The organism is Shewanella sp. SP2S2-4 (assembly GCF_031932025.1).
In the GTDB taxonomy this organism is placed as follows: domain Bacteria; phylum Pseudomonadota; class Gammaproteobacteria; order Enterobacterales; family Shewanellaceae; genus Shewanella; species Shewanella baltica.
In genome coordinates this window covers 1-57,671 of the sequence record NZ_JAUOER010000021.1, presented here as the reverse complement: position 1 = coordinate 57,671, position 57,671 = coordinate 1, and the positions used below count along the sequence as shown (strand labels likewise).

General features: G+C 47.2%; 47 protein-coding genes and 16 tRNA genes (1 of these 63 running past the window's edge). 31 read left to right on the top strand and 32 right to left on the bottom strand.

Translation table 11 applies throughout. The features are described 5' to 3' along the window. The 10 genes from Q4Q54_RS15920 to Q4Q54_RS15875 form a co-directional block, all read right to left on the bottom strand. Positions 1 to 645: the 5' portion of a TRAP transporter small permease gene (locus Q4Q54_RS15920; protein ID WP_220776914.1), read on the bottom strand. It extends 12 nt beyond the left edge of the window; 645 of the gene's 657 nt are visible here — the first part of the coding sequence; the start codon lies at positions 643 to 645; its stop codon lies off the left edge, out of view. Positions 646 to 704: 59 nt separating this feature from the next. After that, complete coding sequence (locus Q4Q54_RS15915) at positions 705 to 1,724, bottom strand: TRAP transporter substrate-binding protein (protein WP_311906867.1); 1,020 nt, start codon at positions 1,722 to 1,724, stop codon at positions 705 to 707. Between the two features lie 467 nt (positions 1,725 to 2,191). Continuing rightward, positions 2,192 to 2,422, bottom strand: coding sequence for a hypothetical protein (locus tag Q4Q54_RS15910; protein ID WP_006082294.1), 231 nt, complete (start codon positions 2,420 to 2,422; stop codon positions 2,192 to 2,194). 170 nt (positions 2,423 to 2,592) lie between these two features. Next, positions 2,593 to 2,668: transfer RNA gene (locus Q4Q54_RS15905), tRNA-Val, on the bottom strand. Between the two features lie 28 nt (positions 2,669 to 2,696). After that, a tRNA-Val gene (locus Q4Q54_RS15900) sits at positions 2,697 to 2,772 on the bottom strand. A 28-nt stretch (positions 2,773 to 2,800) separates the two neighbouring features. Further along, positions 2,801 to 2,876 (bottom strand) — tRNA-Val (locus tag Q4Q54_RS15895). A 28-nt stretch (positions 2,877 to 2,904) separates the two neighbouring features. Further along, positions 2,905 to 2,980, bottom strand: a tRNA-Val gene (locus Q4Q54_RS15890). A 48-nt stretch (positions 2,981 to 3,028) separates the two neighbouring features. Next, positions 3,029 to 3,104, bottom strand: a tRNA-Val gene (locus Q4Q54_RS15885). Positions 3,105 to 3,143: 39 nt separating this feature from the next. Then, a tRNA-Val gene (locus Q4Q54_RS15880) sits at positions 3,144 to 3,219 on the bottom strand. Positions 3,220 to 3,291: 72 nt separating this feature from the next. Beyond that, a tRNA-Val gene (locus Q4Q54_RS15875) sits at positions 3,292 to 3,367 on the bottom strand. Positions 3,368 to 3,982: 615 nt separating this feature from the next. On the opposite strand from Q4Q54_RS15875, the gene gltX reads away from it, so the two are divergent. The 10 genes from gltX to Q4Q54_RS15825 all read left to right on the top strand — a co-directional run bounded on the left by gltX (position 3,983) and on the right by Q4Q54_RS15825 (position 7,201). Continuing rightward, positions 3,983 to 5,392, top strand: coding sequence for a glutamate--tRNA ligase (gene gltX, locus Q4Q54_RS15870; RefSeq protein ID WP_311988938.1), 1,410 nt, complete (start codon positions 3,983 to 3,985; stop codon positions 5,390 to 5,392). Between the two features lie 105 nt (positions 5,393 to 5,497). After that, a tRNA-Ala gene (locus tag Q4Q54_RS15865) sits at positions 5,498 to 5,573 on the top strand. Between the two features lie 135 nt (positions 5,574 to 5,708). Next, positions 5,709 to 5,784: transfer RNA gene (locus Q4Q54_RS15860), tRNA-Glu, on the top strand. A gap of 119 nt (positions 5,785 to 5,903) precedes the next feature. After that, a tRNA-Glu gene (locus Q4Q54_RS15855) sits at positions 5,904 to 5,979 on the top strand. 214 nt (positions 5,980 to 6,193) lie between these two features. Continuing rightward, a tRNA-Glu gene (locus tag Q4Q54_RS15850) sits at positions 6,194 to 6,269 on the top strand. 133 nt (positions 6,270 to 6,402) lie between these two features. Continuing rightward, positions 6,403 to 6,478, top strand: a tRNA-Glu gene (locus tag Q4Q54_RS15845). 134 nt (positions 6,479 to 6,612) lie between these two features. Continuing rightward, positions 6,613 to 6,688: transfer RNA gene (locus Q4Q54_RS15840), tRNA-Glu, on the top strand. Positions 6,689 to 6,819: 131 nt separating this feature from the next. Continuing rightward, positions 6,820 to 6,895: transfer RNA gene (locus Q4Q54_RS15835), tRNA-Glu, on the top strand. A 104-nt stretch (positions 6,896 to 6,999) separates the two neighbouring features. Continuing rightward, positions 7,000 to 7,075: transfer RNA gene (locus tag Q4Q54_RS15830), tRNA-Ala, on the top strand. 50 nt (positions 7,076 to 7,125) lie between these two features. Further along, positions 7,126 to 7,201, top strand: a tRNA-Glu gene (locus tag Q4Q54_RS15825). 420 nt (positions 7,202 to 7,621) lie between these two features. On the opposite strand, the gene Q4Q54_RS15820 is transcribed toward Q4Q54_RS15825, so the two are convergent. Further along, entirely contained in the window at positions 7,622 to 8,656 is a 1,035-nt protein-coding gene (locus Q4Q54_RS15820; RefSeq protein ID WP_311988937.1) for an IS110 family transposase, read from the bottom strand. A 567-nt stretch (positions 8,657 to 9,223) separates the two neighbouring features. Then, positions 9,224 to 11,053 (bottom strand): ABC transporter ATP-binding protein, encoded by a 1,830-nt coding sequence (locus Q4Q54_RS15815; RefSeq protein ID WP_311988936.1) that lies wholly within the window; start codon positions 11,051 to 11,053, stop codon positions 9,224 to 9,226. A 435-nt stretch (positions 11,054 to 11,488) separates the two neighbouring features. Here Q4Q54_RS15815 and Q4Q54_RS15810 point away from each other — a divergent pair, with 435 nt between their 5' ends. The 7 genes from Q4Q54_RS15810 (at position 11,489) to Q4Q54_RS15780 (ending at position 18,754) form a co-directional block, all read left to right on the top strand. Further along, positions 11,489 to 13,180: an Ada metal-binding domain-containing protein gene (locus Q4Q54_RS15810; RefSeq protein ID WP_311988935.1), complete on the top strand. Its 1,692-nt coding sequence runs from the start codon at positions 11,489 to 11,491 to the stop codon at positions 13,178 to 13,180. A gap of 104 nt (positions 13,181 to 13,284) precedes the next feature. After that, entirely contained in the window at positions 13,285 to 13,842 is a 558-nt protein-coding gene (locus Q4Q54_RS15805) for a methylated-DNA--[protein]-cysteine S-methyltransferase (RefSeq protein ID WP_311988934.1), read from the top strand. Between the two features lie 47 nt (positions 13,843 to 13,889). Further along, positions 13,890 to 15,173, top strand: a complete 1,284-nt coding sequence (locus Q4Q54_RS15800) for a DEAD/DEAH box helicase (protein ID WP_311988932.1) — start codon at positions 13,890 to 13,892, stop codon at positions 15,171 to 15,173. 72 nt (positions 15,174 to 15,245) lie between these two features. Further along, complete coding sequence (locus Q4Q54_RS15795) at positions 15,246 to 15,716, top strand: dual specificity protein phosphatase family protein (protein ID WP_006082288.1); 471 nt, start codon at positions 15,246 to 15,248, stop codon at positions 15,714 to 15,716. A 140-nt stretch (positions 15,717 to 15,856) separates the two neighbouring features. After that, on the top strand, positions 15,857 to 16,753 hold the full coding sequence (locus Q4Q54_RS15790) for a chemotaxis protein CheV (protein ID WP_311988931.1): 897 nt from the start codon (positions 15,857 to 15,859) through the stop codon (positions 16,751 to 16,753). Between the two features lie 174 nt (positions 16,754 to 16,927). Further along, positions 16,928 to 18,154, top strand: coding sequence for a serine/threonine transporter SstT (gene sstT / locus Q4Q54_RS15785; protein ID WP_006082286.1), 1,227 nt, complete (start codon positions 16,928 to 16,930; stop codon positions 18,152 to 18,154). A gap of 75 nt (positions 18,155 to 18,229) precedes the next feature. Continuing rightward, positions 18,230 to 18,754 carry a CIA30 family protein gene (locus Q4Q54_RS15780; RefSeq protein ID WP_311988930.1) on the top strand — a complete coding sequence of 175 codons (525 nt, stop codon included), beginning with the start codon at positions 18,230 to 18,232 and terminating at the stop codon, positions 18,752 to 18,754. 192 nt (positions 18,755 to 18,946) lie between these two features. Here Q4Q54_RS15780 and Q4Q54_RS15775 read toward each other — a convergent pair whose 3' ends face one another. Continuing rightward, a complete protein-coding gene (locus Q4Q54_RS15775; RefSeq protein WP_011847211.1) occupies positions 18,947 to 20,326 on the bottom strand; it encodes a Gfo/Idh/MocA family oxidoreductase in 1,380 nt (459 codons plus the stop codon). A gap of 351 nt (positions 20,327 to 20,677) precedes the next feature. Here Q4Q54_RS15775 and Q4Q54_RS15770 point away from each other — a divergent pair, with 351 nt between their 5' ends. Next, positions 20,678 to 21,118: a hypothetical protein gene (locus tag Q4Q54_RS15770; RefSeq protein ID WP_107404229.1), complete on the top strand. Its 441-nt coding sequence runs from the start codon at positions 20,678 to 20,680 to the stop codon at positions 21,116 to 21,118. An 84-nt stretch (positions 21,119 to 21,202) separates the two neighbouring features. Here the strand turns inward: Q4Q54_RS15770 and Q4Q54_RS15765 are convergent, their stop codons facing one another. Both Q4Q54_RS15765 and Q4Q54_RS15760 read right to left on the bottom strand, forming a co-directional pair. Then, entirely contained in the window at positions 21,203 to 21,874 is a 672-nt protein-coding gene (locus tag Q4Q54_RS15765) for a pseudouridine synthase (protein WP_311988929.1), read from the bottom strand. Between the two features lie 69 nt (positions 21,875 to 21,943). Next, entirely contained in the window at positions 21,944 to 22,573 is a 630-nt protein-coding gene (locus Q4Q54_RS15760; RefSeq protein WP_311988928.1) for an acyl carrier protein phosphodiesterase, read from the bottom strand. A 106-nt stretch (positions 22,574 to 22,679) separates the two neighbouring features. Between Q4Q54_RS15760 and Q4Q54_RS15755 the strand changes: the two genes are divergently transcribed. The 10 genes from Q4Q54_RS15755 to Q4Q54_RS15710 all read left to right on the top strand — a co-directional run bounded on the left by Q4Q54_RS15755 (position 22,680) and on the right by Q4Q54_RS15710 (position 31,140). Next, positions 22,680 to 22,889, top strand: coding sequence for a hypothetical protein (locus Q4Q54_RS15755; RefSeq protein WP_011847207.1), 210 nt, complete (start codon positions 22,680 to 22,682; stop codon positions 22,887 to 22,889). Between the two features lie 63 nt (positions 22,890 to 22,952). After that, on the top strand, positions 22,953 to 23,990 hold the full coding sequence (queA, locus tag Q4Q54_RS15750) for a tRNA preQ1(34) S-adenosylmethionine ribosyltransferase-isomerase QueA (protein WP_259566906.1): 1,038 nt from the start codon (positions 22,953 to 22,955) through the stop codon (positions 23,988 to 23,990). Between the two features lie 162 nt (positions 23,991 to 24,152). Further along, positions 24,153 to 25,277 (top strand): tRNA guanosine(34) transglycosylase Tgt, encoded by a 1,125-nt coding sequence (gene tgt / locus Q4Q54_RS15745; RefSeq protein ID WP_106650965.1) that lies wholly within the window; start codon positions 24,153 to 24,155, stop codon positions 25,275 to 25,277. Positions 25,278 to 25,303: 26 nt separating this feature from the next. Further along, on the top strand, positions 25,304 to 25,636 hold the full coding sequence (gene yajC / locus Q4Q54_RS15740) for a preprotein translocase subunit YajC (RefSeq protein ID WP_007649452.1): 333 nt from the start codon (positions 25,304 to 25,306) through the stop codon (positions 25,634 to 25,636). 17 nt (positions 25,637 to 25,653) lie between these two features. Further along, positions 25,654 to 27,504, top strand: a complete 1,851-nt coding sequence (secD, locus tag Q4Q54_RS15735) for a protein translocase subunit SecD (protein ID WP_011847205.1) — start codon at positions 25,654 to 25,656, stop codon at positions 27,502 to 27,504. A 12-nt stretch (positions 27,505 to 27,516) separates the two neighbouring features. Then, the gene (gene secF / locus Q4Q54_RS15730; RefSeq protein WP_006082274.1) at positions 27,517 to 28,464 is read left to right on the top strand and encodes a protein translocase subunit SecF; all 948 of its coding nucleotides are present in this window, start codon (positions 27,517 to 27,519) and stop codon (positions 28,462 to 28,464) included. Between the two features lie 234 nt (positions 28,465 to 28,698). Then, positions 28,699 to 29,016: a putative signal transducing protein gene (locus Q4Q54_RS15725; RefSeq protein ID WP_006082273.1), complete on the top strand. Its 318-nt coding sequence runs from the start codon at positions 28,699 to 28,701 to the stop codon at positions 29,014 to 29,016. A gap of 128 nt (positions 29,017 to 29,144) precedes the next feature. Next, a complete protein-coding gene (locus Q4Q54_RS15720; protein WP_311988927.1) occupies positions 29,145 to 29,504 on the top strand; it encodes a rhodanese-like domain-containing protein in 360 nt (119 codons plus the stop codon). Between the two features lie 19 nt (positions 29,505 to 29,523). Further along, positions 29,524 to 30,435, top strand: coding sequence for a bifunctional precorrin-2 dehydrogenase/sirohydrochlorin ferrochelatase (locus tag Q4Q54_RS15715; protein ID WP_311988926.1), 912 nt, complete (start codon positions 29,524 to 29,526; stop codon positions 30,433 to 30,435). A gap of 159 nt (positions 30,436 to 30,594) precedes the next feature. Next, on the top strand, positions 30,595 to 31,140 hold the full coding sequence (locus Q4Q54_RS15710) for a YaeQ family protein (RefSeq protein ID WP_311906908.1): 546 nt from the start codon (positions 30,595 to 30,597) through the stop codon (positions 31,138 to 31,140). An 83-nt stretch (positions 31,141 to 31,223) separates the two neighbouring features. Here the strand turns inward: Q4Q54_RS15710 and Q4Q54_RS15705 are convergent, their stop codons facing one another. The 17 genes from Q4Q54_RS15705 to Q4Q54_RS15625 form a co-directional block, all read right to left on the bottom strand. After that, on the bottom strand, positions 31,224 to 33,683 hold the full coding sequence (locus tag Q4Q54_RS15705) for a S8 family serine peptidase (protein ID WP_311988925.1): 2,460 nt from the start codon (positions 33,681 to 33,683) through the stop codon (positions 31,224 to 31,226). Between the two features lie 721 nt (positions 33,684 to 34,404). After that, complete coding sequence (locus Q4Q54_RS15700; protein ID WP_311988924.1) at positions 34,405 to 34,821, bottom strand: rhodanese-like domain-containing protein; 417 nt, start codon at positions 34,819 to 34,821, stop codon at positions 34,405 to 34,407. 108 nt (positions 34,822 to 34,929) lie between these two features. Next, the gene (locus tag Q4Q54_RS15695; RefSeq protein WP_311988923.1) at positions 34,930 to 35,142 is read right to left on the bottom strand and encodes a DUF2892 domain-containing protein; all 213 of its coding nucleotides are present in this window, start codon (positions 35,140 to 35,142) and stop codon (positions 34,930 to 34,932) included. Between the two features lie 43 nt (positions 35,143 to 35,185). Continuing rightward, positions 35,186 to 38,440 (bottom strand): efflux RND transporter permease subunit, encoded by a 3,255-nt coding sequence (locus tag Q4Q54_RS15690; protein ID WP_311988922.1) that lies wholly within the window; start codon positions 38,438 to 38,440, stop codon positions 35,186 to 35,188. A 35-nt stretch (positions 38,441 to 38,475) separates the two neighbouring features. Beyond that, complete coding sequence (locus Q4Q54_RS15685; RefSeq protein ID WP_311988921.1) at positions 38,476 to 39,489, bottom strand: efflux RND transporter periplasmic adaptor subunit; 1,014 nt, start codon at positions 39,487 to 39,489, stop codon at positions 38,476 to 38,478. Between the two features lie 172 nt (positions 39,490 to 39,661). Beyond that, on the bottom strand, positions 39,662 to 40,378 hold the full coding sequence (locus Q4Q54_RS15680) for an SIMPL domain-containing protein (protein WP_311988920.1): 717 nt from the start codon (positions 40,376 to 40,378) through the stop codon (positions 39,662 to 39,664). A gap of 173 nt (positions 40,379 to 40,551) precedes the next feature. Continuing rightward, entirely contained in the window at positions 40,552 to 40,938 is a 387-nt protein-coding gene (locus Q4Q54_RS15675; protein WP_283628297.1) for a VOC family protein, read from the bottom strand. 102 nt (positions 40,939 to 41,040) lie between these two features. Then, positions 41,041 to 42,336 (bottom strand): OmpP1/FadL family transporter, encoded by a 1,296-nt coding sequence (locus tag Q4Q54_RS15670; RefSeq protein WP_261272863.1) that lies wholly within the window; start codon positions 42,334 to 42,336, stop codon positions 41,041 to 41,043. A gap of 353 nt (positions 42,337 to 42,689) precedes the next feature. Continuing rightward, on the bottom strand, positions 42,690 to 44,141 hold the full coding sequence (putP, locus tag Q4Q54_RS15665) for a sodium/proline symporter PutP (protein ID WP_011847196.1): 1,452 nt from the start codon (positions 44,139 to 44,141) through the stop codon (positions 42,690 to 42,692). A 157-nt stretch (positions 44,142 to 44,298) separates the two neighbouring features. Continuing rightward, positions 44,299 to 45,003 (bottom strand): DUF3379 domain-containing protein, encoded by a 705-nt coding sequence (locus Q4Q54_RS15660; protein WP_006082257.1) that lies wholly within the window; start codon positions 45,001 to 45,003, stop codon positions 44,299 to 44,301. Further along, entirely contained in the window at positions 44,996 to 45,559 is a 564-nt protein-coding gene (locus Q4Q54_RS15655; protein ID WP_006085483.1) for a sigma-70 family RNA polymerase sigma factor, read from the bottom strand. Before Q4Q54_RS15655 ends, Q4Q54_RS15660 begins: the two co-directional genes overlap by 8 nt. Positions 45,560 to 45,631: 72 nt before the next feature. Further along, positions 45,632 to 47,326: a BatD family protein gene (locus tag Q4Q54_RS15650; protein WP_311988919.1), complete on the bottom strand. Its 1,695-nt coding sequence runs from the start codon at positions 47,324 to 47,326 to the stop codon at positions 45,632 to 45,634. Beyond that, entirely contained in the window at positions 47,320 to 49,422 is a 2,103-nt protein-coding gene (locus Q4Q54_RS15645) for a VWA domain-containing protein (protein ID WP_311988918.1), read from the bottom strand. Before Q4Q54_RS15645 ends, Q4Q54_RS15650 begins: the two co-directional genes overlap by 7 nt. After that, a complete protein-coding gene (locus Q4Q54_RS15640) occupies positions 49,422 to 50,441 on the bottom strand; it encodes a VWA domain-containing protein (protein ID WP_311988917.1) in 1,020 nt (339 codons plus the stop codon). The genes Q4Q54_RS15645 and Q4Q54_RS15640 overlap by 1 nt, the downstream gene beginning before the upstream one ends. After that, positions 50,435 to 51,091, bottom strand: coding sequence for a DUF4381 domain-containing protein (locus Q4Q54_RS15635; RefSeq protein ID WP_311988916.1), 657 nt, complete (start codon positions 51,089 to 51,091; stop codon positions 50,435 to 50,437). The genes Q4Q54_RS15640 and Q4Q54_RS15635 overlap by 7 nt, the downstream gene beginning before the upstream one ends. A 2-nt stretch (positions 51,092 to 51,093) precedes the next feature. Beyond that, complete coding sequence (locus Q4Q54_RS15630) at positions 51,094 to 52,047, bottom strand: DUF58 domain-containing protein (RefSeq protein ID WP_311988915.1); 954 nt, start codon at positions 52,045 to 52,047, stop codon at positions 51,094 to 51,096. A gap of 24 nt (positions 52,048 to 52,071) precedes the next feature. Next, entirely contained in the window at positions 52,072 to 53,028 is a 957-nt protein-coding gene (locus Q4Q54_RS15625) for an AAA family ATPase (protein ID WP_006082248.1), read from the bottom strand. Positions 53,029 to 53,290: 262 nt separating this feature from the next. Between Q4Q54_RS15625 and fadI the strand changes: the two genes are divergently transcribed. The 3 genes from fadI to Q4Q54_RS15610 all read left to right on the top strand — a co-directional run bounded on the left by fadI (position 53,291) and on the right by Q4Q54_RS15610 (position 57,356). Continuing rightward, a complete protein-coding gene (gene fadI, locus Q4Q54_RS15620; protein ID WP_006082247.1) occupies positions 53,291 to 54,601 on the top strand; it encodes an acetyl-CoA C-acyltransferase FadI in 1,311 nt (436 codons plus the stop codon). Between the two features lie 5 nt (positions 54,602 to 54,606). Continuing rightward, positions 54,607 to 56,724 carry a fatty acid oxidation complex subunit alpha FadJ gene (gene fadJ, locus Q4Q54_RS15615; protein ID WP_311988914.1) on the top strand — a complete coding sequence of 706 codons (2,118 nt, stop codon included), beginning with the start codon at positions 54,607 to 54,609 and terminating at the stop codon, positions 56,722 to 56,724. Positions 56,725 to 57,155: 431 nt separating this feature from the next. Then, positions 57,156 to 57,356, top strand: coding sequence for a hypothetical protein (locus Q4Q54_RS15610; RefSeq protein ID WP_311898172.1), 201 nt, complete (start codon positions 57,156 to 57,158; stop codon positions 57,354 to 57,356). The last annotated feature ends 315 nt before the right edge of the window (positions 57,357 to 57,671 follow it).

The window sequence follows — 57,671 nt, the reverse complement described above, 5'->3', positions numbered from 1 at the left end:
CTTTTCGTCAGAGACGGGTTCTTCATTGGCGTTTTTAACGCTTTCATCGATTAAATGCATACTTTCTTTCGCTTCATCAGCAAATTGGAAGCCAGTGACTTGGTCACGTAGGATGGCAATAAAGAGTTCGGCGAATCGCCAAGTCAACATCGAAAAACCAATGATCAAAATACTCTGAGACAGCCAAATAGGGACTGCGCCATCTTCAACATCAATCCGTAAGGTGTTCCAAGCAAAGTCTGGGTCGAGGCTTTTTAACAAAAATTGGGGGAAATTAATATCTTCCATAGGCACACCAATTTGATACATCTGGCTTAAGTAATCCCAACTGCCTTTTAAAAAGAGTCCGCAATAGACAATACAGACAAAGGCGGTAACGAGGGACGTTATCTTTTTGGCCCGAGGCGCTAAGTTTTTAACGAAGGCATCGACACCAATGTGCGCGCCAACTTTTACCCCATAAGACATACCAAACAACACAAACCAACCGCAAAAGGTCAGTGTGAGTTCTTGGATCCACAGAAAACCCGTATTGAAGAAGAATCGTGCGACGACTTCTGAAAACACTAACAACGTCATCAGAGTGATCAATAAATTGAGCACACCTTCTTCAAAATAACCAAATATTCGCGATATCACAGCCATAATCCCCTCGCTGAAATGGCCGCTTAACCTCGGTTGAGGTTAAGCGGCTATCATCATTATTATTTATTTGCAGCTACAGCAGCTTCAATCACATCTTTACCGATTTGCTCTTCAAATTTAGCCCAAACTGGTTTCATCACATCGACCCATTTTTGACGTTCAGCAGGCGTTAAAGTCACTAACTGTGAACGTTTAGAATCTAGGATTAACTGTTTGTCTTGGTTATCTTTCTCAGCGGCAATTTTGTTACCTAATGCGATAGATTCATCTAATGCTTCTTTGATGATCTTACGTTTGTCAGCAGGTAAGCCTTTCCAGAAAGTGTCAGAGGTCACGACCATGTAGTCGAGTACACCGTGATTACTTTCAGTGATTTGGCTTTGCACTTCATAGAACTTTTGTGAGTAAGTATTTGACCATGTGTTTTCTTGACCATCGATAGCGCGGGTTTGCAGCAGGGTAAATACTTCAGAGAAAGGTTTTTTCACTGGAATAGCGCCGACAGCATCAAATTGAGCCGCCAAAACATCAGACGCCATTACGCGGAACTTCAAGCCCTTTGCATCAGCAGGATTTTTAAGTGGCGTGTTAGCCGAGAACTGTTTCAGACCATTGTGTAAATAGCCTAGACCGACAATCCCTTTACGGGTCATAGAGTTCAGCAGTGTTTGACCTGCTTCACCTTGTTGGAAACGGTTTACCGCATCCATATCATTGAAGAGGAAAGGTAAATCGAATACTTGTAGGCGTTTAGTGTAACGTTCAAATTTTGAGAGTGACGGCGCAACAAATTGCACGTCGTTTAACAGTAGTGCCGCTAACTCGTTGTTATCCCCAAATAACTGTGAGTTAGGAAATACACTGACCTTGTATTCACCCGGTAAACGTTGTTCAACGAGTTCTTTAAACTTAAGTGCCATTTGGCCTTTGGGCGTATTTTCTGCCACAACGTGCGAAAACTTAATTTCAATAGGTTCTGCAAATACGTTAAAGCTGGTTGCGAACACGGAGGCAACGGCGAGCATTTTGACTAAGGTTTTGAGTGGACGGGTCAATCCAGTTTGTTGATTCAATGTCATCTTGAGTTCCTTTTTCTGTTGTTAGGATTTGTCCTCAGTCTTGGTTAGTTTGTTACCAAGTTTGAGTAGGAATACAGCCTTGATTTCCCTGAGGTCTGTCTTACTAAAGGCAAATACCACGCCAACTTACACTGACTTCTGTAAGTGTTTGGTTACTAAAGTGTAGTTCATTTGATGTTTGTCACACTTTTAGTTTTGTGGGTGAGATCTCGCTCACAGTGATTTTGTATTTGGGTGGGAACCCACCCATGGCGCGGATCTGCCTCAAATAGACGGCCCTCTTAGGTGCAGGTTTATTAAACAAACTTAGTTATTTTGAGATCAAAAAATGCCGCAAAAGTATGCGTTACGCTGAAACATGCGTGATGGATTATTTTGGGATAAGCAGTGTAGGCTGATTGTATGGTCAATTGTGGTCAAGTCGATGGCGTTTGTCGTCAATCAAGACAAGGGATCAGTTGGCGGAGTTAATCATCATCTAAAAGGATACGTTTTAGGATCGCATCGCTAGGCAACAACTCTAAGTGGCCTTGTTCGTCAAAGTACCAACCGGTAATAAAGCCCTTTTGGCGCATGCTGACGAGATTGTGCATGACTTCCCGTGCTTCCTTTAGTGCCGTTTGCTCATCGCAAGCGTGGGTATGCTTTAAATAAGCGGCAATATTGGCAAGAGAAGCGGATTGACTGACGCTGGCCATAATGTTGATCTCCAAACAATGCTAAAAGCAGAATGAAATCAGGCTGAGTGTCGATAGAGCTTGGTATTTTACGGATTATAAAAGGCGAAAGAGTAAAATTTAGCACTCGCTGATTGAGATCAAGCATAGTTGAGTCAGCGTGTTGGTAAAGTTTATTGGGGGGATAAATATGGTGGTCGCTACTGGGCTCGAACCAGTGACCCCCTCCTTGTAAGGGAGGTGCTCTCCCAGCTGAGCTAAGCGACCTGGGATGTAACTTGTGTATTGCAGAATATGGTGGTCGCTACTGGGCTCGAACCAGTGACCCCCTCCTTGTAAGGGAGGTGCTCTCCCAGCTGAGCTAAGCGACCTGGGATATAACTTGTGTATTGCAAAATATGGTGGTCGCTACTGGGCTCGAACCAGTGACCCCCTCCTTGTAAGGGAGGTGCTCTCCCAGCTGAGCTAAGCGACCTGGGATATAACTTGTGTATTGCAGAATATGGTGGTCGCTACTGGGCTCGAACCAGTGACCCCCTCCTTGTAAGGGAGGTGCTCTCCCAGCTGAGCTAAGCGACCTGGGAATTCTGATATTACACAATTTTTAAGTCATTATTCATTGAAGAATGGTGGTCGCTACTGGGCTCGAACCAGTGACCCCCTCCTTGTAAGGGAGGTGCTCTCCCAGCTGAGCTAAGCGACCTGGGAATGACTTTCACACAATGAGATACATTAAGTTATATGGTGGTCGCTACTGGGCTCGAACCAGTGACCCCCTCCTTGTAAGGGAGGTGCTCTCCCAGCTGAGCTAAGCGACCTGGGATATAACTATTTTGTACAGCCATTTTCTTTACAAATTATGTATAAAAACAATACATCTATAAAAACAATGGTGGTCGATACTGGGCTCGAACCAGTGACCCCCTCCTTGTAAGGGAGGTGCTCTCCCAGCTGAGCTAATCGACCTCGCTGTGTGGAGCCGTATTATAGGGAGGTTCGATCTAGTGTCAACGCTTTTTAGTGAAAAAAGCATTGGTCGCGCTATTTTTGTTCGCATTGGCTTAATGCTAATCACGCCGCCGATCAAAGTGTTAGTTTATTCGCCTGTCAATGGCGTGCAATTTGGGTGTTTGGGATGCCGCGATAGCTAGACTCATGTCATTCGTGAGCATTTCGGACGATAAAATGACAGGGTGTGAGTGACTCACAATGATTAGATGTTAGAGATTGAGTGGATAGCGGTGTATAGGCGTTGCGCCAAAGACACACTATTTATAGCTGAAGGCATGATAGGGGCAAAAGTAGGGCAGGGATCTAAGCGTAGCGAAAATCAATCCATGAGTCATAAGTCAGATAAATGGGGCACAGGTTTGCGGGTGATAGCTGTGGCATCACTTTATATGTGCACCTTTATATAGGCTTCACTATATAAGGAGGGGATTTAGCGTAACGATTTTACTAGATAAGTGATACAGCAGAGCTTGTCCCATTTGCAGCGCCTGCTTTGACTGTTAGAATAAGCCCACTTTTTTATCGTGATTGTCTTTATCTAGACGACTTTATATAGGTTAGTGTCCCATTATGACAACTAAGACGCGTTTTGCCCCTAGTCCTACTGGTTTCTTACATGTTGGTGGTGCCCGTACTGCACTTTATTCTTGGTTACAAGCCCGTGCCAATAACGGTGAGTTTGTATTACGCATTGAAGACACTGATATTGAGCGTTCGACTCAAGCCGCCTGCGATGCGATTTTAGAAGGTATGAACTGGTTAGGTTTGACATGGGACGAGGGCCCGTATTACCAAACTAAGCGTTTTGATCGTTATAACGAAATCATTGCCCAAATGTTAGCAAAGGGCACTGCATATAAATGCTATTGCTCACGTGAGCGTATTGATGCGTTAAGAGAAGCACAAGCCGCCAACGGTGAAGCACAAAAGTACGATGGTTGCTGCCGTGACTTGCCTGCTCGTGATACTGATGAGCCATTTGTCGTGCGCTTCAAAAATCCTATCGGCGGTTCAGTGGTATTTGATGACCATGTTCGTGGCCGTATTGAATTTTCTAACGATGCATTAGATGACTTGATCATCGCCCGTACCGATGGTGTGCCAACCTATAACTTCTGTGTAGTCGTTGACGATTGGGATATGGGAATTACTTGTGTGGTTCGTGGTGAAGATCATATCAACAATACGCCGCGTCAAATTAATATCCTTAAAGCATTAGGGGCGCCAATCCCAGAATATGCTCACGTCTCTATGATTCTCGGTGATGATGGCGCGAAATTATCTAAGCGTCATGGCGCAGTGAGCGTAATGCAGTACCGTGACGATGGCTATTTGCCAGAAGCACTGTTGAACTACCTAGTACGTTTAGGTTGGTCACATGGCGATCAAGAAATCTTCTCATTAGAAGAAATGAAGCAATACTTTAAGCTCGGTGATATCAATAAAGCCGCTTCTGCCTTTAATACCGATAAACTGGTGTGGTTGAACCAACACTATATAAAGAGTCTTGCCCCAGAATATGTGGCGACACACTTACAATGGCACATGGACGATCAAAAAATTGATATGTCAAACGGCCCAGCATTATCGGAAGTGGTTACGGCATTAGCCGAACGCGCTAAGACACTAAAAGAGCTAGCCGCTTCTAGCCGCTACTTCTATGAAGACTTTGCTGAGTTTGATGAAGCCCAAGCGAAAAAGCATTTACGTGGTGTTGCGTTAGAGCCATTGCAACTGGTTCAACAAAAATTAGCCGCATTAACTGAGTGGACTGTAGAAGCTATCCATCAGGCGATTGAAGACACTGCAACTGAATTAGATGTGGGTATGGGTAAAGTTGGTATGCCTTTACGTGTCGCAGTAACAGGGGCAGGGCAGTCACCAGGCCTTGATATCACATTATTTTTAATCGGAAGAAGCCGTTCTGAGCAAAGAATATCCAAAGCGATTGAATTTGTAGCAGATAGAATAAATTCCTAAAAAACGAGTTGACACTTTTAGGTGCGCTGCATAGAATGCGCCACGCAGTTGAGACACAGACGAGCAAATGCTTCTAGTGCACTTAAATGTAGCTTGATAAGTTTTGGGGTTATAGCTCAGCTGGGAGAGCGCTTGCATGGCATGCAAGAGGTCCACGGTTCGATCCCGTGTAGCTCCACCAAACTTACTGCAGGTGTTAAGCAGGAACGTAAGTTCGAATTAATATGTCTGAGGTTACCTTCGTTCTTTAGAATAGAGTGCCTAGGACACCGTAGTTGTTAAACGGGAACAATAAGTTCAAATTAATATGTCCGGGGTCCCCTTCGTCTAGAGGCCTAGGACACCGCCCTTTCACGGCGGTAACAGGGGTTCGAATCCCCTAGGGGATACCAAATATTGGTTCCTGTCGGATAACTAACGAGTTGTTTGGTAAGAACAAAGCATTTACTTCCTAGCCTACTGAAGTGAATGTGTTACAAAGCTCGGTTACGAGTTAAAACATAAGTCCGGGGTCCCCTTCGTCTAGAGGCCTAGGACACCGCCCTTTCACGGCGGTAACAGGGGTTCGAATCCCCTAGGGGATACCATCTATTTTTTATAGAGAGTGGTTCCTGTCGAATAACTAACGAGTTGTTTGGTAAGAACAAAGCATTTACTTCCTAGCCTACTGAAGTGAATGTGTTACAAAGCTCGGTTACGAGTTAAAACATAAGTCCCGGTCCCCTTTGTTTTTTAGAAGAGAGTGCCTAGGACACCGTAGATGTTAAACGGGAACAATAAGTTCAAATTAATATGTCCGGGGTCCCCTTCGTCTAGAGGCCTAGGACACCGCCCTTTCACGGCGGTAACAGGGGTTCGAATCCCCTAGGGGATACCATCTATTTTTTATAGAGAATGGTTCCTAGCAAATAACTAACGTGTTGTTTGGTAAGAACAAAGCATTTGCTTCCTAGCCTACGAAAGTGAATGTGTTACAAAGCTCGGTTACGAGTTAAAACATAAGTCCTTGTGTCCCCTTCGTCTAGAGGCCTAGGACACCGCCCTTTCACGGCGGTAACAGGGGTTCGAATCCCCTAGGGGATACCATCTATTTTTTTATAGAGAGTGGTTCCTAGCAAATAACTAACGTGTTGTTTGGTAAGAACAAAGCATTTACTTCCTTGCCTACTGAAGTGATTGTGTTACAAAGCTCGGTTACGAGTTAAAACATAAGTCCTTGTGTCCCCTTCGTCTAGAGGCCTAGGACACCGCCCTTTCACGGCGGTAACAGGGGTTCGAATCCCCTAGGGGATACCATCTATTTTTTATAGAGAGTGGTTCCTAGCAAATAACTAACGTGTTGTTTGGTAAGAACAAAGCATTTACTTCCTAGCCTACTGAAGTGAATGTGTTACAAAGCTCGGTTACGAGTTAAATCATAAGTCCGGGTCCCCTTCGTCTAGAGGCCTAGGACACCGCCCTTTCACGGCGGTAACAGGGGTTCGAATCCCCTAGGGGATACCAAATAATTGGTTCCTACCGAACAACTAGCGAGTTGTTCGATATGAACAAAATCTAAATTTCTGTTAGTGCGCGACTGATAAAGTCAGTTGTATCGGCAAAGATTTGGGGCTATAGCTCAGCTGGGAGAGCGCTTGCATGGCATGCAAGAGGTCCACGGTTCGATCCCGTGTAGCTCCACCAATTTACTGCAGATGTTAAGCAGGAACGTGAGTTCAAATTAATATGTCCGGGTCCCCTTCGTCTAGAGGCCTAGGACACCGCCCTTTCACGGCGGTAACAGGGGTTCGAATCCCCTAGGGGATACCATTTTTAATCAAGGTTTATCGAAACTTTGGTTAAAGACAATAAACCACCTCAAGGTGGTTTTTTTGTATCTAAATTTTAGTATTTAATCGAGACCTATATGGTCACCTCGGGTTTAGCAAGGTCAATGTCCTACTTTGTTTAAACTACATTTACGTTAACCGATAATTCACCTTTCACAACGGGGTATCGGTCGTTAATGGTTGGCGGTCTTGCGACATATATCCGGCGTCTGTTGCGCCCTAATGAGATCCAAATTGACGTCTTACTCTCCTTGGCACCCATATGGCCTCGAAGGCCACTGTCTCGGTCAGGTTTTGGGTAAGACAAACCGTTTAACTCATTAATACCATTACCGCTGTTGTGCTTTGATGGACATTTATCTATTTACATTTTGAGTCTATTTACGCAAAAAACACTGTATTACGCCGCCATTTTACATGCCTTATCCATATCAAATGCTTGCCCGCAGCTCATCACCACAAACACCATCCGGGCCATCTTATTCGCCAACGCAACCGTCACTTTGCAGACGGGTTGACGTTGTTTAAGTCTTTGTAACCACTGACTAAGTGAGTCGTCTTTCTTATCACACCAGTTAACCACGGATCTTGCACCATGGATAAGTAACCGCCGGAGCGTTTGATTACCGCGCTTGGTTATCTTGCCGAGCCGATTAGTCGTGCCACTGCTGTATTGTGAAGGGGTTAGCCCTAGCCATGCCGCCAATTGCCGACCATTTTTAAAATCATTCACTTCATTAATACTGGCTAATAGGGTTGATGCCACGATAGGACCAACACCGGGGATAGTTAGCAGTAGAGAGTACAGCGGCATCGCCTGGGCAAGGGCTAATATGTCCTGTGCAACCTGGTCGATTTGTTCATTTAAGTACAACTGAAACTCATAGAGTCGTTGCACAAACCCTCTGGCAACCGTAGATAACTCGTTGTCAGCATCTTCAAGAATGAGCGGAATGGCTAACATCAACTGGCGGCTAGTTTTCGCGACAATCAAACCGTATTCCGCAAGGAAACCACGCAGTTGATTGCAGTTTGCCGTACGATTCTCCACCAAGCGCTCACGAATGCGCAGCAAAGATTGAATGTCCTGCTGCTCGACCGTTTTTGGACGAAGTAGACTCACTTTAGGGCGGCTAGCGGTTTCTCCGATGGCAACCGCATCATTGGCGTCATTTTTATTACCGACCAGCATGGCTTTCACCATTCTGGCGGGGATAAGCTTGACAGTATGACCGAGCTTTTCGATAGTGCGCCCCCAGTAATTAGCACTGTAACAGGCTTCCATCACCACTAATGTTGGTTCGCATTGTCTAAGGGCATTGAGCAATGCAGAGCGGTTGATTTTACGATTAAAAGCAATGGTATTGTCATGATTGAAGGCAGCCACTTGGAAGACAGTTTTTGCCAAATCAATGCTGATGAGTTTATAGTTCATATCGGTCACCTCGAGTCAGATTTTGTGCACCTAAATCATGGCACATTGCGATGCCGAGACCGAGGTGACCATCTCAGCACCCAGTTCATTTGCGAGTCATACGCCTCGAGTTATTTGCCGATTCCGAATTTACCCACCAATCAAACATCCACATTAAGATAAATGATGCTTCGAGAGGCATACTTAGTGCGGTGAAGTCATTCTGTTCAATTGTGTGATAAGCATTATTGAAGTGTTTTCCTGCTTAACCTTGCGCTAACCCCATGGCTAAAACTCACCTTTCAGATTGTTCAATGTATTTGTACTTTGAATACTGCCACTCTTAATGGTGATACTTGGAACCGTTAATCGCGATTTATCTCATATTTCCAACAGCTCAACGAGTGCAATTTGAAGTGAGCTGTTCTCACTTGCCGAGTCAAGTATGCTCATTGTTTCAGTGAATATAAGGGCTTATATGAGGGCAAAGTTTTGAGGGAAGAGGGCAGAATTAGGCGGAAACTTATTTGAGATAAAAAAAGGCGACACTCCTTGCTGAGTGTCGCCTTTCGTCATTTAACTTTTAATTTAGTCTACACCTAAGAATCCACCGGTTTGGTGTGCCCATAGCTGAGCATAAATACCGCCAGCGGCAATAAGTTCTTGATGAGTGCCTTGTTCGACGACTCGGCCTTGATCTAACACGATTAGCCTGTCCATTGCTGCAATGGTCGAAAGTCGATGAGCGATTGCAATTACTGTTTTACCTTGCATTAACTCATATAAACTTTCTTGAATGGCGGCTTCGACTTCGGAATCAAGCGCTGAAGTGGCTTCATCAAGCAGCAAAATCGGCGCATTTTTTAATAAAACCCGCGCGATAGCGATACGCTGTCTTTGGCCCCCAGAAAGTTTTACACCACGTTCACCCACTTGGGCATCTAAGCCATGATTACCGTGAGGGTCACTTAGATCCTTAATAAAGTCATAGGCTTGAGCTTGTTTAATGGCGCTGTCGAGCTGTTCTTCGCTGGCCGTTGGATTGCCGTAAAGAATATTCTCGCGGATAGTACGGTGCAACAGTGATGTATCTTGGGTCACCATGCCGATTTGCGAGCGCAGTGAATCCTGCATAACCGTTTTAATGTCTTGATCGTCAATATTAATCTGACCTTTCTCGACATCGTAGAATCGCATTAATAGATTCACTAAGGTCGACTTACCCGCGCCAGAACGCCCAACTAAGCCAACTTTTTCACCTGCCTTAATATTCAGATTCAGATCTTCAATCACCCCAGTCTGCTCGCCGTAATGGAAACACACTTGGTTGAAATCAATCTTGCCATGGTTGACGACCAGCGCCTTGGCGTCTGGCTCATCTTGGATGATCGTTGTTTTCGATAAGGTGTTCATCCCATCGGTGACAGTGCCGATGTTTTCAAATAACGAACTGATTTCCCACATGATCCATTGTGACATGCCGTTTAAGCGCAGTGCTAAACTGACAGCAATGGCAATGGCACCGATAGTAATCGCGCTGTCAGTCCATAGAGCAATCGCTACCGCAGCAATGCTGAATGCGAGCACATAATTAATGATCTGCACGCTGACGCTGATGCCCGTGACTAAGCGCATCTGGCGATAAACCGTGTCTAAAAATATCCGCATACTCGATTTGGCGTATTCGGCTTCTTTTTGCGTGTGGGCGAATAGCTTCACTGTGGTGATGTTGGTATAGCTGTCGACAATACGGCCTGTCATGGTTGATCGCGCATCGGCTTGCTCGGTAGAGACACTTTTCAGCTTAGGCACAAAGTACCATTGCAGCCCAACATACAGTGCAAGCCAGATGAGCATAGGTATGACTAAGCGCAGATCTGCGCTGGCGATCATCACTAACATAGAAGTGAAATACACTAAAATGTAAACCAAAACATCGAGCAACTTCATCACAGTTTCGCGCACGGCTAAGGACGTTTGCATCACTTTCGTGGCGATTCGGCCGGCAAAGTCATCTTGATAAAATGACACACTTTGCTTTAGCAAATAGCGGTGCGCGAGCCAACGGATCGACATAGGATAATTGCCGAGCAAGGTTTGATGCATGATAAGCGCATGCAGTAATACCAAGATTGGCATCACAATCAGCACCATGCCCCCCATCAGCATTAAGGTCGTGCCTTCGTCTTGAAATAAGGTTTCAGGATTTTTTTTCACAAGCCAATCCACTAATTGGCCCATAAATCCGAACAGGGACACTTCAAGCATCGCCAGCAAAGCGGTCAGCACTGACATTAAGATCAGCGGCAGTTCGTAGCCTTTAGTGTAGTGGCGGCAAAAAGCATAAACCCCTGTGGGTGGCTTAGTCGGTTCATCATCGGGGAGGGCTTCCACCCAAGATTCAAATCGTTTAAACATGAATTAGCTCTATGGTGAGATAAAAAATAGTCGCGTATAGCATATACCCAAACAACCTGAAGATGCAGGATTCAGCGGGAATTTAACGCACTTTAGGCAAGACGGTTATTTGCAGACCTAGTGGATTAAGTTAAAAATAACCAACACGGCATAAAGTGCGTTAAAACCCGCCGGGACGGAGCGCCTAGGGCACTCCACTTCCGTGTTGCATCAATTCAAAAGGTGGCCGACATTCTGTCATTGATGCGCCTTGAATTGAAGCACCCTAGACGCTCTGAAACTCGTATCTTCAGGTAGCTTGGGTATATAAGATTTCATTCCCTAAAAGCATTGAAATGATTGAGTTCCGTTTTCCGCTAGTGCTACATGCTAGTTTTACGTAAAGTAATGAACAAGAAATTAATTGTGAGCGAATATTGTCGGGCGTGATGAAAAATGAGTACAGATAGAGCGTCTGAGAGTGCGATTAAGCGTGATGAAATAGACTCAGTGCATTCACTGGAATCCAGTGCGGGGCTACTTTCTGCGTCTATTTGCCGTGAGGCGAGGATGAGCCGCGATCCGCGTTTTGATGGTAAGTTTTTTGTGGGCGTATTAACGACGGGCATTTATTGCCGTACCGTGTGTCCCGCCGTCGCGCCAAAAGAGCAAAATGTGCGTTATTTTGATTCGGCCGTGAAAGCCGCACAGGCGGGATTGCGCCCGTGTTTGCGTTGTCGGCCCGACAGTGCGCCAGGTTCAAATCCGTGGAAAGGCACTGGCACAACGTTGGCGAGGGCCATTAGTTTAATTGAAGCGGGTGCCTTAGTGGGGAAATCATCGGGAGAGCCAGCGTCGACTGTGACACAATTGGCTGACAGATTAGGGATCAGTAGTCGTTATCTCAATAAGCTCTTTACCGAAGGTTTTGGCACTTCGCCTAAACAATATGCCTTATACAGGCAGTTACTGTTTGCAAAACAACTGCTACATCAAACCCAATTACCTATCACCCAAGTCGCGCTGGCGGCGGGTTTCAATAGTATTCGCCGTTTCAATGAGGCATTTAAGCAAACCTTACAATTGACGCCAACTCAATTAAGAAAGACCGCATTAACCAAAGCGGCAAAGGAGTCCATGATTGAGCCACTAACAGGATTAAGTGAGATTGATACTATGGGTCAATTTGTGCCGCACTATGGATTAACCTTGTATCAGTATTATCGGCCGCCATTGGATTGGGCATCACAGCTAGCATTTTATCGTTTACGTGCGGTAACAGGGATGGAGTGGTTCACGCCGCACATTAGTCATCCACATGCGAGCGATGTCGTTGGTGATGAGGCGTCCGTGGTAGATGAGGCCAAAGCTGGCGATAATGGGCTCGAATATGGTCGCTGTTTTGCCCTAGGTAAGATGCGCGGCACAGTGCACATCATCCATGAGCCTAAGCTGAATCGCTTCAAACTTGCGATTGCTTTGACCGAAGATTCCGCCGTTGATGAGCTGCAATTGCTGGTCACTGAGGTGCGGCGCATTTTAGATCTCGATGCGGATATGCAGCAGATTGAGCAAGGTTTAAGTACACTGCCGAGTTTAGGTTTAACGCCGTTTTCGGGACTGCGCATTCCTGGCGCTGGATCTTTATTTGAAGCGGTTTGCCGCGCCATCTTAGGTCAGCAAGTGACAGTAGTGCAGGCGACTAAGCTACTGAATCTATTGGTTGAAGCCTATGGCGAGCGTTTTAGTCTCAATGGCCGCGAGTATCGATTATTCCCAACACCCGAGGCAATTCGTGATGCGAGTTTAACTGAGCTAAAAATGCCTGGCGCCCGTAAATTAGCCCTCAATGCGCTCGCGGCGTTTATCTGCGAACATCCTGAGGCAAGTGTCGATGATTGGCTTAGCGTTAAAGGCATAGGTCCTTGGACTATAGCGTATGCCAAGCTTCGTGGCTTGGGTGATCCAAACGTGTTTTTACATTCGGATTTGATTGTTAAAAAGCATTTATTGGCCTTATATATCAAGGACAATAAGTTAGATGAAATGGCAGCCGCGGCAGTGAGCTATCCCAAATTGTGCGAGCAGTTGAGTCAACAAATTGCCCCGTGGGGCAGTTACTTAACCTTTCAGCTCTGGCATCAATAACCATCAAGCCGCCTCACATTTAACGGCCAGTTTAAAAAGATGAGTTAGCAGTTCAGTTGAGTACCAAATTAAGATCAAACAAAGAGCAAACGAAGAGACAGATTATGAAACATGCGATTCGTCAATTGAGCCAAGCGCCAAGCATTGCAGAATATCAACCCTGCGCTGTAGATATGTTTATCAGTCCTGCCGGAATATTGCAGTTAAATGCCAATGCCTATGGGCTGAGCCATTTAACGGTTGTCGGCTCGGATCGCACTGAGATTGCGCTTGCCAAGGCGAGTGAGGATGCCCTTAATCAAGCTAAGGCGCATATTCGCGAAACTCAGGCGCAGCTCGCGGATTACTTTGCGGGTGAGCGGGTTGAATTTGATTTAAAGCTCGCGCCCAAGGGCACTGAATTTCAGCGCGACGTATGGCAAGCCTTGCTCAATTTAGATTACGGCCAGAGCTGTAGTTATGGGCAGATTGCCGAGCAAATCGGTCGGCCTAAGGCAGTGCGTGCCGTGGGCGCGGCCAATGGCGCCAATCCCATCGCGATTATTGTGCCTTGCCATAGAGTAATAGGCAAAAATGGCAAGTTAACGGGTTACGCCTACGGGCTTGCGATGAAACAGCAGTTGTTAACGCTGGAAACTGACAAGCACTGCCTCGATATTTAAGCTAGAATAGCCGCCTATTAAGATATTGGTGAGCAGTTAAACTTTCTATGACTCAGGCTTCTTCCTCTGCGGCAAGCTTTGCCCAACTCGGCATTATTGCACCTTTGCTAAATCGACTAACCGAATTAGCCTATGTTTCGCCCACACCAGTACAGGCGGCGACGATTCCCGCTGTGCTCGCTGGGCGGGATGTGTTAGCCGGCGCCAATACGGGATCGGGTAAAACGGCAGCCTTTGCCGTGCCGCTGTTGCAGCAACTTGTTGAAGCAAAAACAGACGATAAGACAGGCGCTTATGTTCGTTGTTTGGTCTTAGTCCCAACCCGTGAATTAGCCCAGCAAGTCGCAGACAGCTTTCTGTCCTATGCCTCGCATTTGAATGGCAAGCTAAAAATTGTCGCCGCGTTTGGCGGTGTGTCAGTCAATGCGCAAATGCAGAGCCTACGCGCTGGTGCCGACGTATTAGTGGCAACGCCGGGTCGTTTGTTAGATCTGTTGTCCAGCAATGCCATCAAACTTAACCGCGTTAGCGCCTTAGTGCTTGATGAAGCCGACCGCATGTTAAGCCTTGGTTTTACAGAAGAATTAGCCCAAGTGCTCGACGCTTTGCCCGCCAAGAAACAAACCTTATTATTCTCAGCAACATTCCCTGAAGAAGTCCGTGAATTAACGGCAAAATTACTGAATGATCCGCTTGAATACCAATTCCAAAGTGAACAAGAAAGCACGATTCATCAACGGGTTATTACCGTTAATCGTCCGATGAAAACCGCATTATTGGCGCATCTGATTAAAGAACATCAGTGGTCACAGGCGTTGATTTTTGTGAGTGCCAAAAATACCTGTAATCATTTAGCGCAAAAGTTGTCTAAACGTGGGATCAGTGCCGAAGTCTTCCATGGCGATAAAGCCCAAGGCGCACGTACGCGAGTGCTCGATGGGTTTAAAAATGGTGAGATCAGTGTGTTAATCGCTACTGACATTGCCGCCCGTGGTATCGATATCGATAAACTGCCTGTGGTGATCAACTTTGATTTACCAAGAAGCCCTGCAGATTATATGCATCGTATTGGCCGTAGTGGCCGCGCCGGTGAAGCAGGCTTAGCTGTGACCTTGATTTCCCATGAGGATTATCACCACTTTGGCGTAATAGAGAAAAAGAACAAGCTTAAGTTAGTGCGTGAGCAAATTGTCGGTTTTGAAGCCGATGATGAAATGCCAGTCGAACTGTTAGAACAAGCTAAACCTGTCGCCAAGCCCGAAGGTATGGGTAAAAAAAAGCGTAAACAGTTGCCGGCTGCCAATGCTGAATTTTGGGGCAAAAAATCTTAAGTCGTTGGAAACAAGCTATTCTTAGCTTATCTCTGGCGTTCCTTGTCATCTCACTTGTCGTAGGTAAGGTTTATGCAACACTTATTCTGGTTAGTTGAAGGTAAAGTCGCAGGGCGCAGTGGTCCCAATAAAGATCCTTGGGATTTGCAAGCGCTTAAAGAGGCCGGTATTGGTGCCATCCTGTCGGTCAATGGGGGCGAAGGCTGCGAGCCGAGCACCTTTAAAAAGCTCGATTTACGTTACGAATGTATTCCCTTTTCGCGCAATGTGCCGCCCCAAGATGGGGATGTGGCGATTTGTGTCGCTCAATTGCCCAAGGCATTAGCTTTTATCCAACAGTGTGAAGCCGATGGCTTACCTGTGGTGATCCATTGCCGTTCTGGTAAGGATCGCACCAGTCTTATCATGGCCTATTACTTAATGGTCAATGGTGCTGCGCCATTACACGCTGTCAGCCAAGTACGCAGTATTCGCGATATCGCCTTTACTGCCGATGGCTGGGATCAATTCGCCTTTGACGTTTTGTACGCATTACAAGACTAAGCCTTTTGTAGGTGTCTCAGGGCCGAACCTATTCATTAATAGGCATAATAGTTTCATTCGTTTGACCTTAGTCATCAAAATTTTACTGTGTTAAGGTTAAGCTATCCGCAGGTTGGTTTTAGTGAGTTATCTATCTAATTATGAAAAGTAAGGCAAGTCAGTCACAGGGATTACTACTGTTTCGGTTATCACAGACGCAAGTGTTTGCCTTAGGCACGTTGAAAGTGCGTGAGCTGGTGCCGTACACACGCCTCAGCAAAATCCCCCAATCTCATCCGACGATTCTGGGGGCTTCAACTATCCGTGGTCATACGATTCCTATCATAGATATGGCGGCGGCGATTGGTTATCGGCCGATTGCTCCTGAAGAGCGGGAAAAGTGCTACATCATCATCACGGATTGTCAGCGGATGATCATTGGTTTCTTGGTGCGCGGTATCGATAAGATTATTGAATGTAACTGGCGTGATATTGAAGCTCCTTCGTCTAGTTTAGGGAGAAATGCCTATTTAACGGGCGTGACACGTTTTGAGGACCAACTGGTACAGTTACTTGACGTTGAACTGTTATTGTCGAAAATCTTCCCCGATGATCCACAGACGAATCGGGCTATTTTGACTGACGTACAACGTGAAAAACTTAAACCTATGAATATCCTTTTAGTGGATGATTCTAAGGTGGCGCGTAAGCAGTTATCCGACGCCCTTGATATGATTAACATTCCTTATCGAGTCACCGCCGACGGTAAAGAAGCGCTAGTCATGATGGAGCAAGCGGCATTGGAACATCACCCGATAGATATTTTGGTGAGTGATATCGAGATGCCGGGACTGGATGGTTACGAATTGGCTTTTGAAGTGCGTGATAATCCACTGACTGCCAAGGCCTACATCATTTTACACACTTCTTTATCCAGCGAAATTAGCGTGAGTCAGGCCCATCAAGTTGGGGCGAATGAAGCACTAACTAAGTTCGATGCCCACGAGTTAATCGACGCTATGTTACGGGGCGCCGATCTCGCCTTAGATAAGCGCTAATCTGGCGCTTGTTAGTTTTTTGTATGCTTTTTGCGGGGCTAGGGTAATTTAGTTAGCTTATTTCCCCGCAAAACTAGACAAGTCCAGTCACATCCTATAAAAACCTTATTGGCCTCATTTCCGAAGGTGCGCGTTGGGGATCTCAACCGAAATATAATAACGATAGGTTAAACCATGAAACAAGAATCATCATTGTTAGCTAAGTTGGCTAATGGCAGTCTCGTAATACAAATCTTTTTGGGGATCATCGCTGGTGTGGTCTTAGCCAGTTTTTCACCGAGTAGCGCGAAAGATATCGCCTTCTTAGGCAGTTTATTCGTTGGCGCATTAAAAGCGATTGCTCCCATCTTAGTCTTTATCTTAGTGGCGTCATCGATTGCTAATCAAAAAAAGAATACTCAAACCAATATGCGTCCCATTGTGGTGCTGTATTTATTCGGCACTTTCGCAGCCGCATTAACCGCAGTACTCCTGAGTTCGATCTTCCCGACTAACTTAGTTTTAGTTGCTGGCGTAGAAGGCACTAGTCCACCACAGGGCATTGGTGAAGTCATCCATACCTTGTTATTCAAACTGGTTGATAACCCAGTCAATGCCTTAATGACGGGCAACTATATTGGTATTCTCGCTTGGGGTGTGGGTTTAGGTTTAGCCCTACATCACGCTACCGATTCGACTAAACAAGTGTTTGCCGACATGAGCCACGGTATTTCACAAATGGTGCGTTTTATTATCCGTTTAGCGCCTATCGGTATTTTTGGTCTCGTTGCGGCGACATTTGCCGAAACCGGTTTTGCGGCGATTGCAGGTTATGCCCAGTTATTGGCCGTGCTATTAGGTGCGATGGCTATTATTGCTTTAGTTGTTAATCCATTGATTGTGTACGTGAAGATTAAACGTAATCCGTATCCGCTGGTATTTCAATGCTTGCGTGAAAGTGGTGTGACGGCGTTTTTTACTCGCTCGAGCGCGGCAAACATTCCGGTGAATATGGCGCTGTGTGAAAAGTTAAAGCTGCATGAAGACACGTATTCCGTTTCTATTCCCTTAGGTGCCACCATCAATATGGGCGGCGCGGCGATCACTATTACCGTATTGACCTTAGCGGCGGCGCATACCTTAGGCATTCAAGTCGATTTACTGACCGCCTTGTTATTGAGTGTCGTTGCTGCTGTTTCAGCTTGCGGCGCATCGGGTGTGGCGGGTGGTTCATTATTGTTGATCCCACTGGCTTGTAGCTTGTTTGGTATTTCTAACGATGTTGCCATGCAAGTGGTCGCTGTTGGCTTTATTATTGGTGTAGTTCAAGATGCAGCCGAAACTGCACTGAACAGCTCAACTGACGTTATCTTTACCGCTGCCGCTTGTGAAGCCGCTGAGAATAAAGCTAAACTGAGTTAACGAGTGCTGTTATTCGTATCGAAAAGTATTATGGAAGCAGTCACTTAGGTGGCTGCTTTTTTTATGGGAGTCGTTATGATCTTTTTTGATTTTAGCGTACTAGATGCTGCAAAGCCCTGGTATGGAATAAATGACACTGTGATGGGCGGTTTGTCCCGCAGTAAAATGACGGTTTCACCTTTAGGTTATGGTGAGTTTAGTGGCCATGTGTCGCTGGCAAATGGCGGCGGGTTTGCCTCAGTGCGCTGTGAGTTTAGCCCCATAGATGTCATTGAATTTACTGGGATTTACCTCGAACTCGATGGCGACCGAACTAAAGACTATAAAGTGAATTTAAAGGATGTCGACACACCGCAAAGTACGGTGTATCAAGCGCCTATGCCCACGCCAACTCACCAAACCTTTGGCGTGAGTAGTGCCAGAGTGTTGAATTGGCAGCGGATAGAAATTCCCTTCAGTGATTTCAAGCCCCAATGTCGGGGTAAACCCATTTCCCGTCCGAATATGGTATTGAGTCAGTTGTGCAGCTTAGGGTTAGTGATTGGTGCCCAGCAAAGTGGCGACTTTTCATTGAAAATCAGAGAAATCGGCTACTACTAGCGCTTATAGTGAGTTTCTTATGGTGAATTTATTGTCGCGAGTTTCTTACCGCTAAGTGCTTATGGCAGATGGCTTGTTGCTAATGGCGCGGGTCATCTCAGGACTTAATTTAACAGTAAGAAAAAGGATAAGGCCGAGGCACTTATCCTTATGGTTGCGGTGCCAAATAGTGAACTTGGCGAAAGCCGCTGCTTAAGCGCCGACAATCCCTAATGGTTTGGCGGTTTGCCACGCGCCGCGGGTAAAATCAGGGAAGGTGACTGAGTTACTGCGGTCATTGAGTGAATGTTCACTTAAGATATTCACCACCGACCAAGATGCACCATCGTACACATCCTGATCTAAAGCCTCGCCATTGCGTAGGCAATAAATCATGCGCCATAGCATCACAAAGTCCATGCCGCCGTGGCCGCCGTTAATTTCAGCCTCTTTTCCTATGCGCTGCCACAGTGGGTGATCGTATTTGTCGTACCACTTTTGCATATCCATATCCCACTCGTGGTAACTTTGACCAAAGCCCCCATTTTCGACGGCGATCCGGTTCGGAAAGCCGGCAAACACGCCATTCGTCCCTTGGATCAAATTATGGCGACTGTAAGGTCTTGGGGTCGTCGTGTCATGCTGGACCATGATGGTTCGGCCCTTAACGGTTTTAATCAGGCTGGTATTGATATCCCCATTAATGTACTTGAGCTGATTACGCTCATGATCGGCGGGGAATTCACGCTTAGCATAAAGCGCACGGCCAAGGGCGGGGGAACTCATCGAGGTTAGATAATCGAATCGGTCACCGCGGTTAATGTTCATATACTGGGAGACTGGCCCTAAACCGTGGGTAGGGTACAAGTTGCCGTTACGTTTGGTATGCCAATAAGTCCGCCATGAGCCTGTCTTATGATCGATCTCCTTCATCTGCCAGCGTAGCTCATGGATATAAGCGGCTTCGCCGTGGAGTAACTCTCCAAACACGCCTTGGCGCACCATGTTGAGCACCATCAGTTCTTCGCGGCCGTAGTTGACGTTCTCCATCATCATGCAGTTTTTCTGAGTGCGCTCAGCGGTATCGACTACTTGCCAGCACTCCTCAACCGTGAGCGCCATTGGCACCTCAACAAAGGCATGTTTGCCGCTCTCCATGGTTTCGATTGCCATAGGAGCGTGCCATTCCCACGGGGTCGAAATAATCACAATATCGATATCATCGCGGCTCAGCAAATCGCGATAGCTCAGATCATTACCAGTATAGACAGCCGGTTTGGGCCGATTCTGTTTAACGATATGATCTACGGCTCTGTCGAGTACCGCTTGATGGGTATCACAAATGGCTTTGAGTTCAACGCCCTCTAAATGACAGAATTGCTCGACATGGCTAAACCCCCGCTCGCCAACACCGATAAAGCCGACTCGAACCACGTCCATCTTAGGCGCTATGAGTCCGATAACGGATTTACCGGCTTGCGGTTTAGGGGCGACGCTACTGGCGTAGGCATTGAGAGCAATATTGGCAGTAACGAGTCCTGCTGTGGCGGCACCTGCGGCCTTAAGAAAATTACGACGATGAATGTTATGCATAGCGCTTCCTGCTTTATTTTTGTTTTGTAGGGATATTGAAATATCACTTGGTCTGATTTGTACGGTAATTCACCTATGGGTTATATCAGAAACCCCATTCAAATTAGCAATAAAAGATGTAACAAGCTCATTCAGCTCGCTAGATAAGTCTTTTAGCTGCCTTTACTTTAGCGATAAGTAAATAGTGATAAAGATCGCGTTTTTATTTGTAGATTGAGCTACACTGCCGATTAATTAGTCAAAGGTATTTATCTTTTATATTTTAAACATTTAGCAAATTTAAATTAACCATAAAGTTACATTTGACGGGCGGTTTGAAGTAATTTGCTGCAGTGGGGAGTAAAGCGTTAAATGGGTTCTATGCTTAATGTACTACCACAACTGACATTCACTTCAGGTGATTGGGTATTGCATAAGGATATCAGGATGTCTGGGATTGAAAAACGCCGTCGCCTTCATTGGCGGGAGACAGATATGCAAAATCGTGAAATTATAGGTCGTTGGTTAGATGGGCGTCCTTTATTGGGTGATAAAATTACCCTCTATAAAGAAGACGAAAAATATTTTTTAGAAACTTGGTTTAGCGATGGCTGCCATAGTTTAGATGAAGTTTATATGTCGCAAACCGCTGAAGGCCATAAGCTGGAAGATGTGGGCGGTAATTTCTTTGGTGAATTCTTTATCGTGACACAGTCACAGCAATTACAATTTTGTAATGAGCAAGGCTGTTATTTCCAAGCGGATAAATTAGCCGCCGATGCCGATTTTGCTCAAGGCATGCGCGTCGCTTAAACGACTACAGTCGAATCCGTAAATAACTAAGGTCGCATTTTAGCTCTGTGCTAAGTCGCGACCTTTTGCTTTTATTGGATTGAGTTATTCGCTAAAGGGATGTTTACTGCTAAAAAAGAGCGGTTTAGCCGAATACGGATGAGTCAGACATAAGCTTTGTGCATGTAAGCATAAACGCGGTGCTGCTTTGATAACCTCGGTATCACCGTAAAACTCATCGCCTAAAATCGCATGGCCTAGGGCAAGCATATGCACACGCAATTGATGGGTGCGGCCTGTTTCTGGCGAAAGCTCGACTAAGGTGCTGTTTCCTCGGCGTTCTAGTACACGGTAGTAGGTGAGGGCGCTTTTACCGCCAGTCTCTCCTGCCTGTAGCGTCTTTTGATAGGGTGGATGCTCAGTGTCTGGCGCAATCGCGAGATCAATCATGCCCTGTTCCTGCGGCACATGTCCCATCACTTCGGCAATATAGACTTTCTTACTCAGCCTATCTTGAAACTGCGTTTTTAAATGTGACTCGGCTTTTTTATTACGGGCGAACACCATAATGCCCGAGGTCGCGCAGTCGAGCCGATGCACTAAAATCGTTTCTGGATAAAGGGTTTGTAAGCGGGTTAATGCGCAATCGAAGGTGTGAGCCGCTCGACCCGGATTAGACAATAAGCCCGAAGGTTTATTGATGATAATCAGATCTCTATCTTTATAGCGGATGTCTAGCCAAGGAACTGCTGGGGGCTGGTAATCAAATATCTGCATTTTGTCCTCATTTTTGCGCGGCCATACTAGCAAAATTTACGCAGGCACACAGCATAATCTCATGCTCGCTTATTGCGAGAGGGGGGAGGGCAAATATTCAGCAGGCGTCTTACGGCTCCAAATACGGGTATAAGCCATCAGCTGCGGATAAAAAGTGCGGAACGCGGTTTCGATTTCGATCTGCATTTTATTGACGACTTTATGGGCATCTTTAAACAGTGCGGCTTGCGGATGCTGTTTTGCCACTTGTGCCAAGGCGTGTTGTAAGCCTTTTTCCGTGGTGTAGCTGCCCAGCCAATCGGCGCTGCGCATGGCGGGCAAGAGTTTAGCAAGTGCCTCTGGATGGTATGGGTCTACCCCTTGGGTGGCGAAAGTATCTAACGCGTCATAGGCCTTGCGGCTGAATTCATCCAAGGGTTGGTGATGATATTCTTCCCAATAGTAAGCTAAATAGTGATCGAAACTTACAGCCATGAGTTCTGCTGCTATGCTTCTTAAGGGCGCAGGGAAAGCTTCCATTAATTCAATCGTGAGTTCGTGGCTGGCGCAGAGGGTATTAATCTCTTGGTTTAGCCATAACGCTTGGCGTAACTCAATTGGAGCTTGTGCAATTGGCGCTTGAATATAGTTACCCGCCACATTGGCGGCAAGATGCGTTTTACTGATGTCGGCGAGATGTAAGTGTGTAAGAAAGTTCATATTTTGTACTTGGTTAACCACGTCGGTTCACGGTATCATGTGCAAGCGCGCTTAGGAAAGCACGGAAGCTAAAAATGCAGTATTTTTTCACTTTTTAGGATCATGGATGATGTGGAACTGGTTCACCAAAATGCTTGGTAGAGACGAGCAGCCGAAGCGCAAAAAAGTGCTGGTAGAAATCCCCTTTGAACAACACCGTTTTAGCATGGATGATTTCAGCCGTTCACGGCTTAAATTCGATGCCGATGACAATCTGCCCCAAGATGGCGTCAATCCTGTGGATCCTGAGCAAGAAGTGGACGCTGGCAATAAGTAATCTTGATATTCTTGGCCTCTAACCATAGACTAGCCGCCGTTCTAAGCTACCTAGAGGCCAATCATGCGCGTTGCAGACTTTTCTTTCGATCTCCCCGATGAGCTGATCGCTCGTTATCCTATGGCGCAGCGTAATGCATCACGTCTGTTAACCTTAGACGGCAATTCTGGCGCGTTAGGCGACAAACAGTTTACAGATCTGTTGGGGATGATTAATCCCGGCGATTTAATGGTGTTCAACAATACCCGAGTGATCCCCGCGCGTATGTTTGGCCAAAAGGCCAGTGGCGGTAAGTTAGAAATCTTAGTTGAGCGTATGCTCGATGATAAGCGCATTCTCGCTCACGTTCGCAGTTCTAAATCCCCGAAAGTCGATTCGTTCATTCTGCTCGACGGTGGCTATCAAATGAAGATGGTCGCCCGTCACGATACTTTGTTTGAACTTGAACTGTTATCCGAGTTGACCATTCTAGAGGTGCTCGAAGCCGTAGGGCACATGCCGTTACCGCCTTATATCGATAGACCCGATGAAGATGCTGACAAAGAGCGCTATCAAACTGTGTATAACCAAAACCCAGGCGCCGTTGCCGCGCCAACGGCGGGGTTACATTTTGACGATGCCATGCTCGATGCATTAAAAGCCAAGGGTGTGAATATCGCCTTTGTGACTTTGCATGTGGGCGCGGGAACGTTTCAACCGGTGCGTGTTGATACCATTCTTGAGCACAAGATGCATTCTGAGTGGGCCAATGTGCCGCAGGATGTGGTCGATTTAATCGCGCAAACCAAAGCGGCGGGTAAACGCGTCGTGGCTGTTGGTACAACATCTGTACGTTCCTTAGAAAGTGCGGCGCGCGCCAGCCAAGGTGAACTCAAAGCCTTTAGCGGTGATACCGACATCTTTATTTATCCCGGCTATCAATTCCAAGTGGTCGATGCCATGGTGACGAACTTCCACCTCCCTGAATCGACCCTCATCATGTTAGTCAGTGCATTTGCGGGTTTTGATCATGTTATGGCGGCGTATCAACATGCTATCGCGCAAAAATATCGCTTCTTTAGCTATGGCGATGCCATGTTTGTGACGAAAAAAGCCCACTAGACCAAGATTTTGTTTTAAAATAGCCGCCCAAAGTGAGTATGGGCGGCAACTTTTTTTCGTCAAAAGGTTGAACCTTTTAACGCTGTCCCCATCTCTATTGTTAATCAAAATGGCATTAGCCATTAAAAATGTAGTCAGACTGTTTATCTGGCGAGGTGAATTATGAAATTTGAATTAGATACTACCGACGGCCGTGCGCGCCGTGGTCGGTTGATTTTTGACCGTGGCACAGTAGAAACCCCCGCATTTATGCCTGTTGGAACCTACGGCACAGTTAAAGGTATGACGCCAGAAGAAGTACGTGCTACAGGCGCGGACATTTTGCTCGGTAACACTTTCCATTTATGGTTGCGCCCAGGCGAAGAAATCATGCGAAAGCACGGTGACTTGCATGATTTTATGAACTGGCAGCGTCCGATTTTAACGGATTCGGGTGGTTTCCAAGTATTCAGTCTTGGCGATATCCGTAAGATCACCGAAGAAGGTGTGCATTTCCGTTCGCCAATCAATGGCGAGAAAATCTTCTTAGATCCTGAAAAATCAATGCAAATCCAAGATGCATTGGGCAGCGATGTGGTGATGATTTTTGACGAATGTACGCCGTATCCCGCGACTGAAGATGAAGCGCGTAAGTCAATGCAGATGTCGCTGCGTTGGGCCAAACGTTCGCGTGATGAATTTGACCGTTTAGAGAACCCTAACTCTCTATTCGGCATTATTCAGGGCGGTGTGTATGAAGATTTACGCGACGAAAGCTTAAAAGGCTTAGTCGATATCGGTTTCGACGGTTATGCCGTCGGTGGTTTGGCCGTAGGAGAGCCTAAAGCAGATATGCATCGTATTCTTGAGCATATTTGCCCGCAAATTCCTGCTGACAAACCTCGCTATCTGATGGGGGTCGGTAAACCAGAAGATTTAGTTGAAGGGGTACGTCGTGGTGTTGACATGTTTGACTGTGTAATGCCAACCCGTAATGCCCGCAACGGTCATCTGTTTACGAGTGAAGGTGTGATCAAAATACGCAATGCGCGTCATAGAGATGACACGTCACCACTCGATACTAAGTGTGATTGTTATACCTGTAAAAATTATTCACGGGCGTACCTTTACCACTTAGATCGTTGTAATGAGATTCTGGGTGCGCGTTTAAACACCATTCACAACTTGAGATACTATCAAATGTTAATGGAAGGTTTGCGCGGTGCGATTGAGACGGGTACATTAGACGCCTTTGTGGCGGACTTCTATACCAGTCAAGGTCGCGAAGTACCAGAGTTAGTCGATTGATTTTTTGCTAATAAGAAGAGAAAACTATGTTTATTTCAAATGCATATGCAAGCGCTGCCGGCGCACCACAAGGTGGCGGCACGATGGAACTGATTTTCATGCTGGCGATTTTCGGCCTGATTTTCTATTTCATGATTTTCCGTCCGCAATCAAAACGCGTTAAAGAGCACAAAAATCTGATGTCTTCACTTGGCAAAGGCGACGAAGTGCTGACCAGTGGCGGGATTTTAGGCAAGATTGCAAAAATCAGCGACGAAAGCGATTACGTGTTACTGAGCTTAAACGACACGACTCAAATCACGATCAAAAAAGACTATATTGCAGCTGTATTGCCTAAGGGCTCTATCCAGTCGTTGTAAGCCAAGAGGGCTCAGGCGTGTTAAATAAATACCCAATGTGGAAAAACATTATGGTGATGCTCGTCATCGCCATAGGTTGTTTCTATGCCGTACCGAACCTTTTTGGTGAAGATCACGCGGTGCAAGTGGTGGCGACTCGAGGTGCTGAAGTCACGGCATCAACCCAAGCCAGTGTGAACGAGCTGTTAGCCAGTAAGGGCATTGCGGTAAAGCGCTCTGAGCTTGAAAAAGGTCAGTTGTTGGTCCGTGTGCAAAATGCGGATCAACAGCTACTGGCGAAAGAATTAATTGCTGACAGCTTAGGTGACAAGTTCACTGTGGCGCTCAACTTAGCCCCAGCGACGCCTAAATGGCTCGAGTCAATGGGCGGCAGCCCAATGAAACTCGGTCTCGACCTTCGCGGCGGTGTGCATTTCTTAATGGAAGTGGACATGGGCGAAGCGATTCGCAAGATGGAAGAGGCTAAAGTTGCCGATTTCCGTTCACAATTACGCGAAGAGAAAATTCGTTATGCTGGTATTCGTAGCAATACCACAGGTATCGAAATCAAGTTCCGTGATGCTGAAAGTCTCGCGAGTGCCGAGCGTTTCCTTAAGTCTCGCAGTAAAGATATGGTGTTCACTGATGCTAGCCGTGGCGAAGATTTTGCCCTGCAAGCTGTGATGAGTGACGTGTACCTTAAGCAGATTAAAGAAGAAGCACTGCAACAAAACATTACTACCATTCGTAACCGTGTAAACGAGTTAGGTGTGGCTGAGCCTGTAGTACAACGTCAAGGCGCCGAGCGCATTATCGTTGAGCTGCCAGGTGTGCAAGATACCGCTCGCGCCAAGGAAATCTTAGGTGCAACCGCATCGATTGAATTCCACATGGTCGATGACAAAGCTGATCCTAATGCTGCGCAATCTGGCCGTTTACCAGCGGGTTCTGAAGTGTACCAGCGCCGCGAAGGTGGCACTGTGATATTGAAGAAAGAAGTTATGTTGACCGGTGATCATATCACGGGCGCACAACCTAGCTTTGACCAGTACAGTCGTCCACAGGTTAGCATCAACCTTGATGCGAAAGGCGGCACCATTTTCTCTGACGTGACCAAAGACAACATAGGCAAGCCTATGGCGACATTGTTCATCGAATATAAAGACAGTGGTGAACGCAATGCCGACGGCAGCGTTAAGATGCAGAAAATCCAAGAAGTAATTTCTGTCGCGACCATTCAAGCGCGTTTAGGCCGTAACTTTGTGATCACTGGCTTAAGCCATGGTGAAGCACAAAACCTCGCGCTATTACTGCGTGCTGGTGCCTTGATTGCCCCAGTGTCGATTGTTGAAGAACGTACCATTGGTCCAAGCTTAGGTGCTGAAAACATTCAAAACGGTGTGCAAGCTATGGTCTGGGGTATGGCAGTTGTCTTACTCTTTATGCTGGTTTACTACCGTGGCTTTGGTCTTATCGCCAACATAGCGCTAACCGCAAACTTAGTCATGGTGGTGGGCGTAATGTCTATGATCCCTGGCGCAGTGTTAACCCTACCGGGTATTGCCGGTATGGTGTTGACTGTGGGTATGGCGGTTGACGGTAACGTGCTGATCTATGAGCGTATCCGTGAAGAATTACGTGCGGGCCGTAGCGTTCAGCAGGCCATCCATGAAGGTTATGGTAACGCATTCTCCACCATCGCCGATGCGAACATCACCACTTTCCTAACGGCGCTGATTCTGTTTGCCGTAGGTACGGGCGCTGTTAAAGGCTTCGCGGTGACCTTGATGATAGGTATTGCGACTTCCATGTTTACCGCAATCGTGGGTACTCGCTCAATCGTTAACGCGATTTGGGGCGGTAAGCGCGTGAAGACTCTGTCTATCTAAGGGGAAGTGACAATGCTTGAAATTTTATCTTTAAAACATACGGTAAACTTCCTCCGTCATGCACTGCCTATCAGTATTATGTCGGCTGTATTGGTGCTGGGCTCGCTGGTTTCGCTCGCGACTAATGGCATCAACTGGGGTCTTGATTTCACTGGCGGTACCGTCGTTGAAATGGAGTTCACAAATCCGGTCGATTTAAACGCCCTGCGGGTGCAACTGACGACGCCTGATTCTGAAGGCGCCATTGTGCAAAACTTCGGTTCTAGCCGTGACGTATTAGTACGTTTACAGGTGAAAGAAGGCGTTAAGAGTGACGTGCAAGTTAAGTCTGTCATGGAAGCTGCGCAGAAAGTTGATCCACAGGTTCAGCAGAAGCGTGTTGAGTTCGTTGGCCCACAAGTGGGTAAAGAACTGGCTGAGCAAGGCGCTTTAGCAGTATTAGTCGCGCTTATCTGTATCATGATCTATGTGTCATTCCGTTTCGAATGGCGCCTAGCGTTTGGTTCAGTGGCAGCATTGGCGCACGACGTGATCGTGACTTTAGGTGTGTTTTCGGTATTCCAATTGGAATTCGACTTGACCGTTCTGGCGGGTCTATTGACGGTTGTGGGTTACTCACTCAACGATACTATCGTGGTATTTGACCGTATCCGTGAAAACTTCCTTAAGATGCGTAAAAGCGACCCTGAAGAAGTGGTGAATACTTCAATTACTCAAACCATGAGCCGTACAATCATTACTACAGGTACAACCTTAGTGGTGGTCGTAGCCTTGTTCCTTAAGGGCGGCACTATGATCCATGGCTTTGCGACTGCATTGCTGATGGGTATTTTTGTGGGTACGTATTCTTCTATCTATGTGGCGAGTTTCTTGGCCATCAAACTGGGTATTAATCGTGAACACATGATGCCAGTTGAGATTGAGAAAGAAGGCGCAGACCAACCTCCTATGATGCCTTAAAGGTTACATTCGAGTTAAAAAGCCACCGACGAGGTGGCTTTTTTTTAGCTCGAATTTGAGATAGATCTGACATTCTGCTAGCAAACTCACAAAGTTATAGTCAGTTATGCTGTAAAAATGGAATGTTAATTAAATTAACAACTGGTGTAAAAATCAGCGCTCGACAGGCTCGGCTATTTAGCAGTAGGATGTCGGCAACCCATATTCCAGAGAGTTGTAGCCGTAGGATGTCGCATGGAAGAACGTAAAGTGTTAGTTGCTGGTGGTAATTTATTGCAAGCCCACACATGGAAAGGTTTATTAGAGGCCTGTGGTATTCATGTTGAGCTCAGAGGTGAAGCGCTATTGGGCGGGATTGGTGAGCTTCCGACAGGGATGCAAAACGTCGAGTTGTGGGTGGGCGAGTCCCAACATGCGTCGGCGCAAGTGCAACTGAATGCGTTGGATGTCGAAAGCCCACAATGGCAATGTGTGCAGTGCCATGAAACCAATGAAGGCAGTTTTGAATTGTGCTGGCAATGCAGCTCAGAGCGCAGCGAAAGCCACAATTAGCCTTGGATAGGCAATCACCTTCGCTTTGTGCTGTGGCTGAAAGATTGCGTCTACTGGATGAGAAGATTACACTTTGCTGATAAGCTGACATTCATCATGTCATTCAATATCTTATCTAGGAGTTTGTGATGCTGCACCCCAATGCTTTTTCCGCCCTTGTTGACGCAATACTGCCTAATATCACCGAAGTGACCATTGAAGCTTATCAGGCAGACGATAGCTGGCACCTTGTGGATGTGCGTGAGGACCGCGAGTGGCTGCAGGATCATTTACCCCAAGCGAAACACTTAAGTCGGGGTATTTTAGAGCGCGATATTGAAGCGCGTTTCCCCGATAAACATACCCCTATATTACTTTACTGCGCAGGTGGTGCGCGCTCTGCCTTGGCTGCCCATAATCTACAACTCATGGGGTACACTCACGTTGCTTCTTTGATTGGTGGTTATAAGGGCTGGGTACATCGTCAACTGCCAGTGGTGCAGGATTAAGCGTTCAGGATCTCATTTGATGCAATATTTTCCCTTGTTTGTCGATACGGTTAATTTGAATGTCTTGCTGGTGGGGGCGGGTGATGTGGCGAGCCGTAAGTTGGCGTTACTAACACGTACCGAAGCTAATATCCATGTGGTTGCCCCAGAGGTCAATCCTGAAGTGCAGCGTTATGCTGATACGGGCCGTATTCTGTTATCCCAGCGCGAAGTGGTTCACGCCGATATTCAAAATTACGATCTCGTGTATCTCGCCACGGCAAACGACAGCCTTAATGCCGAATTGGCGACTCTAGCCACCGCGCGCGGTATTTGGGTTAATGCCGTTGATAATCCGGCATTTTGCCGTTTTATCACCCCTTCGATTGTCGATAGGGGCCGTTTAGTGGTCGCGATCAGCACGGCGGGCGCAGCACCAGTATTTGCACGCACGATTCGCTCGCGCTTAGAATCCAGCCTACCGCAATCACTCAAGCCTTTGTTCGACTTTGTCGCCGATAGACGCGCCGAAGTGCAAGACAAGCTCGATTCAACCTCGAAACGCCGCTTATTTTGGGAGCGTTTTTTCGATACCAATGGCGACCGTTTCGATAGTCGTACCACCGAGCATTACCATAATGCGTTTAATAACTTAGTCAGCCGCGGCGAAATCCTTTTGCTGGATGATGCAACCTCTGTGGACTTACTGCCACTCGCCGCGATGCCGTTGTTGCAGCGCCTCGATTGGATCTATAGCCAAGGCGATTTGAGTGATGAATTGGCAGAATTAGTCCGTCGAGACGCCAATCGGGGCGAGTTACCCGCACTCAGTGAATTGAGCCTGCAATACGAACAGGGCACACGCATGTTGCTGGTGACCGATACACAAAAAATCAGTCAGTTGAAAGCGCATTTCCCGATGGCTAAGCATTTACGACCCGGCGCGATTTAACCTCTTATCGATTCAGCCTTCTGTCCGATTGCACTTTCTGTTCGATTTGATGGACGTATCCTATTGTTCGTTTGAGCTAATGCCGAGTCTCAGGTAGACTCGGCAGCCTTATTTTAGGATTTCGCTGTTTCAGGATTTCACTCTGCATTTAGGATGACTATGGCCCTCAAAGCGACTGTGTTTAAGGTCAATTTACAGATAGCCGATATGGATCGGAATTATTACCAAGACCATCAATTGACGCTTGCCCAGCATCCTTCCGAAACCGATGGCCGCATGATGGTGCGTTTACTGGCGTTTATTGTGAATGCCAGCGAAACCTTAAGTTTCAGTAAAGGTTTGTGCGTCGATGATGAGCCCGAGTTGTGGGACAAAACCTTATCAGGCGAAATTGATCTGTGGGTTGAGTTTGGTCAGGCCGATGAGAAATGGCTGCGAAAGGCCAGTGGTCGTGCCAAAGTTGTGCAGTTATTTACCTATGGTGGCCGTAGTGTACCCATTTGGTGGAAACAGAATCAGCAGGCGTTAGAGCGTTACCAGAATTTAACCGTGTGGAATATTGCCGAAGAGTCGGTCACGGCGATGGAAGCCTTTGTTGGGCGCAATATGGCATTGCAGGTTTCTATCAGCGAAGGCCAAATTTGGCTATCGGATAATGATACCAGCGTGTTGATCGAACCTGAAATCCTCAAAGATATTGCATAACATGTCTTGTAAAAAAGAGCCTGCGATTGCAGGCTCTTTTCATTTATTACTTTCATTTTTCAGTAATGAGTATTGATTGGGATTTATTGGAAGCTCAGCTCCCAGCTATCGATATAACCCACATCACCACGGCCACTGTCTACGGCTTTTAACTTCCATACGCCGTTCGAATTAGCACCCGTCATATCAGCGGTATAGCTCTTGTTGATATTGGCAGCACCTGAACCTGTGTTGCTATGCAATGTAACTGTTTTACCAGAAGGGCTGATCAGCTGCACTTTCAAGTCACCAATATAAGGGTGGACTATGTTCACTACCGCAGTCACAGTGCCTGAATCACCTGTGCGAGTGACTGTGATTGGGCTAGTGATCCCAGCTGCTTTGTTATCAGGGATGTTGTAGTTATCAGTGTTGCTATAGCTTGCAGGCGTAGTCGGTGGAGTACCGCCGCTAGATGCTGTGTAGCTTGCTGTTAATGACACACCAGTGAAGGCCGAGTAGCCTTTCAGCATGGCGTAGTAAGTGCCTGATTGGACATTGGTGATTGGGCAAGACTCGCTATTGCCACTTTTATATGGACGGCAATCATAGTTAGCTGTAGTCGGCGCTGCACCATATTGCACATACAAGTCCGCATCACCTGTACCACCGTTCATCACAAAGCCTAAGTTAGTTGCGCCTTGTGGTACGTCAAAGGAGAAGTGCAGTTCTTCACTCGCTGCGCCGCCTAAGCCCGTCTTAGCCACACCGTTAACTAACACGCCATCGGTTGGAGTTGGATCAACAGGACCCGTTGGGCCAGTACAAGAGGCATCTAAGAAGGTTTTCGCGGCAACAGCGTTGACTAAACCATAGCCATAGTAGTTGTCACGGCCCGCAGTACCAAGATCTTCAGCGGTCATTTTCAATGCGTTACGAACCTGCGCCGCACTACACTCAGGGTGATAGCTCCAGACTAAGGTTGCAACACCTGACACATGTGGCGTTGCCATCGAAGTACCGTTGTAGTACTCGTAATCTTTATTACCTTGGTTGCTGACTGTTGCTGTCGCACCCAGTTGATTACGTAGTGCTAAACCTGTTGCGCGATCCACTGATACGGAAACCATATTGATTTCACTGTTTGCATCGACAAGGAAGGGGTTTTGTAAGCCAGGTAATGCCGCGTTACTGTAAACAATCGCCGCACTGGCACCGGCATTTTTACAGGCTTTAGCCGCATTGATTTCAGGGTAACTTGTGCCTTGATTGCCAACACGTTCCACTAAACAAATCTTATTGCTCATGTTGCCGCAGTTGAAGCTAGTTCCGCTGACGCTACATTCGGCAAGCGTAGCTGTCGCTGTACCATTGTATGGTGCTGGCACATAGTTGCCGCCCGATGAAATGAGGCGATTATGAGGCACTACACCTGAATCAAAGTAAGACTGACCACCGATAGTAATATCGGCTAAACGGCCTTCGCCACGGGTAACCGTCGACAGAATCGCTTCACCTGGGCCAGATATTTCAACTTGGTTGGTGTATTGGGAAAATGCAGAATGGTCTTTATGATTATCCACTGAGGCGACTGACATCACGCCATCGTAGGATGCTGGATAGCTGTGAGCACTATTGCCATCGTTACCTGCAGCGGCAATCAAGAGAACACCATTATTATAATGGGCAGCCAGAGCATTACGCTCAGTGGTGCTCGAACCCGCACCACCTAAACTCATAGTGACAACGTTAGCGCCGTTGGCAACACAAGTATCTACCGCGGCGACTAAGGATGAAGAGTAACCCCAGCCAGATTCGTTAAACACTTTTACGACATGAATATTGGCATTTTGATTTGGCATTACGCCGATCACGCCGTCGTTGTTGGCAATTGCCGCAATCGTGCCCGCAACGTGAGTACCGTGGGCGTTGTGGTTACCTGGCTCGAACCAGTTGCCTGTGCCTGAGTTATTGGTGCCCGTGACATTATTGCCACTTAAATCGCTGTGACTACGATCGTAGCCAGAATCGATAATACAAATAGTACGATTGCCTGCTTGGCTATCGCTTAACTGAGTCGCCCCCACAAAGGTTTGACCCCAAGGCGTGCTTTCACTCAGTAAGTGACGCGGCATATCCTCTTCAACATATTCCACATCGGCGCGTTTTTTTAACGCATTGATGCCGTTTGCATCGAGTTTGACCGAGTAACTGTTACTGCGGCCGATACGTTTCATTTCCTTCGCTTGTACTTTGTTCAATGCAGTGTGTTGAGCACTGATTTCCGCCATTTGGGGCTGATAATTCATTGTGGTTGGCAGCGTATCAGTTGCCGCGTCACTCGATTGCTGATCACTCATTGATTGCACATTACTGGCCGACATTATGGTAGCAGCATCGGCGTTTTTAAATTTCACTATGTAACGCTTTGGCAGTGGAGAGGTTTGTGCTTGTAATGCTGCGGCAAAACCTGGGGCTTGTGGTGCTGCTTGTACACCGGCTGAGATCGCAATAGCTAAGCTTGAAAGGCTTAACGCTATTTTAGTGGTTCTGTTGATTGTCATGTTCTTCTTCCATGGTCAATTTAGTGTTAATCATTATTATTTTATGTTTCATAAGAATAACTACGACTCAGATGCTACTCGGTTAGTGAATTTATCTGCGGCCAAAGTATTTGTAAATCAATTGTTAACGGTATGGTTGCTTATAAAGCCTCATATTTTATAAGCAGTTAATTTGAATATAAATTCAATATGTAACGAGTTGTAACTAAGTTTTATTCAATTTCTTGTTTTTTTATGTGGTAAAAATGAATAAGTGAATACGAATCTACGGTCAATATGAGTACTTTATACTGATTTTCCTGTTTCTATGTGATTGAAATTTTTATATATATCTTTTAGTGATTATAAATAACTAAATAGCCATGTAAAGTTTGGTCATTATAATGAGTTTTTTCAAGTGATTGATTATGCGAAATTGTTGCAAATTTCTGTCAAGGGAGTGGCAGTTGCCAATTCATTGACGATGGCTAAGCCATTCACGCAAATTTGTTGATGTGTTTTTTGGAGGGGGCGTAAGCGGCAAAACGGGAGGTGAAAGCATACGCAATGTATGTGGTTAGAATCTTCTGCCTAATTTCGATATTTCGCTTAGACAATAAAAAAGCGCCAAAGGGCGCTTTTAGGGAGAAACCTTGAATGACTAGAGTGCAGTGACAGTGCTTAAGTGATTTACACTTGCTTTCCCGCACTAAAGCACTAGAGCCTAGTCGATGGCGGTGAATTACTTAGCGGGCGTTTTTTGTGCCTCAACTAAGGTGGAATAACCGCCACCATTATAGGTTTGAGTATATCCTGCAGCGACTAAGGCTTCGGTTGCGATGCTGCTACGGCGACCACTGCGGCAATACAAGACAACAGGGGCATCTTTGGCGATGCCGCGCTTAGCAAACTCCTCTGCCACTTGCTCAAAGGGAATATTGACCGCATTGGCTAGATGACCTTCGGCAAACTCCTCAGGCGTTCTGACATCGAGCACCATAGCGCCTGCGGCAATTTTATCCCATGCGATTGCAGGATCTTGGTCGGCGGCGCTGGCCATCATTGGCATTAGTAGCAGTGGCACGAGAACCAGTGATTGCAGGCTTAATAGGGCTAAGCGCATTAGGCTTTGGCCACGGGTTACGAGGTTGTGGGTCACTTTATCTCCTTGACGCCTTTTGGGCAGGCTTGTTTAAGCTAAACGAGTACTCGCTCAGCTAAATCTTAACTCTTAAGTCTTAACTATTAAGTAGTGACTTTGTGTGGCTTAACTTTGCTTAGCAATCTCAGCCTCGGATTTTACACCCAATTTGCGTAAAATCATGGCGGCAGGGCAAAAACCGGTAAAAGCACTTTGAAACAGGTTAGCGCCAACAAATGCGGTTAACCACAAAAAGTTGTGGTGCACATAGGCTGTTAACACCAGTGACAGTAACACCATAAATCCGGCAAAAGCCATAATGCTGCGTTCTAATGACATACCTTACTCCTTGAGGCCATTTTGGTGATGGCCTTTGTTGTGGTTAGTTTTGTGTTTGTGTCTGTGTCTGTATCTGAACAGTATTCATGCGGTTTTTCATTGCTGTGTAGTACAGCACAGGGATGACAACTAAGGTCAGTATGGTCGAGATAAAAATACCAAAGATCAGACTGATCGCTAAGCCATTGAAAATTGGATCATCAAGGATAAACAGCGCCCCTATCATGGCCGCTAGTGCGGTGAGCATAATGGGTTTAGCTCGCACTGCACCCGAGTGGATCACTGCCCGCTCAAAGGGCACGCCGGATGCGGTTTCTTGATTGATAAAATCGACCAATAATATCGAGTTACGCACAATAATCCCCGCCAGCGCTATCATGCCTATCATGGACGTTGCGGTGAATTGTGCTCCGAGCAGGGCATGGCCTGGCATTACACCAATCACCGTTAATGGGATTGGCGCCATGATGATGAGCGGCACGAGATACGATCTAAACTGCGCCACTACCAAGAGATAAATGGCGATCATGCCGACCGCATAGGCGATGCCCATGTCTCTAAAGGTTTCGTAGGTGATTTTCCACTCGCCATCCCAGAGCACGGCGACCGAGTCTAGCCCTGTGGGTTGGTGAATATAATGCTGATCAAACCCTAAGCCATCGGCGCCATCAATTTTGCCCGCCATGTCGAACATGCCGTAGAGCGGGCTGTCCAGTGGCCCCGACATATCGGCGACGACCATGATCATAGGGATCATATTCTTATGGATAATTGGTGCATCGATTTTGCCGCGTTTGATGGTCACCAGCTCAGACACAGGCACAGATTGCCCCGTTTGGCTCAGTAACTTCATATTCAGCACTTGCTCTAAATCGACTTTCGCGCCTTCGTTTAATTGCAGGCGGATCGGTATCGGTTGTTTTTGCTGGGCTTGATGTAAATAACTCACGTCTTTGCCGCCAACGGAGGTGGCAATCAAGTCGACAATATTGCTGTAGGGCACGGCCATCAGGCTGGCTTTACTGCGGTCGATCATCACCTGCCATTTTTGCTGGGCAGCGGGCAAGAAAATATCGATATCGACCACATCTTTGGTTTCATGGAACAGCGCCTGCATCTCGTAAGCGGCTTGCTCGCGGATTGCGGGGCTTGGGCCATACACTTCAGCAACCAGCGGCGACCACACTGGCGGCCCTGGTGGCACTTCAACCACTTTGATATTGGCTTGATATTGCTCGCCAATTTGCTGCAGTTCGTCACGCACCGATACCGCTATGCTGTGGCTGTCGCGCTTGCGGTGTTTCTTATCCACTAGGTTCACTTGAATGTCGCCAAGCTCTTGGCTGTGACGCAGGAAGTAGTGACGGACTAAGCCGTTAAAGTTCATTGGCGCGTTAGTACCCGCATATAACTGCAGATGCTCGACCTCAGGGACGGTTGTTAGGTAGCGACTCAAATCCTGCAATACTCTTTGTGTTTGCTCTACGGGAGTGCCTTCTGGCATGTCCACCATCACTTGAAACTCGGACTTATTATCGAAGGGCAGCATTTTAAGCACCACGAGCTGACCGACAGGGAGCGCGACGGCGATACCGATCAACACAAATACGCCGACAGCCAGTCCCATTCTTGCCTTACGGGCATTTTTACCTAGTAGGAAAGGACCAATTAAGTGAGTAAAGAGGCGCACCATCTTAGTTTCGGCTTCATCCTCGTGCGAGGCTTGGGTAGTATCGTGTTGGTCATTATGTTTCAGCAGTTTACGACTGAGCCAAGGGGTGACGACAAAGGCAACCACTAGAGAAATCAACATGCCCATACTGGCATTGATGGGGATCGGGCTCATGTAAGGCCCCATTAAGCCCGATACAAAAGCCATCGGCAGCAGTGCCGCGATAACGGTGAACGTCGCCAGAATCGTCGGGCCGCCGACTTCATCGACCGCCACAGTGATAAGCTCGCTGAAGGACTTTTTGCCGAGCGCCATATGCCGGTGGATGTTTTCGACCACGACTATGGCATCGTCGACCAAAATGCCGATAGAGAAAATCAAGGCGAACAAGGACACGCGGTTTAAGGTAAATCCCCACGCCCAAGAGGCGAAAAGGGTGATCGCCAGCGTAATAATAATGGCCACACCTACGACCAAGGATTCGCGTGCGCCCATGGTTAAAAAGACCAGTACGACTACGGCGCTGGTGGCAAAAATCAGTTTTAAAATAAGGGTGTTAGATTTATCTGCCGCGGTTTCGCCATAGTTACGTGACACTGTGACTTCGACATTTGCCGGGATCAACACATTGTCGACTTTAGCTATCCGCTCAATCACACTGTCGGCGATATCGACGGCATTTTGGCCTGCTTGTTTACCAATCGCGATGGTGACGGCGGGATAAATGTCGGTTTTATCTGCATGCCAAACGCTCTGTTTCGGGATATCACTTTTTAAGCTGATTTCAGCAATATCCGCCAAATAAATCGGAATATGCTTGCCTTGTTTATCTTGATAGACACTGATGACTAATTGCTTGAGATCGTCGATGGATTGTAAAAACTGCCCAGCCTGAACTTTAATCTCTTGATTACCTTGTACTAAGGATGCAGGCATAGAGACCATATTATTGTCATTCAGGCTTTGTCTTAACTTGTCGTAGGTCAGATTAAAGCTGTTCATCTTGGCGGGATCGATACGTATGTTGGCCACCATGTCGTGCTGGCCAACGGTATAGATTTCGCGGGTACCGGGAATGCGCTTAATTTCGGTTTCTAACCCAAGGGCGACATGGGTCAGTTGCTCGGCAGAGACTTGTCTGTCCTTTGACCACAAGGTCAAACTGACAATCGGCACATCATCGATACCGCGCGGTTTGATCAGCGGATCGCCCACGCCAGCGCCCCTTGGCAATTTATCCATATTAGAATAAATCTGGTTGTACAGGCTGACGATGGCATCATTGCGCGCAACGCCGACCTTAAAGATGACGATGATCAGCGTGCCATCGGGTTGGGAGAACGAATACAGGGTATCTATGCCTTTGATTTCGGAGATCACTTGTTCCGCAGGCAAGGTGACTAAGTTTTCAACTTCCGTGGGTGTCGCACCGGGAAAAGGAATAAACACGTCGGCAAAGGTGACATCAATTTGTGGCTCTTCTTCCTTTGGTGTCACCAAAATGGCAAATAAGCCAAGTAAGAGTCCGAGAAGCGCTAATAGCGGCGTGATGGCGCTATTTTGGAAGGTGGCGGCAATTCGTCCGGAAATCCCAAGTGTGGTTTGTGGTACTGGAGCATGTTTCATAAAACAACCTCGACAAAGCTTAAGTCGCTGGGAATTTATTGCTTTTTGCTGAGCAACACTTGGTAGGCATCAAGGGCAACCTTGTCACCCGACTTCAGGCCCGCCAGCACTTCGACCTCGCCATCTATGGGACTAGCGACACGGACTTGGGTGAGTACAAATTCTTCGCCCTTTTTAAGGTAAACGCTGCTCAGTTCGTTCATTGTGAGTAGCGCTGAGGTGGGCAGTTGGATTTTTTCTCGTTCGCCATTTTTAAAGGAAGCTTTTGCCCAAGTACCGGGTTGAAGGTTAGCTTCATTTTCAGGCAGATTAATGCGTACTTGATAGCTGTGGCTGACGGGATCGGCAAAACTAAAAATAGTGAGATCCTTTGAGATTAACTCGCGGCCATCACTTAAACGGACGAGGAATTCGGGGGCGTTTTTCAACTGATTGATGTAACGCTGTGGCACTTGGGTAATGGCGCGCATTTGACTCGCGGAAAACCCTGAAAGTAGCGCTTGTCCTGGGCTCACCGTTTCACCCAGTTCGACAAAACGCTCTGTGACTACACCACTAAAAGGCGCTGATACCACAGTGTATTTTAAGGATTCGCTGGCTTTGATGACGCGGGCTTGCGCTGCGGTTACGGCTTGTTCTGTGGCCTTAGCATTGGCGGTGGCTTCGTCCATCGCGCCCTTAGAAATCGCGCCTTGGGGAAATAACTCTTTATAACGTTTGTATTGCGCCTGTGCTTCGACATTCAAGGCTTTGGCTTTAGCTAAATCGGCCTCAAAGCTTGCGAGTTCAGCGCCTTGCTCTTTACTGGTGATCTCCAGTAGCGCGGCTCCCTCTGGGACAACATCGTTAACATCGTAGTTGAGTTTGACAATACGGCCAGAGGTTTGCGCCGATACCGTCGCCGCTTTTACTGCTTCTATGGTGGCATCTAAGGTGACCCAATTGGCGTAGGGTTTAGTTAAGACTTCGATAGTTTCGACTGAGGCAGCCTGGACTTGAGTACTGGCAAGTGCCAACAGTAAGAAAAAAGCGCGAGAAATTGACGTCATAATTTATATCATCCCAGATGCAATTCATGAGTAAATTCTAATGGAGTTATTTTCAATAGGCAATCAATATTTATTAGAAAAATTTAATATAGTATTTTTCCCTAATTTAGGAATAAGGCCCATAAGTGCCTTATTCCCCATCGTTTCAGTGAATTCCGACTAAGCCTAAGATTTAGTCATTTAAATAGTAGGTGAGTGTGGACACAATGCGAATTTGTTTAATGTAAGGCGTGCTGCTGTCGCGATCCGAAATAGTAAACTGGCCTTGACTCGCACTTTTAATTTTTCCGAGGCGAGAATCTGAGTCCTTAGCAAACTTTTCAGCCACTTCGCGGGCATTTTGAGTCGCTTCTTGCACCATCACAGGTTTGACTGAGTTGAGATCGGTAAACAGAAACTCAGTGCGATTATCATAATCTTGGCTGGCGATCGCTATGCCTTCCTTCACTAAGCTAATCATCTGCTTACGGGTGTTCAGCATTAAATCAATTTGCGGGGTATAAACAGATAGATTCACTTTTGCCGAGTAACGGTATCTAACGTTAGGATCGACATAACCTTGGGCTTGGCGATCTTCAATTGAAGGTAATGAAATCGTAATTTCGCTATCGCTAAAGCCTTGTTCCTTTAAAAATGCCACTACACGGTCGGTTTTTTGCTGAACCGTCTCGTAGAGCTTAGGCAGATTATTATCGACCTCAGTGAAATTGATTGGCCAAATCGCCACATTGGCTTTGACTTCTTTTTCCGCTAAGCCCTTGACTGTCACTGTGCGTTCCATGGCTTTCATCTGCAATAAGGCCGTGCTCGCTGTCTGGCCAACATACACAAGCCCAGCACAAAGGAAACCGCCCAGCAGCAGGGCTGGAAGGATGTTATTTTTTTCCATAAAAAGAATCTCTTGATTAGATGAACTCAGCCTACGATACCCAATAAACTTAAGTCATGCACTGGGTTTATTCGGGATAGATGCCGCTTAAGATTTGCAGGCGGCAGGTTGGCAATATCAGCTTGATGTCGCTTTTTCAGCTCGATGGCTCATTTTTCAGATTTTCAGACAGGCTATTTTTCTGGAGGAATAACACTCGGCTGCCATAATTCGACTTTATTACCGTCGGGATCGATAAACCAGCCAAAGCGGCCAAACTCTGAATCTTCAATGCCACCCACGAGCTGACCGCCACCTTGTTCGACCTGCGTGAGCGCTTGGGCTAGATCATCAACGATAAAGTTAACCATAAAGCTCTTATCTGAGGGGGCAAAATAGTCCGTGCTATGGGCGAAGGGCGTCCAAACATGGTAGCCGAGTGTCGCTTTATCTGTGTGATAAAACGCGGCGCCGCCCCAGTCTTCAATGGGGACTTGAAGATGGGTTTTATACCAAGTTGCCAAGGTAACAGGATCCGCACTTTTAAAGAAAATTCCACCGAGTCCAATGACTTTAGCCATAGCCGTAGCTGCGTTTACAGGAGTATGAATTAACTTTAGGCAATAAATGCTTAAGATACAAAAAAGCCGCAAAAAATGCGGCTTTTGGGTTAAGCGTTTAGCTTAGAACTGGTAGCTGTATTGAACTGAGTAGTACATACCACTTGATTCAGTAATTGCATTAACAGGACCTGTGATAGCACTGTTTTCGATCAGGTGAACTTTTTCACCTTTAATATAAGCGATACCAAAGTCAACGGTGTTTTGTGGGTTGATGTGGTAACTCATACCCGCTGTGTACCAGTTACGGTCAGAGTCTGGGAATGAAATTGAGCTGATTTCGTCCACAACGCCTTGGTCATGCATATAACCAGCACGCACAGTGAATTGCTCGTTGATTGTGTAAGTACCACCTAAGCTGAATAACCATGAATCTTTCCATTGGTATTCTTTCAGTGCAACATCACCTACGGCTTGTGTCACTCCAACAGCTGCAATCGTGGCTGTACCATCTTTAGCCGTGATTTGATCAAAGTTGCCCCACTGTGTGTGCTGCGCAGTATAGTGCAAAGCAAACTTAGGGGTGATTTGATGGAAACCGGCAACTTGGAAGATATCCGCTAGTGGAACATCTAAGCTATCAAAATTGGTCGCAACCGGAACAGTACCTACACCAGGAATGGTTGTCATCGAGACGGTATTGATATCACCTTCAACATTCACTGTCGGGCTGAAACGGTAGCTGATGCCGAAACGGTTATCTTTATCTAGCTCAATGGTGGCACCTACTATACCACCGAAGGCCCAGCCGTCAGCGTCGACGTCAACCAATGGCGTAGTGCCCATATTACGGGTTAAGCGGCCTTCGCCATAGACTGCGTCCAGACCCGCACCGATACTGAACATGTCATTAATACGGTATGAAAGGCTGGCGTTAAAGTTAACCGTTGTGACTTCAGTTTCGCCAAGCAGATCATAGGGTGCTGGTGAGTTCGCAGGTAAACTCTTTGAAAGTGAGCTGGCATCGGTACCGGTACCAAAGTTAGAAAACGCAGCAAAGCCCACGGCGAACTTATCGTCGATTGGGTGGATGTAGAAAATATTAGGGATAATTTTAGAGCTACCCGCGTCATCGATGCTGCCTAAGTCAACGGCACCACCGGCAAAGTTAACGTCTTTAACATCAACAGTAATATCGGCATAAGTTAAGCCAAAAGACACTGCATCTTTATCGAATAATGCCATTGCAGCAGGGTTACGTGATAACACAGAAGCGTTATCGGCAATAATCGCATCACCCGCAAATGCACGGCCCATACCTGTGGCTGATTGGCTGTTGAGTTGGAAACCTGAAGCTAAGGTTTGAGTACTTGCTAATGCGACAGAAACGGCAATGAGTGTCTTGTTGAATGTTTTCATTATAATTCTCTCTATTTTTTATAAGTATTGGATTTTTATTCGGTCCTAGTCAGCCGAAAGTCTTTAAATCCATTTATTAGTCTTCGGCATCTTATGGACTGAACCTAACCTCAACAAGTCCGACCAGATGTGAAAATTGTTAATTTTCAGTTAATTAAAAACCTTTAAAACAGAGGTTGAACTTTAGCATGCTTGAATGGTCTGGCCAGATGCTTGATATGAAGGGCTTTGGGTTTAACGGTAGGTTTCAATTGACGTTAATGGTTTGTAATTGTGTGTTGAGTATTTAAAAGGATACAAAATGTAAAAAGCGCACAAGTGTGCGCTTTTTAAGTTATATAAGCGTGTCGAAACTAAAGTGCAGACTTAAATTGTTCGAACTCTGTTGTTACATTTTCACTTGGTGCAGACAATTTGCTCACCAAAATACCGGCGAATGTGGCGAATACAAATCCTGGCAGGATTTCGTATAGTTCGAAAATCCCCCCCGTCAGTTGCTTCCAAATTACGACCGTTAATGCGCCGACAATAATAGTAGCAATGGCGCCATTACGGCTGTATTGCTTCCAAAATAGCGATAATAAGACGACAGGACCAAAGGCCGCACCAAAGCCTGCCCAAGCATAACTCACAAGGCTTAATACACTGCTTTCAGGATTGAGGGCAATGATGCCTGCGATCACGGCAATCGCCAGCACGCCCATGCGACCGACCATCATCAACTCGCGATCATCCGCTTGAGGGCGTAACCATTTACGGTAAAAATCTTCAGTGATAACACTTGAGCACACCAGCAACTGTGAATCGATAGTGCTCATGATGGCCGACAAAATGGCCGCAATAAGTAGACCACCAATCCAAGGGTTAAACGCGGCTTGGGCTAAATGAATAAATACCGTTTCTGAATTCGCCAGTGGCGCATTGGCGAAATACAGAGAACCGGCAATACCTGTGGCTAATGCGCCAATTAAAGATAAGACCATCCAGCTCATGGCAATACGGCGCGATAAGGGCAGGGCATCGGCACTGCCTATCGCCATAAAGCGCGACAAAATATGCGGCTGACCAAAATAGCCAAGACCCCATGCGAGTAAAGACAACATGCCTATCACTGTGGTTTTGTCGCTGACCAAGGCCAACATCGCAGGATCGATAGTTTCAATTCCGGCGTGGCTTTCAGGGTGAGAGAAAACGGCAAAGGGGACGATTAAGAGGGCGACAAGCATCAAACAGCCTTGAAAGAAGTCTGTCCAACACACTGCAAAGAAGCCACCAATAAAGGTATAACCGACTATGATGGCTGAGCCAATCACCAGCGCCACTGTGTAATCGAGACCAAAGACTTTTTCAAACAGAATCGCGCCACCGACCATGCCTGAGGAAGCATAGAAAGTGAAAAACACTAAAATAGTGATTGCGGAGACGAGCTTGAGATAGCCCTGGGTATCGTGGAAACGTTTCTCGAAGAAATCCGGTAAGGTGAGGGCGTTATCGGCGAGTTGAGTGTAAATACGCAGTCGTCTGGCGACAAATAGCCAGTTCAGCCAAGCGCCAAAAATTAACCCTATGCCAATCCAAGCTTCACCTAAGCCGCCTAAGTAAACCGCGCCGGGTAAACCCAGTAACAGCCAACCTGACATATCGGATGCACCCACACTGAGTGCGGTTACCGCGGGGCCCATTTTACGGCCACCTAAAATATAATCATCAACAGTATCGGTAGCACGGTAAGCCCAAAAACCTATGCCCATCATCAATACTAAGTAACCAACAAATGTGATTAAAATCGGGGTTTCAATCGTCATCTTACCTTTTCCCATCTTGTTATTATTAAAAGTGGCAAGCATGCTACCAGATGTTTGAACAATCGCCCATTAGCAGATAGAAGTGTGATTAAAATCTAACCTCCGATAGCATTGAAATATCGGAGGTTAATTTAAAAATAGCCGAGATAAGATGGGGTTAGATAAAGGTGTTCTTGATTTCGTCTTTTACATAGCTAAGGTCTGCTTTATCTTCACCTATAAGCAAAATAAACGCATCGGGTGTTTCAAAGCCCATTCCTTGGTATTTGCCATCGGCGAAGGTTTTGTCTAACACCATACGTTTCTCGAGTGGCACGATAAAGAGTGTGACCTTGCTTTGCTCGCCCTGTAGCACTAAGTGCAGGCTTTTCACCCCTTGAAAATCGCAATAGGAGGTGTAATACACTTTGCCCGGTTGTTGGGTGAACTTGGCATTGCCAAAGTCTTTCATCGACGCGAGCTGCGCATTGACCTGATTAAAGTTGACGTTTTGATCCACCTGTAAGGCAACACCTTCATGGTAGACATGGGCCAGTGCATGTTCGGCTAAATCGATTGGCCCTAAACGTAATAGACTAAAACTGATCCCCACCACAAATGCCACCGAGGCCGCCATCGCCACTAAAAAGCCCGTCTGACGGCGGTGTTTATGGTGTTGTTGCAACTGCTGACGCAAAATAAGTTTATCGGCGAGATCGTCCGCCACTTCTACTTTCAATGCATTTGTCAGTTTGGCATCAAGGTTTTTGAGCTCATTGATTAAGGATTGGTTTTCTGGCTTAGCATTAATTTGCGCCAGAAAATCAGCATCTTGATTATGAGGATCTTCATAAGCTTGACGTCTAAATTTAAGCTCATCCATTGGATTGACCTCTCACATCATTCTTCTCAAGTAGTTCTTTCAATTGGCTCCTCGCCCGAAATAAACGCGTCATTACGGTGTTGCGATTGAGCTCCATCAGCTCGGCAATTTCATCGCCGCTAAAGCCACCAATCAGTTGCAGTAAGAGTGGCTCGCGGTATTCGATATCCAGCTTGCCTATTTGCCGACGGATCAGGTATTGCTCGGTCTGCTCTTCACTGCTATTGGAGATATTGTCTTCTAAGGTATCTTGCTCAACGTCGGAATAATCGAACTGTTTACGCTCGAAACGCCGCGCATTCTCACGCCTAAGAATCGTGATCAGCCATGCCTTCGCCGCTTTATCATCCTTGAGGGAATCCAAAGAGCGCCACGCCCGCAAGAAGGTTTCTTGGGTAATGTCTTCAGCCACGTGTTTATCGCCGCATAACCAGTAGGCGTAACGGAAGATGTCTGCATGTAGCGCCTTGACTAGGCTGTTGTATCGTCGTTGTTTACTTAGCATGTCAGAAGAGACCGCGGGCTCGACGGATTTCTTACGCCAGTTAGCAAACATTTTTATTTTTTCGGCTTGTTGGCTGAATGTTTAGCATAGTTGAGCTCGCTTCTCTCTCATTAAATCCTTAATTTACTTAGGATTCAGTGGGCTTAATGGCGCCGATTTTGGGTTTGAATGTTTATGCTCACAGGCCTTAACCGCGTTAAGCAACGCGGCGCACTCTACGGTCAGCTTGTTAGTATTCGCACTGTTAGTATGGCTGTTGGCATCGGCCTTCGCACTATAGGCGGCAATTTGCAGTTGCTGTATCGCCTGTGCGAGTTGCGGTGACTGCTCGGCAATCTTATCGAGTGTCATAGGCGCTTGCTGTAACTCGCTGAAGTAGCGCTGTAACTGCAACATAATGCGGCTCACATCGCCACTGGCGCAGGCTTGCTCCAATCCCTGTAAGCCCGCAACATTTACTGATTGTGCTGAACTCATTGAAGCGTTAAGGGCAGTCGGGGCGGCCGATTGGTTTTTTAAGGCGCGGCGCCAAGCGATTAAAGTGATGATCCAAGCGACGAGAGTGATCAGCCATAGTGCAGCAAACACCTTAACCATCCAGGGGTCATTGTTGTCGGCCACTGAATTGGCTTGCCAAGAGGCTTGGGCGGGCGCATCTGTGACCGCACCGCCTGTTACCACTATGGTGCGTGCGGGGAGCGTCGCGGTTTCTTGACGTTTAAGGTGCGGATTCCACCAAGGCACTTTGACTTCGGGCAGGGTAAATGTTCCCGCTTTACTGGGAACGATTGCCGACGTAATACTGTACTGGGAGACAATTTGTGCATCGCGTACAAAGGTTTGTCGCTGAGGTTTCTCTGGGTATGACTTCAGTTCATTAGGCAGGGTTTGCACTATATCTGGCAGGCTATTTTCATCGGCATTAGAAGCCAATAAAGTCATAGTGCGAGTAATAGGGCTACCGACGGTAAACTCTTTAATATCCTCAGGGAAGTTCTCTTTTAGCACCACTAAATCGGCAACCAGCCATTGGCCTTGGAAACTTGTCGGTGCAGGATTCACTTGCACTGTGAGTGAGGGCGCGCCCGCTTGCATTGGGCGGCTTTCATTAAAGCCAAACATGCCGCCGCGGCGTTGGGATTCAACTAGCACATCGCCCGCAAAGGTCGCGCCTTTGATGTTCACTTGGCCGGGTAAGTCCGGAATGATGCCATAGGTGCGTTCAATCACGCGGTAACGACGGCCATCGACTATCTCTGAGCCATCCTTATCTTCGCCGATTTGTTTGATCTGCGCGCCTTCGATGACAGGTGCGCTCAATACGCCCCTTTGTAATTCCACTGCTAGATAGAGTTTCACCTTGTAGGTAATGAGCTGCCCGACATAGGCTTCGTCAGTCGACACTTTGGCATCGATGAATAGGTTGTTCATTTGCGCTGGCTGGCTGCCCGTTTCGACCACTTTGAGTGGGATCTGCGCCGAGCTGATGCCATCAATAGTAAAGGCTGGAATGGTCAACTGGCCTTTTTGTTTTGGCGCGAGCAACACTTGCCAGCGAGTCTCTTTGACCGCATCGAAGTTCATGATCTGTGTGCTGCGACTCACGCTGGTGCGGCCAACAATAAAGTCTTTCAGTAGGGCGGATGTGTCTAGCTTGCCGGTATCGATTTCATCATCGACGCTGATGTTGAGCACAAAGTATTCGCCCTCCATCACAGGATTACGATCGACCGATGCCTCAATTTTGCTGAGTGCAAAGGCGGGATGGGCTACTCCGATGGCAAGGAGTAGCAGGATAAAAAATTGTCTGATCACCACTGTTCGTTATCCTTTGATATTTGGCCATTTTGACGGCGTTTTTGATATTCCAACTGCATTTTATTGCGAAGTAACACTTGGGGGTCTTCACTCACGCCCCTCAGCGCTCGCTGCATTTCTGCGGGAAGCGGTTCGCTATTGGTTGGCGGCGCTTCGACAGATTCACTCATAGCAGCCTCTTGTTTATCTTGCGCATTTTTCTCTGGAGCTTCTTTGGCGCCAACGCTTTGCTTTGCTTGCTCCGCTGATTTTTGCGCCTCGGCATCGGCGTTAGCCTGCGCTTGCATCTTAGCTTCATTATCCGCTGGTGAATCGTCTACAGGCTCATTTTCCTTTGCATCCTGCTCGGCATTTTGCTGCTTGGCTTGTTGATCCTGTTGCGCTTTATCTTGATCTTGCTGAGCTTCATCCTGCTTGTCCTGAGCCTTGCCATTTTGCTTATCTTGCTCAGACTGTTGCTCATCCGCTTTTTGCTGCTCAGGGCTTTGATCAGAGCTTTGCTCAGGATTGGCATTGTCCTGTTGATCCTGAGACTCTTGTCCCGCTTGATCTTGCTTATCTTTTTGAGCGCTATCTTGGTCAGATTGCTGTTTATCCTGCGACTGTTGATTACCGGATTGTTGGTCGCCAGACTGTTGGTCACCTGAATTGGAATCTCCGGACTGCTGATCGCCTTGTTGATCTTGGTTTTTATCCTGTTGATCGTTTTTACCTTGCTGCTCTTTCAATTGCTTTTCAGCCAGTTCAAGGTTGGCCTTTGCCGCAGGAAAATCGGCTTGTTTTTCAAGTGCAGCTTGATAGCGCTCCTTTGCCTTATCGGGTTTACCGAGTTGCATTAGCGCATTGCCTTGATTGTAGAGGCCTTGGGCTGAGCTATCTTGCTCGAAGGTTTTCAGCGCTTGCTCATAATCACCGGCCTTATATTGGGCGCTGCCACGCCATTGGGGTGACTCAAACTGCTTAGCGGCGTTGGCATAATCTTGGGATTGATAGGCCTGCATCGCTTGCTGATCTGTCGTTTTCCACACATTGTCCCAGGCATTGTCCCACACACTGGCATGGGCAGGCTGAGGCGCGGCCGCGAGCAGTAAGCCGCCAATGAGAGTGGCAAATCCAACGCTTGCCACGATTCCTTGCCTAAAGCTGAAAAGGGCGGGCAGCAGTAATAGCAGGGCGAGATAAGGGCCAAGATCCTGCCAGGTTTCACCGTCAAGATCTGTGGCTTTGGCATCGCCCGTATCACTTAACCAATGTTGTAATTGGACCAGATCATTGCCGTCGGTGCGATTTTGGATTAACACGCCTTTATTATCCGCTGCCAGTTTTTGCAGCAGGCCAAAGTCAGTGCTGGCCACAACGACTTCGTTGCTGCTGTCGCGCTGCAATTGTCCATCGGGTAGACGAATTGGCGCGCCTTGGCTGGTACCAAAAGCGACGACCGCAAGACGATATTGCGTGCCACTTAATGCCGAGTTAGCGTCATCAAATTGGGCTGCGGTTATGCCATCTGTCATCAGGATAATATCACCGCGAATATGCCCACCCTGAGCCAGTAGCGTTTTAGCTTGGGTTAAACCTGCCGCTAAGTTTGAGCCACGAACGGGCATGATTTCAGGGCTTAAGGTCGGCAATAAATTGAGTAGCGTGCCGGTATCGCGCGTTAACGGGCTGATAGTAAAGGCATCGCCGGCAAAGGCGACTAAACCTGTTTCACCTTCTTTAAGATTACGCAGCAGATCCGTAGCCCTAAATTTAGCTTGGGTTAAACGGTTCGGCGCCAGATCGGTAGCGAACATAGACACAGACATGTCCATCACAAGTACGCGGCCTTGCTCGGCGGCAAACACAGGTAAGGACTGTTTATTAACGGCAGGTCCGGCGAGCGCAAAAGTCGCAATCAGCCAAGTGAAAGCTAATAAATGCAAAGGACGGCGGGATTTCTTGCTGCCTTGGGTGACCAATATTTTGGCTAAGTGCGGCGCAATATAACGATTCCACGCACTGTGGTTTTCGTGTTGTCGCCATAAACCCAACAACACTAAAGCCAGTGGCAGCAGGGCGAGTAGCCATTCTGGGCGAATAAAATGTAGGCTCATTATCTAATGTTCCCCTGTGAAGTGGTTGCGACAGAGGGTTTAACGCGGCGCGCTGCAAAGAATGGTAATTGACCTAAGGCAATCCACAGGCTCGTCAGTAACGCCAGTGCCAGCGGCCAATAGAACAAATCTGCCTGCGGACGATAGCTTAACTGATCGCGACTTACAGGTTCGAGTTTATCGATTTCTTGGTAAATCTGGTCGAGCTCTTGGCTGTTGCGGGCGCGGAAATAACGGCCGTGGGTGACGTCGGCGATATGCTTAAGCTGGTTTTCATCCAGATCCATCGAGGGATTAACCCGCTCGCGGCCAAAGAGTGTGCGGCGCTCCATCACATCGGCACCGACACCGACAGTGTAAATGGTAACTTTACGATTAGCGGCAATTTGTGCCGCCTGCTCTGGCTCAATATTGCCCGCGTTGTTAGAGCCGTCGGTCAATAAAATCAACACTCTGTTACTCTCGTCCATTTTATCGAAACGTTTTACCGCCAGCCCTATGGCTTCACCTATGGCGGTTTGTTTACCGACTAAGCCGATTTGTGCTTCTTTTAAAAATTGCGCTACTGAACGTCTATCTTGGGTGAGCGGCGCCTGCAAATAGGCGTGATCGGCAAAGAGAATTAAACCGATACGGTCGCCTTTGCGGCGCTCGATAAAGTCACTGACGACGTGTTGGATTAAGGTGAAACGGTCGACGGTTTTGCCATTTACCACCATGTCTTCAATCTGCATACTGCCGGATAAATCCACCGCCATCATCAGATCGCGGCCTTGGCTTGGCAGTTCGATCGGTTCGCCAAGCCATTGCGGACGAGCAATAGCGAGCAGTAGCAGGCACCACATCAGCCAGTAGCGTTTGCGACTCTGGCGCGTGTTGGCCGCTAAGCTTTGTTTACCTGTTTGGCTTATTCCGGGGAGTTGCAGCCGGCCACCATCCACTTGTACGGTTTGTTGGCGCCAAAAAATCAAAGGTAAAGGCAGTAATATCAATAGCCAAGGCCATGCAATTGTTAACATTGTGCCTCCGGTTGTTTGGTGTCAGCTGGCTCGATTGACGCTTGGCTTTTAGCTTGAGCGTCGCCACTAGCTTGAACGTAGCCCTTAGCTTGAACAAGAGTCTGCTCAGGCGCACTCAGTTTTACTTTCGATGCCAACCAAGCTTGTGCGAGTTCATGTAATTCATTGGCTTCAGCTAAGGTCAACGGCGTTGGCTGGTGACGTTTGGCCAACAAGTGGCCGATACGTTGGCGTTTAGGCGCGGGTAAATAGCTGTCTAGCCACGTCGCCCAAGCTTCACCATCTAAGGAGGCTATTGCTTCTCTGCTGAGGTAACTCATGGCGGTTCGCTTTAATAGGCTATTAACGTCACAGACATAGGACGGCGCTTGTCTATCAAGCTGACTGAGTAACTGTTTCGCGGCTTTTTTCGGCGCGAAGTCACGGGCGCGTTTTCTTAGCCAGATAACTAAGAGTGTGATGAGAGCAATCACTAGCCCGAGGACTAGCCAATAACCGATTGCCCAAGGCCAAGCGCCGATTGGATCGGGATGAATGATATCCTGCAGATCCGCCAGCGCTGGGTTTGGCGCTGTAGCCATAGAGACTGCAGCCTGTGGATTTGCTATCACTGGTGTCACTATTTCTGAATTCACTGTTGCTGGATCCATAGTTAACGCAATAATTCCAATTGATGGGCTAGGGGAGCACCCGCATCGATGAGCTGAGCGCGCACGCGCAGTTGCTGCATCATGGCGATAAAGTCCCTTTGCTGACGCAGCTGAATGTCGAGCCATGCCTGATAACTGTGGCGGGTGAGGACTAAGTCCTCATCCCCATCACGTACCGGCAAACTAAAGTTGTGCGGTAACGGCAGTGTCCCTTGGCGCAGGGGATCGGTAATCAGGTAGGCGCCCACATCGCAATGACGTTTAAGCTCGGTTAACGGTGCGATACATTGGGGGCTAAAATGGCTGCCATCTGTCACTATCCACACCAAGGAGCCGGGTTTGGCGATGCGTTGTAATCGCTGACAAGCGCGCAGGATATGATCAGGATCGCGCTGGCCGCTGCCAACATGATTGAGTTGATTCTTATGCACACGGCGCAGGCCTGAGATCAATTGCAATATGCCCTGACGACGGCTGCGGGGTTTAAGCTCTAGATGCTCAGACTCGCACGCGATCAAGGCGCCGAGTCTATCGCCATGGTTAATGGCATTCCAACCTAAGGTGGTCGCTAGGTGTCCTGCTTGCACCGATTGCAGTAATAAACTGGAGCCAAAATAGAGACTTTGGCTTAAGTCGATTAACAACAGAATAGGGCGCTCACGTTCTTCGACAAATAACTTAGTGTGGGTTTTGCCCGTGCGAGCGGTGACGCGCCAATCAATGGTGCGCACATCGTCGCCCTGTTGATAGTGGCGCACCTCGGCAAACTCCATCCCGCGGCCTTTGATTAAGCTGCTGCGATGGCCCGCTAAGTTAGCGCGGGCACGGCTGTAACGCTCCGGCATAGCGCGGGCGATATTTTGGCACGCCAGCAGCTCTTGCTCGGTTAAATGCAAGCCATCGGCAAACAGCGGCAAGCCATCGGCCGAGGCTGAGAGTCGCGCAGTGTCACTCATCTTATTTCACCTTTATCTTCACCGTTAAGGTACTGCTACTTGACTCAAGATGTGATTGATCACCTGATCGCGGCTGACGCCTTCGGCTTGTGCCTGATAGCTGAGTAATAATCTGTGTCTTAACACATTCGGTGCAACGGCTTGAATGTCTTCCGGTGAAACAAAGTCTCGCTCGTGCAGCCAAGCGCGGGCGCGGGCGCAGCGTTCTAACGAAATAGTGGCGCGTGGGCTGACACCGTACTCAAGCCATTTCGCTAAGTCTTCGCTGTAACGTAAAGGTTCGCGGGTCGCCATCACAATTTCGACTATGTATTTTTCGAGTGGCTCGGCGAGATAGATTTCCATGGCTTCGTCACGGGCGGCAAACACATCGGCCTGAGCAATCGGCTCAGTCGTCGGCAATTCGTGGGTGAGTGCTTCTTTACGGGATTGGCGCAGAATTTCGATTTCAGTCTCGCCGCTCGGGTAATCAAGATTCAAGTGCATTAAAAAACGGTCCAGCTGTGCTTCGGGCAGGGGATAAGTGCCTTCGTTTTCTAATGGATTTTGGGTTGCCATCACTAAAAACAGCGGTGGCAGCTTATAACTGTGCTTACCAACTGTGACTTGACCTTCGGCCATGGCTTCTAATAAGGCCGATTGTACCTTGGCGGGGGCGCGGTTAATTTCGTCCGCCAAGATCAAATTGTGGAAAATCGGTCCGGCTTCAAACTCGAAGGTGCCGGTTTGCGAGCGATAAATATCTGTGCCGGTTAAGTCGGCAGGCAGCAGATCTGGGGTAAATTGAATGCGGTGGAAATCGCCCTCAACCCCGTCACATAAGGCTTTCACCGCACGGGTCTTGGCCAGTCCCGGTGGACCTTCAACTAATAAGTGGCCATTGGCAATTAAGGCAATGAGCAGATTTTCGGTCAATACTGGCTGCCCTAAAACAACCTTATTTAGGTAAGTGCGTAATGCATGGAAGCGACTCAAAGGCATGATGCTACTCGTTTTATTATGTTGAAAATGCGTGTGTGGGCTATAGACAACAGCTATGGTAAAGAATTCCCTTAGGGTTTGGCTAGTGTTAAAAAAACAAACAGGTGTTTAAAACTTGCTGACAAGAAGTTAGAATCAAATCACACTTTAATGGTCAGACCTGTTATTGGGCGTTTTTCGCCGTAAAACAATGGGTCAAACACGGAAATAGCTAGCGCCGCCTGAAATCTCTCAGCGATTGCGCACATAAAGAGGGTGACAAATGAGTGATAGACAACAGGTTACGAACGCCAAGGGCGAGCGTATCGCAATTGTAGCGGGTTTAAGAACGCCATTTGCAAAGCAAGCCACGGCATTCCACGGTGTATCGGCGCTCGATATGGGCAAAATGGTGGTCAATGAGTTATTGGCGCGCTCTGAACTGGACCCTAAGCTGATTGAGCAGCTGGTCTATGGACAAGTGGTGCAAATGCCCGCTGCACCTAACATCGCCCGTGAAATCGTACTCGGTACTGGCATGAATGTGTCGACCGATGCCTATAGTGTCACTCGCGCCTGTGCGACTAGCTTTCAATCTGCCGTAAACGTGGCCGAATCTATCATGACGGGCAATATCGAAATCGGTATTGCGGGCGGCGCCGACTCTTCATCTGTCTTGCCTATCGGCGTGTCGAAAAAATTAGCCCATGCGTTAGTCGATCTGAATAAAGCCCGTAGCTTTGGGCAAAAACTACAAATTTTCCGTCGTTTAGGCATTAAAGATTTATTACCTGTACCGCCTGCGGTTGCCGAGTACTCAACGGGCTTGTCTATGGGACAAACCGCTGAGCAAATGGCAAAAACCTACAATATTAGCCGCGCCGATCAAGATGCTTTAGCGCACCGCTCGCACACCTTAGCGAGTGAAACTTGGGCTTCGGGCCATCTTCGTGACGAAGTGATGGTTGCCCATGTGCCACCGTATAAACAGTTTATCGATCGCGATAACAATATCCGCGAAAACTCGGTACTGGAGTCATACGCTAAGCTGCGTCCTGCATTCGATAAACAGCATGGTACTGTGACGGCGGCCAACAGTACGCCACTGACTGACGGTGCCTCAGCGATTATCCTGATGAGCGAAGGTCGAGCTAAAGCCTTAGGTTATCAACCAATTGGTTACATTAAGAGCTATGCCTTTAGCGCCATAGATGTGTGGCAAGACATGCTGATGGGACCCTCTTACGCGACGCCACTGGCGCTGAAACGTGCTGGAATGGAACTAGAAGATCTTACCCTGATTGAAATGCATGAAGCCTTTGCGGCGCAGACATTAGCGAACATGCAGATGTTTGCTTCGAAAAAATTTGCCGAAGAAAAACTCGGTCGTAACCGCGCGATTGGTGAAATCGACATGAGCAAGTTTAACGTGCTCGGCGGCTCGCTTGCCTACGGCCATCCTTTTGCTGCAACGGGAACCCGTTTGATCACGCAAGTGTGTCGTGAGCTTAAGCGCCGTGGTGGTGGAACTGGCCTAACAACGGCCTGTGCGGCTGGTGGTTTGGGCGTGGCAATGATAGTGGAAGTGGAGTAATCGGCATGGAAAAGACCTTTAATTTAACCCGCCGCGACGGCATTGCTATTTTGACTATGGATGTTCCTGGCGAAACCATGAACACCCTAAAAGCGCAGTTTGGCCCTGAAATCAGTGAGATTCTGGCCGAGATCAAAAGTGATTCGAGCATTCGCGGTTTAGTGCTGATCTCAGGCAAAAAAGACTCTTTTGTCGCGGGCGCAGATATTTCTATGCTCGATGCCTGTAAAACGGCGAGCGATGCCAAAGCCTTATCCCAACAAGGTCATGTAGTTTTCAATGAGCTAGAAGCCTTAACTATTCCTGTGGTTGCGGCAATCCATGGCGCCTGTTTAGGCGGTGGTTTAGAGTTAGCCTTAGCCTGTCATCAAAGGGTATGTAGCGATGATGGCAAGACTATGCTCGGCGTTCCGGAAGTCCAACTTGGCTTATTGCCAGGCGGCGGCGGGACTCAACGTTTGCCACGTTTAGTCGGCATTACGACGGCCTTAGATATGATGTTGACCGGTAAACAAATCCGCCCTAAACAAGCCTTGAAAATGGGCTTAGTGAATGATGTTGTGCCGCAGACGATTCTGTTACAAACCGCAGTTGAGATGGCGCTTGCGGGTAAACGAGTTCCTAAGCCTGTTAAAAAGTCACTCGTTAATCAAGTGCTTGAAGGCACGAGCTTTGGCCGTAATATTATTTTCGATCAAGCGACTAAACAGGTCGAAAAGAAAACCCAAGGTAATTATCCTGCGCCTGCCAAGATCATTGACTGCGTGCGTCAAGGGATTGCTAAGGGCATGCAAAAAGGGCTAGAAGTCGAAGCCGGTCATTTTGCCGAATTAGTGGTATCGAAAGAATCTGAAGCGCTGCGCAGTATTTTCTTCGCGACCACAGAAATGAAGAAAGAAACAGGCGCTGAAGGTGCTAGCCCGCGTAAAGTGAAAAAAGCGGTGATCTTAGGTGGCGGTTTAATGGGGGGCGGTATCGCATCTGTCACAACAACCAAGGCCAAAATCCCCGTTCGCGTCAAAGACATCAGCGAAAAAGGTTTAAGCAATGCATTGGCCTACGCCTACAAGTTGTTGGATAAAGGGGTTAAGCGCCGCCATATGACGCCTGCTGCCCGTGACAATTTAATGGCACTGATGACCACAACGACTGAATATAAAGGCGTTAAAGATGCCGATATCGTTGTGGAAGCGGTATTTGAAGACCTAGCGCTTAAGCATCAAATGGTGAAAGACATCGAGCGTGAGTGTGGTGAGCACACCATTTTTGCGTCAAACACCTCATCTTTGCCTATTAGCCAAATCGCTGAAGCGGCAACGCGTCCAGAGAACGTGATAGGTCTGCATTATTTCTCGCCAGTAGAAAAAATGCCGCTGGTGGAAGTGATTGCCCATGCTAAAACGTCACCAGAAACCATTGCGACCACGGTCGCATTTGCCCGTAAGCAAGGTAAAACACCGATAGTGGTACAAGACGGCGCGGGTTTCTACGTGAACCGTATTCTTGCGCTCTACATGAATGAGGCCGCGCAATTATTACTTGAAGGCCAAAGTGTTGAACATCTGGATAAAGCCTTAGTGAAGTTTGGTTTCCCTGTGGGCCCCATTACTTTACTCGACGAAGTGGGTATCGACGTGGGCGCTAAGATTTCACCAATCCTCGAAAAAGAATTGGGTGAACGTTTTAAAGCGCCAGCGGCTTTTGACAAGCTTTTGGGTGACGATCGTAAAGGCCGTAAAAATGGTAAAGGCTTCTATCAATACGGCGCATCGAGCAAGAAAGCTAAAGCTGTCGATGAGAGTGTTTATGGCGTGTTAGGCATTAAGCCTGGCACCAATAAAGACGCAAAAGCGGTTGCCGAGCGTTGTGTCGTACAAATGCTCAACGAAGCGGTGCGTTGTTTAGAAGATGGTATTATCGCATCACCAAGAGATGGTGATATTGGCGCCATTTTCGGTATTGGCTTCCCACCATTCCTCGGTGGACCATTCCACTATATTGACACTTTGGGCGCCGCGAACTTAGTGAAGATCCTTGAAAGTTATCAAAGTCAATTCGGTAACAGATTCGAACCTTGTGAGCGCTTAAAAACCATGGCTCAAGAAAACGCGCACTTTTTCTAAGTTTCAGTGAATCTAAGTCACAGTTAATCTAGGTCTTAGTCAATCAGGGTTGAACAAAAAAACGGCAGATTATTGCCGTTTTTTTTATTGCCATAAGGCATGTTTTTGCCTAAAAAATGTTCATAACTTAGATGTGGATCTTGTATAATCCGAGCCCTTGCTCGAGAGTGCAGTGCTCAGTGCTCAGTGCTCAGTGCTCAGTGCTCAGTGCTCAGTGCTCATTGCTCAGTGCTCAGTGCTCAGTACTGAGAGCGTAGCGATGAATGAGTGCTGCTCGTTTCTGCACTGTGCGGAGTACATTTATCCTGCTGTTAAAACGGCGTATTTAACATGTGCATCAGTCAGTAAGACTACGCGAGGAGCATCCGCATTTTGATGGGGATTAATTTCCCTATATTTATGATTTTTGTTATTTTTTAAAGAGGTGGTTTGTGGCTTTGCTGGTTATCTTTATCGCATTAATCTCGGCTTGGTACTTCGGCTTAGCTGCATTTACCGCAGGCCTTTGTGTTATGCATTGGGTATTACTGGGTTTTGTGCTCGGGCCTCTGGCTTATCCGCTCTTTACGACACACCGCCATTTAGCTTTGAGGAAAATCCGTTGTAGTGGGGAAGGGATATTAAATAGCTAATCTATCAATATGTAATGTCCTATCTTTTCACACTTTTCATATTCATATAAAACTAAAGGGAGCTAGTGCTCCCTTTATTGTTTATAGCCTAATTTTCTATAACAAAGCATGAGTCAGACTCATGGCTACAGGACTTAAATTAGTTCCACCAACCTTTCGCAGAAATCACTTCAAGGTGGTTTAAGCCTTCTGGTAACTTAACTTTTTTACGCGCTGGCTTGGATAAACCGAGTGCTTTTTTGATTGAATTTAGCATAGTCACTCTCCCTAACCTGATTAATGTTATGCAACTTCAGAGTTAATGAACTTAACGCA

Bases quoted from the DNA above. Each gene is read 5' to 3' on its own strand.
- gltX (WP_311988938.1), top strand. From the start codon at position 3,983: ATGACAACTAAGACGCGTTTTGCCCCTAGTCCTACTGGTTTCTTACAT.
- Q4Q54_RS15660 (WP_006082257.1), bottom strand. From the start codon at position 45,003: ATGGATGAGCTTAAATTTAGACGTCAAGCTTATGAAGATCCTCATAAT.
- Q4Q54_RS15775 (WP_011847211.1), bottom strand. From the start codon at position 20,326: ATGCATAACATTCATCGTCGTAATTTTCTTAAGGCCGCAGGTGCCGCC.
- Q4Q54_RS15715 (WP_311988926.1), top strand. From the start codon at position 29,524: ATGCAATATTTTCCCTTGTTTGTCGATACGGTTAATTTGAATGTCTTG.
- tgt (WP_106650965.1), top strand. From the start codon at position 24,153: ATGAAATTTGAATTAGATACTACCGACGGCCGTGCGCGCCGTGGTCGG.
- Q4Q54_RS15760 (WP_311988928.1), bottom strand. From the start codon at position 22,573: ATGAACTTTCTTACACACTTACATCTCGCCGACATCAGTAAAACGCAT.
- Q4Q54_RS15695 (WP_311988923.1), bottom strand. From the start codon at position 35,142: ATGTCATTAGAACGCAGCATTATGGCTTTTGCCGGATTTATGGTGTTA.
- Q4Q54_RS15815 (WP_311988936.1), bottom strand. From the start codon at position 11,053: ATGTTTAAACGATTTGAATCTTGGGTGGAAGCCCTCCCCGATGATGAA.
- Q4Q54_RS15710 (WP_311906908.1), top strand. From the start codon at position 30,595: ATGGCCCTCAAAGCGACTGTGTTTAAGGTCAATTTACAGATAGCCGAT.
- Q4Q54_RS15635 (WP_311988916.1), bottom strand. From the start codon at position 51,091: ATGGATCCAGCAACAGTGAATTCAGAAATAGTGACACCAGTGATAGCA.
- Q4Q54_RS15690 (WP_311988922.1), bottom strand. From the start codon at position 38,440: ATGAAACATGCTCCAGTACCACAAACCACACTTGGGATTTCCGGACGA.
- fadJ (WP_311988914.1), top strand. From the start codon at position 54,607: ATGGAAAAGACCTTTAATTTAACCCGCCGCGACGGCATTGCTATTTTG.
- Q4Q54_RS15780 (WP_311988930.1), top strand. From the start codon at position 18,230: ATGATCTTTTTTGATTTTAGCGTACTAGATGCTGCAAAGCCCTGGTAT.
- Q4Q54_RS15910 (WP_006082294.1), bottom strand. From the start codon at position 2,422: ATGGCCAGCGTCAGTCAATCCGCTTCTCTTGCCAATATTGCCGCTTAT.
- Q4Q54_RS15790 (WP_311988931.1), top strand. From the start codon at position 15,857: ATGAAAAGTAAGGCAAGTCAGTCACAGGGATTACTACTGTTTCGGTTA.
- secF (WP_006082274.1), top strand. From the start codon at position 27,517: ATGCTTGAAATTTTATCTTTAAAACATACGGTAAACTTCCTCCGTCAT.
- Q4Q54_RS15800 (WP_311988932.1), top strand. From the start codon at position 13,890: ATGACTCAGGCTTCTTCCTCTGCGGCAAGCTTTGCCCAACTCGGCATT.
- Q4Q54_RS15675 (WP_283628297.1), bottom strand. From the start codon at position 40,938: ATGGCTAAAGTCATTGGACTCGGTGGAATTTTCTTTAAAAGTGCGGAT.
- Q4Q54_RS15630 (WP_311988915.1), bottom strand. From the start codon at position 52,047: ATGAGTGACACTGCGCGACTCTCAGCCTCGGCCGATGGCTTGCCGCTG.
- Q4Q54_RS15680 (WP_311988920.1), bottom strand. From the start codon at position 40,378: ATGGAAAAAAATAACATCCTTCCAGCCCTGCTGCTGGGCGGTTTCCTT.
- Q4Q54_RS15795 (WP_006082288.1), top strand. From the start codon at position 15,246: ATGCAACACTTATTCTGGTTAGTTGAAGGTAAAGTCGCAGGGCGCAGT.
- Q4Q54_RS15915 (WP_311906867.1), bottom strand. From the start codon at position 1,724: ATGACATTGAATCAACAAACTGGATTGACCCGTCCACTCAAAACCTTA.
- Q4Q54_RS15805 (WP_311988934.1), top strand. From the start codon at position 13,285: ATGAAACATGCGATTCGTCAATTGAGCCAAGCGCCAAGCATTGCAGAA.
- fadI (WP_006082247.1), top strand. From the start codon at position 53,291: ATGAGTGATAGACAACAGGTTACGAACGCCAAGGGCGAGCGTATCGCA.
- sstT (WP_006082286.1), top strand. From the start codon at position 16,928: ATGAAACAAGAATCATCATTGTTAGCTAAGTTGGCTAATGGCAGTCTC.
- Q4Q54_RS15625 (WP_006082248.1), bottom strand. From the start codon at position 53,028: ATGCCTTTGAGTCGCTTCCATGCATTACGCACTTACCTAAATAAGGTT.
- Q4Q54_RS15705 (WP_311988925.1), bottom strand. From the start codon at position 33,683: ATGACAATCAACAGAACCACTAAAATAGCGTTAAGCCTTTCAAGCTTA.
- Q4Q54_RS15755 (WP_011847207.1), top strand. From the start codon at position 22,680: ATGATGTGGAACTGGTTCACCAAAATGCTTGGTAGAGACGAGCAGCCG.
- Q4Q54_RS15820 (WP_311988937.1), bottom strand. From the start codon at position 8,656: ATGAACTATAAACTCATCAGCATTGATTTGGCAAAAACTGTCTTCCAA.
- Q4Q54_RS15725 (WP_006082273.1), top strand. From the start codon at position 28,699: ATGGAAGAACGTAAAGTGTTAGTTGCTGGTGGTAATTTATTGCAAGCC.
- Q4Q54_RS15685 (WP_311988921.1), bottom strand. From the start codon at position 39,489: ATGACGTCAATTTCTCGCGCTTTTTTCTTACTGTTGGCACTTGCCAGT.
- Q4Q54_RS15770 (WP_107404229.1), top strand. From the start codon at position 20,678: ATGGGTTCTATGCTTAATGTACTACCACAACTGACATTCACTTCAGGT.
- Q4Q54_RS15655 (WP_006085483.1), bottom strand. From the start codon at position 45,559: ATGTTTGCTAACTGGCGTAAGAAATCCGTCGAGCCCGCGGTCTCTTCT.
- Q4Q54_RS15765 (WP_311988929.1), bottom strand. From the start codon at position 21,874: ATGCAGATATTTGATTACCAGCCCCCAGCAGTTCCTTGGCTAGACATC.
- Q4Q54_RS15810 (WP_311988935.1), top strand. From the start codon at position 11,489: ATGAGTACAGATAGAGCGTCTGAGAGTGCGATTAAGCGTGATGAAATA.
- Q4Q54_RS15720 (WP_311988927.1), top strand. From the start codon at position 29,145: ATGCTGCACCCCAATGCTTTTTCCGCCCTTGTTGACGCAATACTGCCT.
- Q4Q54_RS15640 (WP_311988917.1), bottom strand. From the start codon at position 50,441: ATGTTAACAATTGCATGGCCTTGGCTATTGATATTACTGCCTTTACCT.
- queA (WP_259566906.1), top strand. From the start codon at position 22,953: ATGCGCGTTGCAGACTTTTCTTTCGATCTCCCCGATGAGCTGATCGCT.
- yajC (WP_007649452.1), top strand. From the start codon at position 25,304: ATGTTTATTTCAAATGCATATGCAAGCGCTGCCGGCGCACCACAAGGT.
- putP (WP_011847196.1), bottom strand. From the start codon at position 44,141: ATGACGATTGAAACCCCGATTTTAATCACATTTGTTGGTTACTTAGTA.
- Q4Q54_RS15645 (WP_311988918.1), bottom strand. From the start codon at position 49,422: ATGAGCCTACATTTTATTCGCCCAGAATGGCTACTCGCCCTGCTGCCA.
- Q4Q54_RS15670 (WP_261272863.1), bottom strand. From the start codon at position 42,336: ATGAAAACATTCAACAAGACACTCATTGCCGTTTCTGTCGCATTAGCA.